Source organism: Pseudomonas sp. PNPG3 (assembly GCF_023093815.1).
In the GTDB taxonomy this organism is placed as follows: domain Bacteria; phylum Pseudomonadota; class Gammaproteobacteria; order Pseudomonadales; family Pseudomonadaceae; genus Aquipseudomonas; species Aquipseudomonas asiatica.
The window spans coordinates 126,044-182,459 of the sequence record NZ_JALLKV010000002.1 but is presented as its reverse complement, the minus strand read 5'-3'; the positions used below and the strand labels follow the sequence as shown (position 1 = coordinate 182,459).

The following is a 56,416-nucleotide window of genomic DNA, read 5'->3' as shown; positions in this document are numbered from 1 at the left end:
CGCCGCCAGTCAAGCTCCAGATGAAGGGGCGGTCCTTGGCGTCGTATTCACCGATGCCCGCTTCCTGCTCGATTACCTGCGGGCCGTTGAGGCCCAGGCGGGCTTCGCGGGTGACCAGCAAGTGGCTGCACAGGCCGGCGGCGATGGACATGCCGCCGAAACAGCCGACCGAACCTGCGACCAGGCCGACCACCGGCTGCCAGGCGCGCAGCTCGACAATCGCCGCCTGTATTTCGGCAATCGCCGCCAGGCCCAGGTTGGCTTCCTGCAGGCGTACACCGCCGGTTTCCAGCAGCAGCACGGCGCAGGTAGGGATGCCGTTGCGGTTGTCTTCGATGGCCAGTTCCAGCGCACCGGCGATCTTGGCCCCCCCCACTTCGCCCATGCTGCCGCCCTGGAAGCCGCCTTCGATGGCGGCAACCACAGCGTTGCGCCCGTTCAGCAGGCCCTTGGCGATGACCACGCCATCATCGGCCTGGGGCACGATGCCCTGGCGCGGCAGCCACGGTGACATCAGCCGGTCGAACGGCCCCAGCAGTTCACGGAAGCTGCCCGGGTCGAGCACGGCGCGGGCGCGCTGGCGGGCGCCCAGTTCGACAAAGCTGCGGCTGTGCAGCAAGCGCGCGATATCAGTCATGGGCGATCTCCTCGAAGCCTTGCTCCAGGCGCAGGCGCACCACGCCTGGGGTGGCGCCGAAATCATGGATGTCGATGTTCACGGCCGGCCAGGTGCGGCCCTCGAACAGGCGCTGGAACAGCTGCGCCCAGCGGGCAGCGCTGCCGTTGACCGAAGTCACCACCTGGATTTGCAGGCTACCGGCGGTGCCGGGTTCGATCAGCACTTCAAGGTCGCCGGAGCTGACGCAGCCCACCAGCGTGCGGCCACGCCCAGGGGCGGCGGCGGGGAATTGAAAGGTCAGGGTTTCCATGTCACAGGCTCCCGGCTTTGTCGAGGAACAGGCAGGCGGCCAGCAGGTCGGCGGCGCCGCCCGGTGAGGCATTCAGGTGCAGCAGGTGCTGGTCCAGCCGGCGCAGCTGTCGGCGCCCGGCCAGCGTGGCGCTGCCGCCTTCGCTCAGCACGCTACGGGCGCCTTGCTGGACGGCAGCCAGCCCGGTCGGGCCGCTGCGCCAGAGCACGCAGGTATCGTTGAGCACGGCCATGATCGCCAGCAGCGCGTCGAGCCGGGCGTGAGGTTCGCTGGCACCTGCGGCGCGGCTGCGCTGCAGTTGTGGCAGGCCGTGACCGATAACCGCCGGGAAACCTTGTTGCGCCTGTTCGCGGGCGCCGCCAGTGCCATAGCGGCGGCGTACCTGCAGGCCATGGCTGTCCTGGGTGGTCATGGCGGGGTCGTCGAACAGTGCGATGCGCCCGGCACGGGCAGCCAGGGTGTTGGTATCGGCCTGGGTGTCGAGGGCCTTGGATGCAACCAGCAGGCCGAGGGCCCAGATTGCGCCGCGGTGGGTGTTGACCCCACCGGTCGCGGCCAGCATCGCCGCCTCGCCTTCGCGGCCGAGCTGGCCCAGGGTGGCGCGCAGGGGCTGGCCGAGGGTGCCGATGGCCTGGGCGGCTTCGGCCATGTTGCGCAGGCATGGCCACAGGGCCAGGGCCGAGGCATGCATCAGGGTCAGGGTCATGTCGTGGTGGGCGCCATTGCCACGGCGGTCGACCAGGCCGGGTTTGGGGGACAGGTCGGCTTCGTCGATCAGGGCTTCCACGGCCAGGTCGGCCAGGTGATCGGCCAGGGGTAATTCGGTTGCTTGTGCTGGCCTCTTCGCGGGTGAACCCGCTCCCACAAGGATCGCGCAACTTCCAGATGCATCACTATTCCTGTGCTCGCGAAGAATCCCACGCGGTTGCAAGTCGAGTGCTTTCATCACCAGCTCCTGAACCGTGCAGGCGGGTTGTAGAGGCCGCCGGACCATTCGACCAGGTCGGCGATGCTGCGCGCGGCCAGCAGTTCGCGGCTGGCGTCGGTGCGGCGGATGCCGAGGTCTTCGGGCAAGGCGACCAGGCCTTGCTGGCGCAGGCGCTGAGTGTCCTTGGGGTCGTGCCGCAGGCCGATGGCGGTAACCCCGGCCACGGCGGCGATCATCTGCTGGCGCTCTTCCAGGCTGCGGGCCTTGTACAGGTAGGCAATGCCCTCCTCGGTAAGCAGGTGGGTGACGTCGTCGCCGTAGATCATCACCGGCGCCAGCGGCATGCCGGCTTTCCTGGCCACTTCCACGGCATCGAGGGTTTCCACGAAGGTGGGCTTGCCGCCTTCCTGGTAGGTCTCGACCATCTGCACCACCAGCTTGCGACCGCGTTCGAGCATGGTTTCCGGCACGGTCATGTCGAGCCAGGCCGGGGTCGCATGGCGCCGGCCACGGGGGTCGTGGCCCATGTTCGGGGCACCGCCGAAGCCGGCCAGGCGGCCGCGGGTCACGGTCGAGGAATGGCCATCGCCATCCACCTGCAGGGTGGCGCCGATGAACAGGTCGACGGCGTACTGCCCGGCCAGCTGGCACATCATGCGGTTGGAACGCAGCGAACCATCACGGCCGGTGAAGAACACGTCCGGGCGCTGGGCGATGTAGTCTTCCATGCCCAGTTCGGTGCCGAAGCAGTGCACGCTTTCCACCCAGCCGGTCTCGATGGCCGGGATCAGTGTCGGGTGCGGGTTGAGTGTCCAGTTGCGGCAGATCTTGCCCTTCAGGCCCAGGGATTCGCCATAGGTGGGCAGGATCAGCTCGATGGCGGCCGTGTTGAAGCCAATGCCATGGTTCAGCGACTGCACCTGGTGCTTTTCGTAGATGCCGCGAATGGCCATCATCGCCATCAGCACATGCACCGGCTTGATGTGGCGCGGGTCGCGGGTGAACAGCGGCTCTATATAGAAAGGGTGGTCGGCAACCACCACGAAATCGACCCAGGATGCCGGGATATCGACCCGTGGCAGGTCATCGACACAGTCCACCAGCTGGTTGACCTGGGCGATGACGATGCCGTCGCTGAACGCAGCCGGCTCCACCAAGGCCGGGGTGTCTTCGGTGCTGGGGCCGGTGAACAGGTTGCCGTTGCGATCGGCCATGAAGCCAGCCACCAGGGTGACGTTGGGGATCAGGTCGACCAGCAGCCGCGAGTACAGCTCGATATAGGTGTGGATGGCACCGACTTCGAGCAGGCCGTCTTCCAGCAGTTGGCCAATGCGCAGGCTCTGCGGGCCGGCGAACGAGAAGTCGAGCTTGCGGGCTATACCACGTTCGAACAGGTCCAGGTGCTCGGCCCGGCTGACGCTGGGCATGATCATGTGCAGGTCGTGCAGGCGCGCAGGGTCGACCTTGGCCAGCGCGCGGGAAAGGAAGTCGGCCTGCTTCTGGTTGTTGCCTTCGAGCACTACCCGGTCGCCGGGGGCCAGCAGCAGTTCCAGGGCTTCGACGATACGCTCGGTGGGCAGCACCACGCCGTCGGCGAGGTGGCGGACCCGGTCAAGGCGGCGCTGCTTTTCGGCGCGCCGCCGCGACCATTGCGGCGGTGGATTCTTGGTTGTTGTCATGGTGACTCCACGGGTTCGCTGTCGTGGGGTCACCTTAGGGCTGGGGTGGTGGGGGGATCAATCAAGCTACTGGCGCTTTCGTTACTGTCAGGTTAATGATCGGAGGGCGCTACCTGCGGGCAGGGCAAAAATGCACGATGCCCTTGCACAATTGTCGATTGTGCAAGGCAAATTCGCATGACAGGATCCTGCGATCCTCCAGCGAACTCCAGACTTCACTTGGAAAATCAATAACAAAGCAGGGAGAACGCAATGACTGCGCACGCTCATACCTCGGCAACCGACCATGTGCTGGCCGAGGTCCGCAACCAGATCGGCCATCTGACCCTGAACCGCCCCGCCGGCCTCAATGCCCTGACCCTGGACATGGTCCGCAGCCTGCGCCAGCACCTCGACCAGTGGGCCGAAGACCCGCACGTGCACGCCGTGGTACTGCGTGGCGAAGGCCCGAAAGGGTTCTGCGCCGGTGGCGATATCCGCTCGCTGCACGACAGTTTCAAGGCCGGCGAAACGCTGCATGAAACCTTCTTCGTCGAGGAATACGCCCTCGACCTGGCCATCCACCGCTACCGCAAGCCGGTGCTGGTGCTGATGGACGGCTTCACCCTCGGTGGCGGCATGGGCCTGGCCCAGGGCTGCGACCTGCGCGTGGTCACCGAACGCAGCCGCCTGGGCATGCCCGAAGTGGCAATCGGCTACTTCCCGGATGTGGGTGGCAGCTACTTCCTGTCGCGCATCCCTGGCGAGCTGGGCACCTACCTGGGGGTCAGCGGCAGCCAGATCCAGGCAGCCGATGCACTGTACTGCGGCCTGGCCGACTGGTACCTGGCCAGCGACCAGCTGGCAGCCCTCGACCAGGGCCTGGACCAGCTGCACTTCGGCGACCAGCCACTCAAGGACCTGCAGAACCTGCTGGCCAAGCTCGGCACCCAGGTGCTCGACGATGCGCCGCTGGAAAAACTGCGCCCGGTCATCGACCACTTCTTCGCCCTGCCCGACGTGCCCGCCATCGTCGAGCAACTGCGTGCGGTGAGCATTGGCGACAGCCACGCCTGGGCGGTAGCCACCGCCGACCAGCTGGAAAGCCGCTCGCCGCTGGCCATGGCGGTTACTCTGGAGATGCTGCGCCGGGGTCGCCACCTGAGCCTTGACGACTGCTTTGCCATGGAGCTGCACCTGGACCGCCAGTGGTTCCAGCACGGCGACATCATCGAAGGCGTGCGCGCGCTGATCATCGACAAGGACAAGCAGCCACGCTGGAACCCTCCGACCCTGGCCGCACTGCACCGCCAGCAGGTCGACCAATTCTTCGAAGGCCTGTGAGCCCGGGAGTACACAGATGCAAGACCTGGAACTGAGCGAAGAACAGATCATGATCCGCGACATGGCCCGGGACTTTGCCCGTGGCGAGATCGCCCCGCATGCCCAGGCCTGGGAAAAGGCCGGCTGGATCGACGATGGCGTGGTACGCAAGATGGGCGAACTGGGCCTGCTGGGCATGGTGGTGCCGGAAGACTTCGGCGGCAGCTACACCGACTATGTCGCCTACGCCCTGGCGGTGGAGGAGATCGCCGCCGGCTGCGGCGCCACCGGAGCGATGATGAGCATCCACAACTCGGTGGGCTGCGGCCCGCTGCTGGCCTACGGCACGGCCGAACAGCAACAGCAGTGGCTGCCACGCCTGGCCACCGGCGAGGTGATCGGCTGCTTCTGCCTGACCGAGCCACAGGCCGGTTCCGAGGCGCACAACCTGCGCACCCGCGCCGAACTGGTGGATGGCCAGTGGGTGATCAACGGTGCCAAGCAGTTCGTCAGCAACGCTCGCCGCGCCGGCCTGGCCATCGTCTTCGCGGTGACCGACCCGGAGCTGGGCAAAAAGGGCCTGTCGGCGTTCCTGGTGCCCACCGACAACCCGGGCTTCAAGGTCGATCGCAGCGAGCACAAGATGGGCATCCGCGCTTCCGACACCTGCGCGGTCACCTTCGACAACTGCCGCATCCCTGCCGCCAACATCCTCGGTGAGCGTGGCAAGGGCCTGGCCATCGCCCTGTCCAACCTCGAGGGTGGCCGTATCGGCATTGCTGCCCAGGCACTGGGCATTGCCCGCGCCGCGTTCGAGGCGGCGTTGGCCTACTCGCGTGATCGGGTGCAGTTCGGCAAGCCGATCAACGAACACCAGAGCATCGCCAACCTGCTGGCCGACATGCAGGTGCAGGTGAATGCCGCGCGCTTGCTGATCCTGCATGCCGCGCGCCTGCGCAGCGCCGGCAAGCCGTGCCTGTCGGAAGCTTCGCAGGCCAAGCTGTTCGCCTCGGAGATGGCCGAGCGGGTGTGTTCGATGGCGATCCAGGTGCATGGCGGGTATGGCTACCTGGAGGATTACCCGGTCGAGCGCTACTACCGCGATGCGCGGATCACGCAGATCTATGAAGGGTCTAGCGAGATCCAGCGGATGCTGATTGCCCGGGAGTTGAAGCACTACCCGCTTTAAAACCTTGCGCGATCCCTGTAGGAGCGGCCTTGTGTCGCGATAGGGCCGCATGGCGGCCCCAGCAATTTGTGCATCGAAGCTGACATCCTGGGGCCGCTTTGCGGCCCTATCGCGACACAAGGCCGCTCCTACAAGGGCCAGCGTTAACCGCCCCGCACTCGGCTATCGCCAATACCGCGAATCATCCACCACCCTGGCATGCCCCTCGAACAGCGCCGGCAACTGCTCCTTGAGGTAGTCGATCCAGGTGCGCACCTTGGCATCCAGATAATGCCGTGACGGGTAGATCGCATACAGCGCGCTCTCGCGCAGGCGATACGGCGCCAGCAAGCGGCACAACCGCCCCTGCTCGATCGCCTGGCTGGCGGTGTAAAACGGCAGCAGGCCAATGCCCATGCCCAGCTCGCTGGCCACCAGCATGGCGTCGGCGACGTTGGTGGAAAAACTGTCGTTCGGTGCGATCACGCACTGGTCCACCCCTTGCGGGAACACCCAGTCACCTTCGTACATCGGATACGCCATGCGCAGGCAACGGTGCTGGTGCAGGTCTTCCGGGCGCTCTGGCACGCCGTGGGCCAACAGGTAGCTCGGCGCCGCGCAGGGGATGCTGAAAATGTTGCCCAGCGGCACAGCGATCAGCTGCGAATCCGGTAACGCACCGTCCACGGTAATCACCACGTCATGCCCTTCGGCCAGCGGGTCGGGGTTGCGCTGGGACAGGGTCAGTTCGATCACCACCTCCGGGCACAATGCGTTGTAGCCGGCCACCAGCGGCATCAGCAACAGGCCCATCCCGTGCGGGCAATGCAAGCGCAGGCGACCGCGGGGCGTGAGGTGCGCGCCACGGGCTTCACCCACCGCCTCTTCGGTCAGCAACATGATCTGCCGCGCGCGCTCAAGAAACCGCTCGCCCGCCTCGCTCATGCGCAAACGCCGCGTGGTGCGGTGCAGCAGGCGGGTCTGCAGCTGGTTTTCCAGCTCGGCAACGATACGCGAAACCTGCGCCGCGGAAATATCCAGGGCATTGGCGGCCGCAGCGAAGCTGCCGCATTCCACCACACGGGCGAAGGTACGCATGGCATGCAGCATGTCCATGAAGGTGCTCCTTGTTCGGTCTTATTCTTGCGTTACAGGCAGGAATCTATCACGGGCTAGCCCATTTATTGTGGATGGCCAATGAATGGATCATTAGTCATACATTGAAAAAGGAGCCTGCCATGAAACGTTCGATCGCTGTCCTTGCCGTTGCCGCTACTCTCGCCTCGTTCGGTGCCCTTGCCGACACCGGCAGCAACCAGCCGGTCAGCAGCAGCAACTACGAATACGGCATGCCGCTGGACGTGGCCAAGGTTATCTCCATCACCCCGCCCAGCAACGCCGCCGACTGCCAGGTTGGTACCGCGCACATGGTTTATGTCGACCACCAGGGCCAGAAGCGCGAAATCGACTACCGGGAAATGGGCAACTGCTCGCAGCAGTGAGTCAGGCCAGTACCTCGGTGATCCAGCCGACCTGTTGCTTGAAGTCGTCGATTTTCGCCTGAGGCACCGCACCGCGGGCCCGCTCGAAGTTGGCCAGGGTCTGCTGCTTCTGCCGCAGCATGCGCCGCCACTTGACCAGAAACGCCTCGCTTTTCTCCTGCACCAGCACCGGGCCGAAGTACAGCTGTTCAGCGGTGTACCCCGCCCCGCCCGGCTCGGCGACGATGATCTCGTAGTCGAAGCGGTTCTCCCGCAGCAGTTCTTCGCTGACGATCCGGTAACCATTGCCCATCAGCCACTGGCGCAGTTCGCGCTCGGCGCCATTGGGCTGCAGCACCAGGCGCGTGACGCCAGCCAGGCGCTGCTTGCCGGCCTCGAGGATCTCGCACATGGTGTCGCCACCCATGCCGCAGATGCTGATCACCGAAATGCGATCTTCCGGCTCGACCGCTGCCAGGCCATCGGCCAGGCGCACGCAGACCCGCCCTTCCAGGCCGTTCCTGCGCACGTTGCGCTGGGCCGAGGCGAACGGCGTCTGCGCCACCTCGCCCGCTACCGCCGCGTCCAGTATGCCGCGCAGCATCAAGGCCACCGGCAGGTAGCCATGGTCCGAGCCGATGTCAGCCAGGCGCGCGCCTTGCGGTACTTGTGCAGCCACGCGCTCCAGGCGCCTGGACAATGTCTGTTCGTTCAACGTAAACCCCTGCTTTGCAATCGGCCGCGATTCTGACGGCGAACGCCACGCATTTCAAACACCGGGGCGCCCTCGACCGGGCCGGCGCGCTCGCGTAGGCTTGCCGCTTTCCTTCCGTAGCAAGGCAAAACACACCATGGCACAAGCAGACATCATTTACACCCCGGACTCGGACGCCGAGTCGATTTCTTCCGACGTTGCCGAATACAACGGCGTGCTGGTCACCACGCAGATCCCGACCCACGCTGATGGCAGCCTGGAGCTGGGCGGCATCGTCGAGCAGAGCGAGTGCACCCTGCAGGCGCTGAAGGTGGCGCTGGAGAAGGCCGGCAGCGGCATGGACCGCGTGCTGCACCTGACCATCTACCTCACCGACATGGCCGACCGCGCGGCATTCAACGAGGTGTACCAGCGCTTCTTCAGCAAGCCCTGGCCGGTACGCGCCGCCGTGGGTGTGGCTGCACTGGCGTTCGAAGGCATGCGCGTGGAAGTGACCGCAATGGCTGCCAAGCGCTGATTCATCCAGTCAGGAACGGCCTGTGGGAGCGGCCTTGTGTCGCGAAAGGGCCGCAAAGCGGCCCCAGTGATCTTGCAGTGGATCCAAGCCCCTGGGGGCGCTACGCACCCCTTTCGCGACGCAAGGCCGCTCCCACAGTTGCCCGAGCCCCACAATATTCCTGCATCCTGCACCTCTCGGCACCCCGATGATGCCGCCAGCCCGTTTCGCCGCTACAATGCCCGCCTAAACCGTGACAGCCCGAACCTATAACGACATGTCCCTTCCAAAGAATCACCTGGAACTGCTCAGCCCTGCCCGTGACGTGGCCATCGCCCGCGAAGCGATCCTGCACGGCGCAGACGCCATCTACATCGGTGGCCCGAGCTTCGGCGCGCGCCATAACGCCTGCAACGAAGTCAGCGATATCGCCGAACTGGTCGAGTTCGCCCATCGCTACCATGCACGCGTGTTCACCACCATCAACACCATCCTCCACGACAACGAGCTGGAGCCCGCGCGCAAGCTGATCCACCAGCTGTACGACGCTGGTGTCGACGCACTGATCGTGCAGGACCTGGGGGTGATGGAGCTGGACATCCCGCCGATCGAGCTGCACGCCAGCACCCAGACCGACATCCGTACCCTGGAACGGGCCAGGTTCCTCGACCAGGCCGGCTTCTCCCAGCTGGTGCTGGCGCGTGAGCTGAACCTGCAGCAGATCCGCGCCATCGCCGCCGAAACCGACGCCGCCATCGAATTCTTCATCCACGGTGCGCTGTGCGTGGCCTTCTCCGGCCAGTGCAACATCTCCCATGCGCAGACCGGCCGCAGCGCCAACCGCGGCGACTGCTCGCAAGCCTGCCGCCTGCCCTACACCCTGAAGGATGACCAGGGCCGCGTGGTCGCGTTCGAGAAGCACCTGCTGTCGATGAAGGACAACAACCAGACCGCCAACCTGGCTGACCTGGTCGACGCCGGCGTGCGCTCGTTCAAGATCGAAGGCCGCTACAAGGACGTGGCCTATGTGAAGAACATCACCGCCCACTACCGCAAGGAACTCGACGCCATCCTCGAAGGCCGCCCGGAGCTGGCCCGTGCCTCCAGCGGCCGCACCCAGCACTTCTTCGTGCCCGACCCGGACAAGACCTTCCACCGCGGCAGCACCGACTACTTCGTCACCGACCGCAAGGTCGACATCGGCGCCTTCGACTCGCCAACCTTCACCGGCCTGCCGGTGGGCGTGGTGGAAAAGGTCGGCAAGCGTGACATGCAGGTGGTCACCGAGGTGCCGCTGACCAACGGCGACGGCCTCAATGTGCTGGTGAAGCGTGAGGTGGTGGGCTTCCGTGCCAACATCGCCGAACCGCGTGGCGAATTCGAGGAAGACGGCGAGAAGCGCTACCGCTACCGCGTCGAGCCCAACGAAATGCCTGAAGGCCTGCACAAGCTGCGGCCCAACCACCCGCTGTCGCGCAACCTCGACCACAATTGGCAGCAGGCCCTGCAACGCACCTCGGCCGAGCGCCGCGTCGGCGTGCAATGGCACGCGGTACTGCGCGAGCAACGCCTGGTGCTGACCGTCACCAGCGAGGAAGGCGTGGGCACGCAAGTGGCACTGGAAGGCCCGTTCGGCCCGGCCAACAAGCCGCAGCAGGCGCTGGACCAGCTGCACGACCTGCTCGGCCAGCTGGGCACCACCATGTACCACGCCGACAGCATCGAGCTGGACGCCCCACAGGCTTACTTCATTCCCAACTCGCAGCTCAAGGCCCTGCGCCGCGAAGCCATCGAGGCGCTGACGGCAGCACGGGTGCAGGCGCACCCGCGTGGCGGGCGCAAGGCCGAGACCACGCCACCGCCGGTTTACCCGGAGTCGCACCTGTCGTTCCTGGCCAACGTGTACAACCAGAAGGCCCGCGACTTCTACCACCGCCACGGCGTGCAGCTGATCGACGCGGCCTACGAGGCCCATGAAGAGCACGGCGAAGTGCCGGTGATGATCACCAAGCACTGCCTGCGCTTCTCCTTCAACCTGTGCCCCAAGCAGGCCAAGGGCGTGACCGGCGTGCGCACCAAGGTGGCGCCGATGCAGCTGATCCAGGGTGATGAGGTGCTGACCCTGAAGTTCGACTGCAAGCCGTGCGAAATGCACGTGATCGGCAAGATGAAAAGCCACATCATCGACCTGCCGACCCCGGGCAGCGCGGTGGCCCAGGTGGTTGGGCACATCAGCCCGGAAGACCTGCTGAAGACCATTCCGCGCGGGCCGCATTGATCGGTGGCCTGCAAGGGCCCTTTTGCGGCTGAAGCCGCCTGCATGGTGATACTCGAAGGGATGGTGGGACGACTCGGGAAGACCCGACAATGCTTGCCTGCAAAAAACCGTTTGCCCCCGCGCAAACCTGCGCCCGCCAAGCCCTTCTTGTACACTCCTCGCATTAGCCCCCACCTGCACATTTTTTGGTGAACGCATGATCGAGGTAACCGAGGTTTCCATTGCCGAGCTGCGCGATGCGCTCGAGTCGGGCCGCACGACGGCGGTCGAGCTGGTCCAGGCCTACCTGGCGCGCATCGACGCCTACGATGGCGCCGACACCGCCACCGCCCTGAACGCCGTTGTGGTACGCAACCCCGAGGCGCTGAATGAGGCCGCAGCCTCCGACGCCCGTCGCGCCAAAGGCCAGGTCCTGAGCCCGCTGGACGGCATCCCCTACACCGCCAAGGACAGCTACCTGGTCAAAGGCCTGACCGCTGCCTCCGGCAGCCCTGCCTTCAAGGACCTGGTGGCCCAGCGCGACGCCTTCACCATCGAACGCCTGCGCGCCGCCGGCGCCGTGTGCCTGGGCAAGACCAACATGCCGCCCATGGCCAACGGCGGCATGCAGCGCGGCGTGTATGGCCGCGCCGAAAGCCCGTACAACGCCAACTACCTGACTGCACCGTTCGCCTCGGGCTCGTCCAACGGTGCCGGCACCGCCACTGCCGCCAGTTTCAGTGCCTTCGGCCTGGCCGAAGAAACCTGGTCCAGCGGCCGTGGCCCGGCATCCAACAATGGCCTGTGCGCCTATACCCCGTCGCGTGGGGTGATTTCGGTGCGTGGCAACTGGCCGCTCACACCGACCATGGACGTGGTGGTTCCCTATGCCCGTACCATGGCCGACCTGCTGGAAATCCTCGACGTGGTCGTAGCCGACGACGCCGACAAGCGCGGCGACCTGTGGCGCCTGCAACCCTGGGTGCCAATCCCGGCCGCTTCTACGGTGCGCCCGGCTTCGTATCTGGACCTGGCCGTGGATGCCAGCGCGCTCAAGGGCAAGCGCTTTGGCGTGCCACGCATGTACATCAATGCCGATGCCGAAGCAGGTACTTCCGAGAAGCCAGGCATCGGCGGCCCGACTGGCCAGCGCATCCACACCCGCGCCACGGTGATCGACCTGTGGCAGCAGGCCCGCCAGGCACTGGAGGCGGCTGGTGCCGAAGTACTGGAAGTGGACTTCCCGCTGGTATCCAACTGCGAAGGTGACCGCCCTGGCGCACCGACCGTGTACAACCGCGGCATCGTCAGCAAGGAATTCCTGCATGACGAGCTGTGGGAGCTGTCGGGCTGGGCCTTCGACGACTTCCTGCGCGCCAACGATGACCCCAGGCTCAACCGCCTGGCCGATGTCGACGGGCCGCAGATCTTCCCCCACGACCCGGGCACCCTGCCCAACCGTGAGGACGACCTGGCCGCTGGCATGGACGAGTACGTCAACATGGCCAAGCGTGGCCTGAAGACCTGGGACCAGATCGAGACCCTGCCCGACGGCCTGCGCGGCCTGGAGCAGACCCGCAAGATCGACCTGGAAGACTGGATGGACAAGCTGGGCCTGGACGCGGTGCTGTTCCCCACCGTGGCCGACGTGGGCCCGGCGGATGCCGACGTCAACCCGGCATCGGCGGACATCGCCTGGAGCAACGGTATCTGGGTGGCCAACGGCAACCTGGCAATCCGTCACCTGGGCGTGCCTACCGTGACCGTGCCAATGGGCGTGATGGCCGATATCGGCATGCCGGTGGGGCTGACCTTTGCTGGCCGGGCTTACAGCGACAATGCGCTGCTCAGCTTTGGTGCAGCCTTCGAGGCGACCGGGTCGCGTCGAATGATCCCACCGCGTACCCCGCCCCTGGGCTGAGGGTTAAAGGGGCCGCTTTGCGGCCCATTCGCGGGTAAACCCGCTCCCACAGGGACCCCACAGGTATTGAATACCGTGGGGTCCCTGTGGGAGCGGGTTTACCCGCGAATGGGCCTGGAAAAGCAAATCGCCTAATTCAACTTTATGTGTAAAAATACACAAAACGTTGATTTTGCGATCTGCCATGCCTATCACCCCAAGCGAAGAACGCCAGCTCACCCTCACCGTCCTCAAGGCCGCCATCCAGGCCCTGGGCAGCGTTGCCGCGCGCAACATGGAAATCCTCCTGCACGACCTCGACCACCCGGAACACTCCGTGGTGGCGATCGTCAACGGCCATCTTTCCGGGCGCAGCGTCGGTAGCCCAATCCTCGCCGCCCCGGAACAGGACCAGGGTTTCAAGGCACTGATGCAGGCCTCGGCCGATCAGCACGGCTGCGAGCCGGTGGTGCTGCCCGACTACCCCACCACGCTGAAGGGCCGCACACTGCGCAGCGCCACGGCCATCTTCCGTGACAGCAGCGGCCACCCCTTCGCCAGCCTCTGCGTCAACACCGACGTCACCGGCCTGGATGCAGCCATGAATTTTCTCCGGCAGTTCCAACCAACAGGGGCCGCACCTGCCGTCAGTGAACCCGCCGACATGGAACTGCTGATGAGCGAGATAATCCAGGCATCCCTGCAGCGCAGCGGCCAGGGGCGAATGAACAAGCAGGCCAAGGTAGAAGCCGTAAGAGTGATGCAGGAGCGCGGCCTGTTCATCGTCAAGGGCGGCGTGGAAAAGGCCGCCAGCGCCCTTGGTGTGACCCGCTACACCGTTTACAACTACCTCGAGCAACTGCGCGGAGCCAGCCAATGACCTTGCATATCCATACCCCCCTGATCGAGTCCCGCCCGCTGTCGCTGGCCGCGGACAGCAACGTCTGGCTCAAGCTCGAAGCCCTGCAGCCCTGCGGCTCGTTCAAGCTGCGCGGCGTGGGCCATGCCTGCGAGGTGCACCATGCCCGTGGCGCTCGGCATTTCGTGTCTTCCTCGGGCGGCAACGCCGGCCTGGCTGTAGCTTATGCCGGGCGCAAACTGGGCGTGCCAGTGACCGTGGTGGTACCCGAGACCACCACCGAGCGGGCCAAGGACCTGCTGCGCCTGGAGGGCGCCGAGGTGGTGGTGCATGGCAGCTCCTGGCAGGAGGCCAACGCCCTGGCGCAGAGCTTGGTCGGCCCGGATGACGCCTTCATCCACCCATTCGATGACCCGTTGCTGTGGGCCGGGCATGCCAGCCTGGTGGATGAAGTCGCCGAGACCGGCGTGAGGCCGGACGCCGTGGTGTTGTCGGTGGGCGGTGGCGGTTTGCTCAGTGGCGTGGTCGAGGGGCTACAGCGCAACGGCTGGGGCGATGTGCCGGTGCTGGCGGTGGAAACCGAGGGCGCGGCATCGCTGCATGCGGCCATGCAGGCGGGGCATTCGGTGGAGCTGGAACGTATTACCTCGGTGGCGACGTCGCTTGGGGCCAAGCGTGTGGCTGACCAGGCGCTGGTGTGCGTGAAGGAGCATCCGGTGCACAGCCATCTGGTCACTGACCGCGCTGCGCTGGAGGCGTGCGAGCGGTTCCTGCTGGACCATCGCGTGCTGGTGGAGCCAGCTTGTGGAGCAGCCTTGGCGTTGGCCTATGCACCGGGCGCCCTGGCGCAGTACCAGAATGTGCTGGTGGTGGTTTGTGGCGGGGCTACCGCCACGCTGGAGCAGATCCAGGCGTGGTTGCAGCAGGTGGATTGAGGTTACCTGTACCGGCCTCTTCGCGGGCTTGCCCGCTCCCACAGGAACCGCGCATTTTCTGAGCCTCGCGCTAATCCTGTGGAAGCGGGCAAGCCCGCGAACACCGGCGGAGCCGGTGCCATCCAATAAACACTCATCGGATTCTCCTTGCGGCACCCGGTTGCTGATTACGATAGTCACATGCCGCTGTTCTACTAAGCCCACCGCAACCGGAAAATTCCCGTCGCAACAGCGTCAACCACGACGAAATGCGTAGCCCACCCTTTCGGTCTGCGGCAAGTGAAGGCACAATGCGTGTCCTTTTTTTGGCCGGCCTGGCCGGGGGCCTTTAAATGATCAAGACGCCGTACTACCTCATCGATAAAACCAAGCTGCTGGGCAACATGGAGAAGATCGCCTACGTGCGCGAACACTCCGGCGCCAAGGCACTGCTCGCCCTCAAGTGCTTTGCCACCTGGTCAGTCTTCGACCTGATGCAACAGTACATGGACGGCACCACCTCTTCGTCGCTGTACGAGCTCAAGCTCGGCCGCCAGAAGTTCGCCGGCGAAACCCACGCCTACAGCGTGGCCTGGGCCGACGACGAGGTCGAGGAAATGCTCGAGAACTGCGACAAGATCATCTTCAACTCGATCGGCCAGCTGCAGCGCTTCGCCGAACAGTCCGAAGGCAAGGTCCGTGGCCTGCGCGTCAACCCGCAGGTCAGCAGCTCCGACTACCTGCTGGCAGACCCTGCCCGCCCGTTCAGCCGCCTGGGCGAATGGGACCCGGCCAAGGTCGAACAGGTGATCGAGCAGATCTCCGGCTTCATGTTCCACAACAACTGCGAGAACGGCGACTTCGGCCTGTTCGACAAGATGCTCACGCACATCGAAGAGCGCTTCGGCCACCTGCTGCACAAGGTCGAGTGGGTCAGCCTCGGTGGCGGCATCCACTTCACCGGTGAAGACTACGCGCTGGACGCCTTCTGCGCGCGCCTGAAAGCCTTCTCGGAAAAGTACGGCGTGCAGGTGTACCTGGAGCCGGGCGAAGCGGCCATCACCAACAGCGCCTCGCTGGAAGTGACCGTGCTCGACACCCTGTACAACGGCAAGCACCTGGCCGTGGTCGACAGCTCGATCGAAGCGCACATGCTCGACCTGCTGATCTACCGCCTCAACGCCAAGATGGCCCCCAACGACGGCGCGCACACCTACATGGTCTGCGGCAAGTCGTGCCTGGCCGGTGACATCTTCGGCGAATACCAATTCGATCGTCCGCTGGCCATCGGTGATCGCCTGTCGTTCGTCGACGCGGCGGGTTACACCATGGTCAAGAAAAACTGGTTCAACGGTCTGAAAATGCCATCCATCGTGGTCAAGCAACTCGACGGCAGCGTCGAAGTGGTGCGCGAGTTCGGTTTCGAAGACTACGTTTCCAGCCTGTCGTAAGACCGGCTTTCAGTAAGGAGCAAGGGATAAATTGAAGAAGAACGTTCTTATCATTGGTGCAGGAGGTGTCGCCAAGGTGGTGGCCCACAAGTGCGCGCAGCATAACGACGAACTGGGTCGTATCGCTATCGCGTCACGGAACATCTCCAAATGCCAGGCCATCATCGACAGCGTCAAGGCCAAGGGTAGCCTCAAGGTACCCGCCGACATCCAGGCCTTCTCGCTCAATGCCCTCGATGTCGAGGCTACCAAGGCGCTGATCCGCGAGACCGAATCGCAGATCGTGATCAACGTTGGTTCCGCCTTCCTCAACATGTCGGTGCTGCGTGCCTGCATCGATACCGGTGTCGCCTACCTGGACACCGCCATCCACGAAGAGCCGGGCAAGATCTGCGAGACCCCGCCGTGGTACGGCAACTACGAGTGGAAACACCTCGAAGAGTGCCAGGCAAAGAACATTACCGCCATTCTCGGCGTCGGCTTCGACCCGGGTGTGGTGAACAGCTACGCCAAGCTGGCGCAGCAACAGTATTTCGACAGCATTGACTCGATCGACATCCTCGACGTCAATGCCGGTTCGCATGGCAAATACTTCGCCACCAACTTCGACCCGGAAATCAACTTCCGTGAGTTCACCGGGCAAGTGTGGAGCTGGCAGAACAGCCAGTGGACCAGCAACACCATGTTCGAGGTCAAGCGTACGGACGACCTGCCGGTGGTGGGTTCGCAGAACCTGTACCTGACCGGCCACGATGAGGTTCACTCGATTTCGAAGAACCTCAACGTGCCGAACGTGCGTTTCTGGATGAGCTTCGGCGAGCACTACATCAACGTGTTCACCGTGCTGAAGAACCTGGGCCTGCTCTCCGAGCAACCGGTGAAAACCGCCGAAGGCCTGGAAGTGGTACCGCTGAAAGTAGTCAAGGCCGTGCTGCCGGACCCAGCCTCTCTGGCCCCGGGCTACACCGGCAAGACCTGCATCGGTGACCTGGTCAAGGGCACCAAGGATGGCCAGCCGCGCGAAGTGTTCATCTACAACGTGGCCGACCACGAAGAAGCCTACGCCGAGACCGACAGCCAGGGTATTTCCTACACCGCCGGTGTACCGCCAGTGGCTGCCGCCCTGCTGGTCGCCCGTGGCGAGTGGGATGCCAAGCGCATGGTCAACGTCGAGGAGCTGCCAGCCGAGCCGTTCCTCAAGGCACTGGACGTCATGGGCCTGCCGACCCGCGTCAAGGATGAAAAAGGCGATCGTCCTTGGGACGCTGAAGCCTAAGCAGCAAAGCAGAGGGGGCGCCATCAAGGCGCCCCCTCTGCTTTTGCAGGCCACGTGTAAGCCTAGATGCCCTGGCCAGAGGGCTTTGCCTGCTCAGCCAGCTTTTCCAGCAATACCTTGGCCAGCGCCTTGTCCGAGAACGGGTTCTGCCCGGTGATGAGTTCGCGGTCCACCACCACATTGGGTTGCCAGGCCTTGGCGTAGCCCATGTCGCCCCCTGCCATCGCCATGGCGTTGGCCGGGTAGAACAGCAGCCGCTGGTCCTTGAGCGAACCTTCGAATACCTGCTCCTCCGGGTCGGAGAAAATGGTCATCTTGTAACCCTTGTACAACCAGTCGGTGGCTGCCGGCTTTTCACCACGCGCCAGCGCCGACTGGTAGCTGGCCGGGTCCTGCTGGGCCGAGAGCAAGGCGATGGGGCCGTGGCAGATCGCGGCTGTAGGCTTGCCGGCTTGATGGAAATGCCGCAGCAAGGCGCCCACGTCCGGGTTGTTGGCCAGGTCGATCAACGGCGCATGGCCGCCGGGGATGAACAGCCCGGCATAGCGCCCTAGGTCACCTGCCAGTACTTCTTTCACCGACAGGGTATCGTCAATGCCCGGCAGGCCTTGCACGACCTTCTCGATCCGGCGCATCTCCACCGCATCGCCGGCAAAGTAGCTCGGGTCGATCGAACGCTGGTCGACACTCGGGGCATTACCCTTGGGGGTAACCAGCACCAGCTTGTAGCCAGCCTTGAGCAACTGGTCGGCAGGCACGCCGAATTCGTTCAGGTAGTAGCCGGTGGCGTAGCGCTTGCCGTCCTGCAGGGGCAGCTGGTGCTCGCTGGACAACAGCACCAGCACCTCTCCCTTGGGCGCAGCGTGGGCGCCGGTGGCAAGCAGGGTGCTGGCAACAGCCAGGGCAAGCCGGGACATCTTGGTCATGCAACAATCTCCTGATCAGGCAAATAGAGCTGTCCGCTCATGTTGGCGGGGATGCGTTCATGCTAACGGCGAGGCTATGATTCGATAATTCGAAAGCTCTCATGCCTGTGATCCAGAAAATGAATATATCCAGCAAGGACTTCAACCTGCTGTACCTGTTCCATGTGCTGTACCAGGAACGCAACGCCACCCTCGCCGCCCAGCGCATGGCGCTGAGCCAGCCCGCGCTCAGCCACAAGCTCAACAAGCTGCGCCATCAGTTTGGCGACCCGCTGTTCGTGCGCGCGCCCAGGGGCCTGACCCCGACGCCACGCGCCCACGAACTGGCGCCTGAGGTAGAACGCCTGGTAGTGGGCCTGGAAGGTTTTTATGAGCGCTGCGAAGGGCAGGACTTCCTCGCCCGCCCTGCCCGACTGCACCTGTACAGCACCGATTATGTGGAGCAGACCCTGTTGCCCAGGCTGCTGCCGATCCTGCGTAGCCAGGCACCGAACCTGACGCTGGTCACCTGCAACACCCGCGGTCTGCTGCCTCGCGAAGAATTGGAGAAAGGCACCTGTGACCTGGCCGTTGCCGGGTTCTACACCGACCTGCCGGAAACCTTCCACCAACAGCGCCTGCTCAGTGAACACTTGGTAGTGCTGGCCTCGCGCAGCCATCCAGGCCTGGAAAACGGCCTGGACCTCGATACCTTCCTTGCCAGCGACCACCTGCTTACCACCCTCACCGGCGACCTCGATGGCCTGGTCGACCGCGCCTTGCGCAGCCAGGGCATGCAACGGCGGGTCGTGGCTGGCCTGTCGAGTTTCCTGGCCCCCATGCGCCTGCTGCGCGGCACCGATCTGCTGCTCACCTGCCTGCGCTCGCTGGCCACCGAAGCCGTCGAACGTGACGACGACCTGCTCATGTACCCGCTGCCGCTGACATTGCCAGCGATCGAGGTGATGCAGATCTGGCACGAACGCACCCACGCCGACCCCTTGCGCCGCTGGTTTCGCCAACAGCTGTGGAACGTCGCCCAAGAGGCAGCCGCCTGCGCGAGTAACAATTTCTAAACAACGATGTGACATTTTTTTTCAGCTTTCTCGCCAAGGAGCTGTCAGATGAAGGTCACGGTTTTCGGTACCGGCTATGTCGGCCTCACCCAGGCAGTGTGCCTGGCCCAGGTGGGCCATTCGGTGTTGTGCATGGATGTCGACGCCGAGCGGGTCGCCAGCCTCAATGCAGGCCATTGCCCGATCTTCGAGCCCGGCCTTGCGCCGATGCTGGAGAAGAACCTGGCCTGCGGTCGCCTTCGCTTCACCACCGACGCCAGCGAAGCGGCCAACTACGCAAAGGTGCAGTTCATTGCCGTCGGCACCCCGCCTCAGGCCGATGGCAGCGCCGACCTGAAGCACGTGTTCGCCGTGGTCGACAGCATCCTCGAACATGCCGATGGCCCCAAGCTGATCGTCAACAAATCCACCGCGCCGGTTGGTACGGTGCACCGCATCAAGGCGCGCATCGCCCAGGCCGTGGCCGATACCAGCCGCTTGCGCGTCGTCAGCAACCCCGAGTTCCTCAAGGAGGGCTCGGCGGTGGATGACTGCATGCGCCCGGAGCGCATCATCATCGGTGGCGCGGAGCCCGCCGAAGTAGAGCTGCTGCGCGAGCTGTACCTGCCGTTCAGCCGCAACCGCGAAAAACTGATGGTGATGGACGCGCGCAGCGCCGAGCTGACCAAGTACGCGGCCAACTGCATGCTGGCGACCAAGATCTCGTTCATCAACGAAATCGCCAACCTGGCCGAGCATCTGGGCGCCGACATCGAACTGGTGCGCCGCGGCATCGGCTCGGACCCGCGCATCGGCTACGACTTCATCTATGCCGGCTGCGGCTTTGGCGGCTCATGCTTCCCCAAGGACCTGCAAGCCCTGCGCCGCAGCGCCGAGGCCGAGGGCTTCGAACCACAGTTGCTGCGTGCGGTGGAATCGGTCAACGAGCAGCAAAAGAACCGGCTGTTCGGCAAGATCCAACGCCACTACCCACGCGGCCTGCGAGGCAAGGTCTTCGCCGTGTGGGGATTGTCGTTCAAGCCCAATACCAACGACATTCGCGAGGCCTCCAGCCGAGTCCTGCTGGAAGCGCTGTGGGCCGCCGGCGCACGGGTGCAGGCCCATGACCCGCAGGCCATGGAGGAAATCCAGCGGCACTATGGCGCCCGCGCCGACCTGCAACTGGTACCGTGCAAGGACGACGCGCTGCGCGGCGCCGATGCCCTGGTGATCGTCACCGAATGGCAGGAATACCGCGTGCTCAACCTGGACAAGGTGCCGCAACAACTGGCCGACCGGGTGGTGTTCGACGGGCGCAACCTGTTCGAACCCGAGCACATGGCCGCCGCCGGCCTGACCTACTACGGCATCGGCCGCGGCCAGGTGCAGCCAGCATGCCCGAACTGATTACCGGCGTGGCCGGCTTCACCGGCGACCACATTGCACGGTGCCTGTGCGAAGCAGGCATCGAGGTGGTCGCCGCATGGTACTTTGCTACGGCGTAACGGCGCCCTCGGGAGGATTCAGTTGCAACACCTCGTTGGTGTATGCCCACTCCTTCTGCACCTGGTCCGGGTGGTCGTTAAGGCGGATGCCGTAGGACGGGATGATCTGCCTGATCTTCGCCTGCCACTGCGGCGATGCCATCTTGTCCTTGAACACCTTGCTCAGCACATCGAGCATGATCGGCGGCGCGGTCGAGGCGCCAGGCGAGGCACCCAGCAATCCTGCAATGCTGCCATCCTTGGACGTCACCACTTCAGTGCCGAGCTTGAGCACACCACCCAATGCTTCGTCCTTCTTGATGATCTGCACCCGCTGGCCCGCCTGCCACAGCCGCCAGTCCTCTTTCTTCGCCTCGGGGAAGTAGGTGCGCAACGCTTCGAAACGGTCATCGTCAGATTGCAGCACCTGGCCGATCAGGTACTGCACCAGGTCGAACTCGCGCACCCCGACTCTTACCATCGGCCAGGCATTGTGCACACTGGCGCTGGCGAACAGGTCAAGCAGCGAGCCCTGCTTGAGGAACTTGGTCGAGAAGGTGGCGAACGGCCCGAACAGGATCATGCGCTTGCCATCGAGCACACGGGTGTCCAGGTGCGGCACCGACATCGGTGGTGCGCCCGTGGCGGCGATACCGTAGGCCTTGGCCATGTGACGCAGGGCGATGGCCGGGTTGTCGGTGACCAGGAACGAACCACCGACCGGGAAACCGGCATAGTCCTTGGCCTCCTCGATACCCGACTTCTGCAGCAGTGGCAGCGCTGCACCACCTGCGCCGATGAACAGGAACCTGGCGTCGGTGGCCGCGTTGCTGCCGTCTTTGAGGTTTTTGTATTCGACATGCCAGGAGCCGTCGTCGTTGCGGGTGATCGCCTGCACTTCGGTCGACAGCTTGAGGTCGAAGTTCGGCCGGGTCTGCAGATAGCCCACGTATTGCCGGGTGATCTCGCCAAAGTTGACGTCGGTGCCGATCGGCGTCCAGGTCACGGCCAGTTTCTGGTTGGGGTCGCGGCCCTCCATCATCAACGGTACCCACTTGCGAATCTGCTCGTGGTCCTCGGAGTACTGCATGGGCTTGAACAACGGGCTGGCCTGCAGCGCCTCGTAGCGCTTCTTCAGGAAGCGAATGTTGTCGTCGCCCCAGACGAAGCTCATGTGCGGAGTAGTGTTGATGAATGAATGCGGGTTCTTCAGCACGCCCTGTTTGACCTGCCAGGCGAGGAACTGACGGGTGACCTGGAACGACTCGTTGATCTCCACCGCCTTGCTTATATCGACCTTGCCGTCCTTCTCCGGGGTGTAGTTCAGTTCGGCCAGGGCCGAGTGGCCGGTACCAGCGTTGTTCCAGCCGTTGGAGCTTTCTTCGGCGACCTTGTCCAGGCGCTCGACCATTTCCATCGACCAACCCGGCTCCAGCTCATTGAGCCAGACGGCCAGGGTTGAACTCATGATGCCGCCGCCCACCAGCATGACATCGACTCTTCTGGTTTCCGCGGCCTGGGCATCGAGCATGCCGAATGCCAAGGCCAGCCCGGTCAGCGCCAGTACCGGCTTGATGGTGATCCTCATAACCTCCCCCTTGCCTCGTTGCTATCCGTAAGTCAGCCACAAGCTTAGATGACGGATTTGGTCGGGCGTGGCTGGTGCACAATCACTTGCAATCCGTCACGCCTCAAAATACTGTATGAATATTCAGTATCACAGGTCAGCCCCATGCAACTCATCGCCAAACTCGGCATCCTTGCCGATGCTGCCAAGTACGACGCATCCTGCGCCAGCAGCGGCGCGCCCAAACGCAACTCGCGCGGGGCTGATGGGCTGGGTGCTACCAATGGCATGGGCATCTGTCACAGCTACACCCCTGATGGGCGCTGCGTATCGCTGCTCAAGGTGCTGCTGACCAACTTTTGCCTCTACGACTGCCAGTACTGCGTCAACCGCCGATCCAGCAACGTGCCACGCGCACGCTTCAGCCCCGAGGAAGTGGTCCGGCTGACCCTGGACTTCTACCGGCGCAACTGCATAAGCGGCCTGTTCCTCAGCTCCGGCATCATCCGTTCGGCGGACTACACCATGGAGCAGCTGGTCCGTGTGGCGCGGCTGTTGCGCGAAGAGCACGACTTCCGTGGCTACATCCACCTCAAGACCATCCCCGATGCCGACCCGTTGCTGATCGAGGAGGCCGGGCGCCTGGCAGACCGGCTCAGCGTCAACATCGAGCTGCCGACCGACGCCAGCCTGAAACGCCTGGCACCGGAAAAACAGGCGCACACCATTCGCCAGGCCATGGGCGTGATCCACCAGGGCCAGCAAGCTGTGGCCCACGAACCCAAGGCGCCGCGCTTTACCCCGGCCGGGCAAAGCACCCAGGTGATCGTCGGGGCCGACAGCACCGACGACAGCACACTGCTGCGCAATGCCGAATCGCTGTACCAAGGCTACGGCCTCAAGCGTGTGTACTACTCCGCCTTCAGCCCCATCCCTGACAGCCCCGGCAGCGTCCCCCTGGCCGCACCACCGCTGCTGCGCGAGCACCGTCTGTACCAGGCTGACTTCCTGTTGCGTGGCTATGGCTACAAGGCCGGCGAGCTGCTGGGCCAGAGCGGCAATCTGGCACTGGACATCGACCCCAAGCTGGCCTGGGCGCTGGCCAACCGCGACGTGTTCCCGCTGGATGTGAACCGTGCCGAGCCGGCGCTACTGGCGCGCATCCCCGGCATCGGCCTGCGCAGCGTGCAGCGCCTGGTAGCCCTGCGACGCGAACGGCGCATTCGCTACGATGACCTGATCCAGTTGCGCTGCGTGCTGGACAAGGCGCGGCCATTCATTGTCACCAGCGACTACCGCCCGCCCCAGGCCGAACTGCGCAGCGGCCTGCTGAGGGCGCGCTTGCGTGAGCCGCAGGCCCCGGTGCAGATGGGCTTATGGGGATGATCGCGCTCGATTGCGACGGCCTGTTCGCCACCTGGCGTGACCAGGCCCGGGTGTTGTTGGGGCATGGCATCGACCCGTCGGAGGTCACCTGGGCGCAAGGGCCGGTGGCTGATTTGCTGGCCGTACCGACAGCGCTGCCGGAAGGCTCCGGTCCCTTTCGCGCCAAAGTGCCTGCGGCGCTGCTCGGCCAGCTGGAACAGGCGGCCCGCTACCGTGGCGAGCACCGCTGGAACCTGCTTTACGAGGTACTTTGGCGGGTGGCCCATGGCGACCGCACTGCAATGCTGCCGGGTGACCGATTGGGCAGTGAGCTGCATAGACGGATCAAGCAGGTCAATCGCGAAGCACACCACCTGCATGCGTTTGTACGCTTCGTGCCACTACCCGAAGTATTGGCTGAACAGCTGCAACTCGACCTGGTGGCCTACCACGAGCCGGCGCATGACATTCTGGAAAGCGCCAGTGGGCATTTCGCCGACCGCCTGGGGCGTTTGCGCTGGATGATTGCCACGGCCCACGACGGCATACGCTTCGATGGCCAGGCATTCGACTACCAGCGACAGTGCCCCGAACCCTGGCGCCAATGGGCCCGCAACGCCGAAGACCCTGGTGCCGAATTATGGCGCACCTACTATCGTCATACCTTCAACCCCGCCCGCCTCAACCCCGACGCCTTGCGCTTGCACATGCCCGGGCGGTTCTGGCGTCATTTGCCGGAGGGCATGCTGATTCCGCAGCTCGAAGGCCTGGCTCGGCAAGGCAAGCAACGGGACGGCCAAGCACTGGAGGTCGCCTCTCAGGCTGGCAAACAAATCAGCAAGCCCATACGGTAGTTGCGTATTCGCAAACCTTGATCAGTGGGAGTTTCTTCGCGGGCATGCCCGCTCCCACAGGTATTGCACAGTTCTCGAAGTGTGTAGAGATCCGGTGGGAGCGGGCGCGCCCGCGAAACAGCCAAAAGCAATCTCAAGCCGAACGATCAGCCGCCACAGCCGTCATAACCTGAGCCGCTGCCGACACGCAAAGAGGACGCGAAATGACCCAACCCGACCCGTCATACGTCAAATGGCTCGAAGACCGCGCCATGCTCAAGGCCTCCCAGCAACGCACCCACTTGTACTCGGGCCAGTCGCGCCTGTGGCAACAGCCCTACGCCGAAGCGCAGCCCCGCCGCGCCACTGAAATCGCTTCGGTCTGGCTGACCGTCTACCCCGATGCCATCATCGCCCCCGAAGGTTGTTCGGTGCTTGGCGCCTTGGGCCACGAGGCGCTGTGGAAGCGTTTGTCGGAGATCGGCATTCAGGGCCTGCACACCGGCCCGATCAAGTTGTCCGGCGGCATTCGTGGCCGTGAACTCACCCCCAGCGTGGACGGCAACTTCGACCGCATCAGTTTCGACATCGATCCGCTGTACGGCAGCGAGCAGGAGCTGATCCAGATGAGCCGCATGGCCGCCGCGCACAACGCCGTGACCATCGACGACCTGATCCCCTCGCACACGGGCAAGGGCGCCGACTTTCGCCTGGCCGAGCTGGCCTACGGTCCCTATCCGGGGCTGTACCACATGGTCGAAATCCGCGAGGAAGACTGGCCGCTGCTGCCCGAAGTGCCTGCCGGGCGCGACGCGGTCAATCTGCTGCCGGCCCAGTGCGACGAGCTCAAGGCCCGCCATTACATCGTCGGCCAGCTGCAACGGGTTATCTTCTTCGAACCAGGTGTGAAGGAAACCGACTGGAGCGCCACGCCGCCGGTGACCGGTGTAGATGGCAAGACCCGGCGCTGGGTGTACCTGCACTACTTCAAGGAAGGCCAGCCATCGCTGAACTGGCTGGACCCGACCTTCGCCGCCCAGCAGATGATCATTGGCGATGCCCTGCACGCCCTGGACTGCCTGGGTGCACGTGGCCTGCGCCTGGATGCCAACGGTTTTCTCGGTGTGGAGACCCGCGCCAGCGGCACTGCCTGGTCGGAAAGCCACCCTCTGTCGATCGTCGGCAACCAACTGATTGGCGGCATGATCCGCAAGGCCGGCGGTTTCAGCTTCCAGGAACTGAACCTGACCCTCGACGACATCGCGCAGATGTCCAGGGGTGGTGCCGACCTGTCCTACGATTTCATTACCCGGCCGGCCTACCAGCATGCGCTGCTGACCGGCGACACCGAGTTCCTGCGCCTGATGCTCAAGGAGATGCATGCTTTCGGCATCGACCCGGCCTCGCTGATCCATGCCTTGCAGAACCACGACGAGCTGACCGTGGAGCTGGTGCATTTCTGGACCCTGCATGCCCACGACATGTACCTGTACAAAGGCCAGACCTTGCCTGGCGGCATCCTGCGCGAGCACATCCGCGAAGAGATCTACGAACGGCTGTCGGGCGAGCATGCGCCATACAACCTGCGCTTCGTCACCAATGGCATAGCCTGTACCACGGCCAGCCTGATCGCTGCCGCGCTGGGTATCCGCGACCTTGGGCAGATCGGGGTGGCAGAAATCGAGCTGATCCAGAAGGTGCACCTGCTGCTGGTCATGTACAACGCCATGCAGCCGGGTGTGGTGGCGCTGTCCGGCTGGGACCTGGTAGGCGCCCTGCCCTTGCCCGGCGAAGCGGTCGCCCAGCGGATGCTGGATGGCGATACCCGCTGGATTCACCGCGGCGGCTACGACCTGGCCGGGCTGGAGCCGCAGGCCCAGACGTCTGTGCGTGGCATGCCCCGAGCCCGGGCGCTTTATGGCAGCCTGGACAGCCAGCTGGAGAACGGCGATTCGTTTGCCTGCAAGGTGAAGAAGCTGCTGGCGGTGCGCCAGGCTTATGGCATTGCCACCAGCCGCCAGGTGCTGGTGCCCGAAGTCAGCAGCCCCGGCTTGCTGGTGATGGTGCATGAGCTGCCGGCCGGGCGTGGCATCCAGATCAGTGCGCTGAACTTCGGCCAGGAAGTGATTGCCGAGGAGCTGCAACTGACCGGGTTCACGCCGGGGCCGGTGGTGGACATGATCAATGAAACGGTCGAAGGGGATTTGACCGAGGATGGGCGGCTGATGGTGAACCTGGACCCGTATGAGGCGCTGTGCCTGCGGATCGTCAACAGCAGCGGCCATGTCTGAATTGTATTTGCCCCATTGCCTTCGCCGGTGAAGCTCTGAACGGCAGCCACGCGATTCCTGTGGGAGCGGGTTCACCCGCGAACACCGGCGCAGCCGGTGCCATCCACCGCATCGCCTACTTCGCGGGCATGCCCGCTCCCACAGGGGCCCCACCAGCTGAGGAATGCACCATACCTGTGGGAGCGGGCGCGCCCGCGAACACCGGCGCAGCCGGTGCCATCCACCGCATCGCCTGCTTCGCGGGCATGCCCGCTCCCACAGGGGCCCCACCACCTGAAGGAATGCGCCATACCTGTAGGAGCGGGTTTACCCGCGAACACCGGCGCAGCCGGTGCCATCCACCGCGTCGCCTGCTTCGCGGGTGAACCCACTCCCACAGGGTCACTTCCAGGTGACAAAGTGCGCCGTGCCTGTGGGTTTCCAGTGTCCAGACCAATGGCTGGCTTGCTTTTACCGCTCCACGGGCATAGCGTTCGGAGGTTTTCTTTTCCGTGCCCAGGAGCAACTCCATGTACACCGGCATCGTCCAGGCCGTCCGCCCTCTGCTTGATGTGACCACCTACCCGGGCCACAACCAGTTCACCATCGACCTCACCCCCGAACTGCTCGACGAGCTGAAGATCGGCGCCAGCGTCAGTGTCGAAGGCACCTGTCTGTCGGTCACCGAGATCAACGGCACCCAGGTCAGGTTCGACGCCATGACCGCCACCCTCGAGCGCACCAACCTGCGCAACTTCAAGGCCGGCCAGGGCGTCAACATCGAACGCTCGGCGAAGATGAACGCCGAAGTCGGCGGCCACCTGATGGCCGGCCACATCGCCACCACCGCCGAAATCGTCGAGCTGTCGATCAAGGAAACCGGCGCCTTCATCAAGTTCCGCATGCCAGCGGAATGGGGCAAGTACGTATTCCCGCGCGGTTTTATCGGGGTCAACGGCTGCAGCCTGACCGTAGCCGATGTCGAGAACAACGTGATCACCATCAACCTGATCCCGGAAACCCTGCGCCAGACCACCTTTGCCAGCTACAAGGCCGGCGAACTGCTCAACATCGAAGTGGACCACCAGACAATGGTGCTGGTCGATGTAGTGGAGCGCACGATCAAGAGCACCCTGGCCCGCGAAATGCCTCGCTGAGTTCCCGAGGATGCTGCCCAACACCCTCCCCGCGCGCACTGCCAAGCGGCTGCGCCTGCAGATTCTGCGTGGTCGTGTCGGCCTCGGCCTGGTCGCCGGCCTGTCCGTACTGGCCGGCATGACCGATGCCATCGGCCTGCTGGCGCTGGGCGACTTCGTGTCATTCATGAGTGGCAACACCACGCGTCTGGCCGTCGCCATCAGCGATGCGGACCTGGCCCTGGTGCTGCGCCTGAGTGCTGCAGTGCTGAGCTTCGTCATCGGCAACGCCCTGGGCGTGCTGCTGGCGCGCGCGTTCCGCCGTCGGGCCTGGCCGGTGCTGCTGGTGGTCGCCGCCCTGCTGGGCTTTGCAGCCGCATGGCCCTTGGCAGCGACCTTGCCCGCGCTGCTCGCCGCCACACTGGCCATGGGCATGATCAACGCCGTGGTCGAACAGGTGAACGGCCTGCCCATCGGCCTGACCTACGTCACCGGTGCCCTGTCACGCTTCGGTCGTGGGCTGGGGCGCTGGCTGCTGGGCGAGCGGCGCAATGGCTGGCGGGTGCAACTGGTGCCTTGGGCCGGCATGCTGCTGGGCGCCGCGCTGGGGGCCTGGCTGCAGCACCACCTGGGCCTGCAGGCGCTAGCCGGCAGCTGCTCGCTGGCCTGCGTGCTGGCCCTGGTGTCGCGGTTCATTCCACGGACGTGGCAGCGTGGCTACATGCCACACTGATCACTCGATGCGCGGGTGCTGCTGCACCAGCAACTTGCGCTTGGCCTCCAGTTCGGCAATCTGCGCATCGATGTCCTCTATCCTTTGCTCGATGTTGTCGTGGTGCTCCTGCAGCAGCTCACGCGCTTCCTCGATATCCGATGCTGCCGGTGCCGCGCCGCGCAGCGGCTTGTTGGCGGTTTCCTTCATGGTCAGGCCGGTGACCAGCCCCACGGCGGCGATCACCATCAGGTAATAGGCCGGCATGTACAGGTTGCCAGTACTTTCCACCAGCCAGGCGGCGATGGTCGGGGTGAGGCCGGCGATCAGCACCGAGATGTTGAAGGCGCTGGCGAGGGCGCTGTAGCGGATATGCGTGGGGAACATTGCCGGTAGCGTCGAGGCCATCACGCCGATGAAGAAGTTCAGCAGCACGGCAATGATCAGCAGCCCGGCAAAGATCACCCCCAGTACGCCGCTGTTGATGAGCATGAATGCCGGAATGGCCAGCGCAAACAGGCCGACGCTGCCGACGATGATGAACGGTCGGCGGCCGAACTTGTCGCTGAGCAGCCCGATCATCGGTTGCACGAACAGCATGCCGACCATGATCGCGATGATGATCAGCACGCCATGGTCTTCGCTGTAGTGCAGGTTGTGCGACAGGTAGCTGGGCATGTACGTGAGCAGCATGTAGTAGGTGACGTTGGTGGCGATCACTACACCGATACAGGTCACCAGGCTGCGCCAGTGTTGGGTGGCGACCTCCTTGAAGGACACCTTGGGCCCGGACGCCAGGCCTTCGCGGTCGCCCTGCTCCAGTTTGTCGACATGCTGCTGGAAAGCCGGCGTTTCCTCCAGAGCATGGCGCAGGTACAGGCCGATGATGCCCAGCGGCAAGGCGAGGAAGAACGGCAGGCGCCAACCCCATTCGAGGAACTTTTCCTCACCCAGCACCGTAGAGATCAACACCACCACACCGGCACCCAGCACGAACCCGGCAATCGAGCCGAAGTCCAGCCAACTGCCGAGAAAACCCCGTTTTCGGTCCGGGGCATATTCGGCGACGAAGATCGACGCGCCGGTGTACTCGCCCCCCACCGAGAAGCCCTGGGCCATCTTGGCCAGCAGCAACAGGATCGGCGCCCAGATACCGATGCTGGCATAGGACGGTATCAGGCCGATGGCAAAGGTGCTGAGCGACATGATCACGATGGTCGCAGCGAGGATTTTCTGCCGCCCGAACCGGTCGCCCAAGGCGCCGAAGAACAGCCCGCCCAGAGGCCTGATCAGAAACGGCACCGAGAACGTGGCCAACGCCGCGATCATCTGCACGCTGGGGTCGGCATTGGGGAAGAAAACCTTGCCCAGGGCGTAGGCGACGAAGCCGTAGACGCCGAAGTCGAACCACTCCATGGCATTGCCCAGTGCCGCCGCGGTGATTGCCTTGCGCATCTTGCCGTCGTCGACGATGGTGATGTCCTTCAGGCCGATTGGCTGGATGCTTTTCTTGCGAGGTTTCATGTCCGTATCCCTGTCGATGAATGCTCTAAGGGATGAGATACGACGGGACACTAAATAATTCAGCGCTTACGGGTTTTTTGTGTTTCTCCTCTTCGGTTGCTGCACAGGCAAAGAAAAGCCGCTGCGATGGCAGCGGCTTGCATGGGCAACGGCTCGCGGTCAGATGCCTTCGCGGGCCAGGTCCATGGCGAAGTAGGTGAGGATCAGGTCGGCACCGGCACGCTTGATCGCGCCAATGCTTTCACGCACCACCCGGCCTTCATCGATGGCGCCAGCCAGGCCACCGAACTTGATCATCGCGTACTCGCCGCTCACCTGGTACGCCGCCAGCGGCAGGCGCGAGGCGGCACGGATATCGGCGATCACGTCGAGGTAGGCACCGGCCGGCTTGACCATCAGTACATCGGCGCCTTCCTGCTCGTCGAGCAGCGACTCGCGCACGGCTTCGCGGCGGTTCATCGGGTTCATCTGGTAGCTCTTGCGATCGCCCTTCAGCGCGGTACCACCGGCTTCACGGAACGGGCCGTACAGCGACGAGGCGAACTTGGTGGAATAGGCCATGATCGCGGTGTCGTGGAAGCCGGCACCATCCAGCGCGCTGCGGATGGCCTGGACCTGGCCGTCCATCGCCGCCGACGGGGCAATGAAATCGGCACCTGCAGCAGCGGCGATGACCGCCTGCTTGCCCAGGTTGGCCAGGGTGGCGTCGTTGCCCACACCGTGGTCGTGCAGTACGCCGCAGTGGCCGTGGCTGGTGTATTCGCAGAAGCAGGTGTCGGACATCACCACCATTTCCGGCACGGTGTCCTTGCAGATGCGTGACATGCGCGCGACCAGGCCGTTTTCGTTCCAGGTGTCGCTGCCGACGGCGTCCAGGTTGTGCGAAACGCCAAAGGTCATCACCGACTTGATACCAGCGCGGGCATAGCGCTCGATTTCCTGGGCCAGCAGCTTCTCGGGGATGCGGTTGACGCCCGGCATGCTGGTGATCGGCACGAAGTCATCGATACCCTCTTCGACGAAGATCGGCAGGATCAGGTCTTCAAGGCGGAACTCGGTTTCCTGGAAGATCGTGCGCAGGGACTCGTTCTGGCGCAGGCGGCGTGGACGAACGGACGGGAATTGGTTGGACATGACAGCTCCAGGGAATTTGAACGGCGTATACCTTATGCCTGTCGCGCGCCAGTGAAAAGGCCGGATGACGAGATATTGTCTTGCGTCAAAGGCAATGGCTGCATTTTTCCTGTGCCGGCCTCTTCGCGGGTAAACCCGCTCCCACGGGATTCGCGCTGTACTTGTGGGAGCGGGTTTACCCGCGAAGAGGCCAGTGCAGGCAACCTATTACTGCAGCCAGGGCGGCGCAGGCTCCTCTGCCCTGGCCACACCGGCCTCAGCCTCGGCCCGCGCGGCTCGCCGGCGCGCATCATCCAGCCGGGCCGCATCGATCTCGCGCATCACCCCGGCCACGTCAGCCGCATGTTCGTCATCCTCGAACAACCCCGTCAGTGGGCTGTCCGGGCGCAGTTCGCCCGCCTCGTACAAGGCCCACATTTCCTGCGCATACCGGGTACTTTTCAGCTCCGGCGCAAAGCGCCCGAAATAATGGGCCATGTTGGCCACATCGCGCTGCAGCATGCTGAAGGCATGGTTGTTGGCCGCTGCATCCACCGCTTGCGGCAAGTCGATGATCACCGGCCCGTCCGGGCCAAGCAGCACGTTGAACTCCGACAGGTCGCCGTGCACCAGCCCGGCACACAGCATCAGCACGATCTGGCGAATGACGAAGGCATGGTACGCCCGGGCTTCCTCGGCTTCGAGGTGTACGTCGTTCAGGCGCGGGGCCGCGTCACCGTCGGCATCGGTCACCAGCTCCATCAACAGCACGCCGTCCTGAAAATCGTAGGGCCTGGGAACCCTCACGCCAGCGCCGGCCAGGCGGAACAGCGCCGCCACTTCGGCGTTCTGCCAGGCGTCTTCGGCTTCCTTGCGGCCGTACTTGCTGCCCTTGGCCATGGCCCGGGCCTGACGGCTGTTGCGAACCTTGCGGCCCTCCTGGTACTCGGCAGCCTGGCGGAAACTGCGCTTGTTGGCTTCTTTATAAACCTTGGCGCAGCGCACCTGGCTGCCACAGCGCACCACATACACGGCGGCTTCCTTGCCACTCATCAACGGCCGCAGTACTTCGTCGACCAGGCCGTCTTCGATCAGGGGTTCGATTCTTTTGGGTGTCTTCATCAGGCTGCGTTCGGGGTCCTGGCTGTGATGGCGGACATCCTCTCACAGCCTGATGCGACTTGCTCGTCTGTCTTCAGGCCGAGCGACTCAAGCGCCCTGCCCTACGCTGCCAACCACCGCCTCGCGCGCCCGGCGCCGTGTGACCAGAAGGCCCGAACACACCACCAGTACCGCCAGCACCATGGTCGATACCACTTCCAGACGGTGATCCGGGCGGAACAGCATCAGTACCAGCACGCCGCTGATGAACAGGATCACGCCCCAGGTCAGCCATGGGAACAGCCACATGCGGTAGCCCAACGTCTTGCCCTGTGCAGTCAGGCGCTGACGCAGGCGCAGCTGGGAAACGGCGATCACCAGATACACCAGCAGGGCAATGGCGCCGGAGCTTGCCATGAGGAAGCCGAACACCTTGGCCGGGACCAGGTAATTGGCAATCACCGCCAGGAAAGCTGCGCCTGTGGACAGCAGCACAGCCACCACAGGGGTGCCGCTGCGGCTGGTCACCTGGGCACAGGCCGGCGCATCACCGCGGCGGCTCAGCGAGTAGACCATGCGCGAAGCGGTATACAGCGACGAGTTGAGGCAACTGGTCACCGACGTCAGCACCACGAAGTCGATGATGGCCTTGGCATTCGGCACGCCCAGGGTGTCCAGCACCGTGACATAGGACCCTTCGGTGGCCAGGCGCGGGTCAGTCCACGGCACCAGCGCGATGACGATGAAGATCGACAGGATATAGAACAGCGTGATCCGCCAGATCACCGAGTTGGTGGCCTTGGAAATATGCTTGCCCGCTTCATCCGATTCGGCTGCGGCAATGGTCACCACTTCGGCGCCGAGGAACGAGAACATGGTAATCAGCATGGCGCTCAGCACCGCACCAAAACCGTTGGGCATGAAGCCGCCACTGTCCCACAGGCGGGACACGCCGCTGACACCGGAGCCTGGCAGCAGGCCGAAGATGGCGCATACCCCCAGCGCGATGAAGCCGACAATGGCCACCACCTTGACCAACGCCAGCCAGAACTCGAACTCACCGTAGTTCTTCACGCTGAACAGGTTGGTGGCGGTCAGCAACAGGGTAATCACCAACGACAAGACCCAGATCTCCAGCTGCGGGACCCAGGAGTTGATGATGGTGGCGGCGATATTGGCCTCGATGGGGATGATCAGTACCCAGAACCACCAATACAGCCAGCCGATGGTGTAGCCGGCCCACTTGCCGATGGCGAGGTCGGCATAGGTAGAGAACGAACCGGTGTCCGGTGAAGCAACGGCCATTTCGGCCAGCATGCGCATCACCAGCACCACCAGCGCGCCGGCCAGGATATAGGCCAGGATGGTGGCGGGCCCTGCCTCGGCAATCGCACGGCCGGAGCCGACGAACAGGCCGGCACCGATCACGCCGGCAATGGACAGCATGGTGACATGCCGGGATTTCAATCCATGACTCAAATTGTTCTTGTGGGTTTGCATGGCGCTACCTTGTTGTTTTTGTCATGCCCACGCTGGGGCCGCCGGCTTGCACGTCACCGACGCAGGCGCGAAAAAGCCCGCCCTGCCCCAGATGGTGAGTAGGGCAGTACGGGTTGAGGAAAACGAAACCGCAGGGCGTATTACGGGTAGGTCAGCCGGCAGCCCGCTGACGAGGCGCCAGGTCGGCCTTGGGGAAACTGCCGCCCTGGCGACCGACCTGCTCGCATACCTTGTCGACGATGTATGCGCCGATCGGGATGGCGGAGGTGGCGGCCGGCGACGGTGCGTTGCACACGTTGACGCTGCGAGCGGTGTTGACGAACAGGAAGTCGTCGATCAGCTTGCCGTCACGCGATACGGCCTGGGCACGCACACCGGCCGGATAAGGCGTGAGGTCGGCCTTGGTGATGCTCGGGCAGTATTTCTGGACCTGCTTGAGGTAGCCACCCTTGAACAGCGAGTTCTTCATCTCGATCAGGCCTGGGCGGAAGTTCTTCGCCAGCACCTTGAGGATGCCGGGGGTGGTCAGGGTCTGGAACAGGTCGGCCGGGCTGACATCGCGCTTGCGGTAGCCCTCGCGCTTCATTGCCAGCACGGCGTTGGGGCCAACGGTCACGGTGCCGTCGATCATGCGAGTCAGGTGCACACCCAGGAACGGCATGGACGGGTCGGGAATCGGGTAGATCAGGTGGTTGACGATCTGGTTGTGCTGCTTGGGCAGCAGGTAGTACTCGCCACGGAACGGGCAGATGACGAACTCGGTCCGCAGGCCCAGCATGCTCACCACGCGGTCGGCCATCAGGCCCGAGCAGGTCACCAGGAAACGGCTGCGCAACTCATCGTCATGATGGTCGCCACGCGTGCGCACGACCACTTCGCTGGCCAGCTCCTGCAGGCCGACCACCTCGGCGCCATAGCGGATCTCACCGCCGGCGCGCTGGAACTCGGCGCCCATGGCCGCAGTCACTTCGGCGTAATTGACGATACCGCTGGAGGGCACGAAGATGCCGCCCATGCCAACGATATTGGGCTCGCGCTCGCGCAGTTCGGCCGCCGACAGCCAGTAGCGCTCCAGGCCATTGGCCGCGGTGCGCTCCCACAGCGCCTTCATGCGCTGCATTTCCAGGTCGTTGGTAGCCACCAGCAGCTTGCCGCATTCATCGAAGCGAATACCGTGCTGGGTGCAGAAAGCCTTGGTGGCCTTGTTGCCTTCCAGGCAGAAGCGCGCCTTGAGGCTGCCGGGGGTGTAATACACGCCGGCGTGGATCACGCCGCTGTTGTGGCCGGTCTGGTGGCGGGCCGGGCCGGACTCTTTCTCCAGCAGGAGAATCTTCGCATCCGGGTAGACCTTGATCAGGTGCATGGCCGTGGACATGCCCACAATGCCACCGCCAATGATGATGAAATCGTACACAGCCTTACCTCACACGCAGGCATTGCCTGACTGGCTCACCAAGGCCCGCGCGGGCCCTGGTGGCATCGTTTTGTGCAAAGACGCGTGGGCGGGCGCCCGCCCCGCGCCCTGTCATTATTGCCCGCGCTGGTACAGCGGTTTGGGGAAGGCCACGTAACCGCGCTGGCGCATCAGCTCGCGGCGCAGGCCGTCGTGCGGCGTGAAGCGGTCGCGGCCATGCAGCCAGAACAGGTTGTTGATCAGCAGGAAGCTACCCACACCGACCGGTACCGAAAGCTTCTTCTCGCTGCCTTCCAGCGATTCGGACAAGGCGTTCAGCCAGATGCCCTCCTCGTAGTTTTCCGGCTGCACGAACTGGTCGATGTAGCGCATGGTCGGGCGGCCTTCGGCATCGGTGTCGAATACCGAGTGGAACACATCTTCGGACACCTTCTTGCTCGGCGGTGCGGTCCAGCGCATTTGGCGACGGGCCAGCGGGTGGCGGAAGAATTCGTCGCACTGCTCCCAGTCGTCCAGGTGCAGCAGCAGCGAGTTGCCGCCTTCCATGTTCTTTTCGTCAATCTTCAGCATCAGCACATAGTCGGTGATCTGGTTGACGAAGGTGCCGTCGTTGTGCAGCTCCATGACCCGGTGCGGCTGGCGCAGGTAGCTGTCGGAGTTGTCGGTGTTGACCACCACGAAGCGGGCATAGAACTGGCCGCTCATGGCGTCGTAGTTGGAGCGGCCGATCAGGTGTGCGCAGGCGGTGGTGAACTTGACCATGTCCTCGGCCTGGCTCACGTCATCCAGGCCGACCGGGGTGATCAGCATGCCGCCGCTGGCGCGGTTGAGGATGGTATTGAGCAGCACCGGCCGCAGGGTGCCCTGGCACAGCTCGTCGAGGATCTCGCCAACCCGGAAGCGCAGGAACGACTTGTACTCCAGCGCCTGCACCGGCCACTGGGCAACAGCCTGGACGAACGCTTCGACCGTTTCGCGGGCAAAGGTGAGCTCAAGCAGGCGCGGCGACTGTTTCGAAGGGGCGATGGTGTAACCACGCGGCTCGAGCGGCAGTGGCATCACAAGTTCGTCGATCTGCGTAAAAGCGTTCATGGCAGTGTCCTGGCAGAAAAAATGAGTAGCGCCGTCCGGTCATGACCTGGATCAGTGCGGGCGAGCTAAAATTATCGCCATAAACGCAAAATGTCTACATTTTTATTTTTCAAAGACAGAATGTGTTTTTGTCCATTGTTTTTCGCCGGCGAACGCTTTCGGTATGATCGTCAAAACCGTTTGAGGAACAGTACCTTGGAAGCGCTCGCCCCCCGACAAAACTCAGCATTCAGCGGGTATGAGAGGCTCAAGAAGGACATCATCCGCGGCGTGTTCAAGCCCGGCGAAAAGCTGCTGATGAGCACCCTGAAGGAGCGCTACGACCTGGGCGTGGGCCCGCTGCGCGAAGCACTGTCGCAGTTGGTGGCCGAGCACCTGGTCAACGCGATCAGCCAGAAGGGCTACCGTGTGGCGCCCATGTCGCTGGACGAGATGAACGACATCTACGATGCCCGCGCCAACCTGGAGGCGATGATCATCACCCTGGCCATCGAGCGTGGCGACGACGCCTGGGAGGCGTCGGTACTGGCCCACTCGCATACCCTGGCCAAGGTGGTGGAAGTGAAGACCCGCGAGCAGCGCCTGGATGTGTGGGACGAACGGCACAAGGCATTCCACACGGCCATTGCCTCGGGCTGCGGCTCCAAGCACCTGCTGCAGGCGCGCACTTACCTGTTCGACCAGGCCGAGCGCTACCGGCACCTGTGGCTGACCCAGACGGTGTTTTCCGAACAGGCCCTGGAGCTCAAGCGCCAGGAGCATGCGGCCCTGGTGGAAGTGATTCTGGCCCGGGACGCCAAGCGCGCCAGTGCCATGATGCGCTCGCACCTGATGACTCCGGTACCGATCATTGCGCAGATCATGCATGCCGAGGGTATTGGCGCACGTTGAAAGACCGCGGCGCCTGCTTCGCGGGTAAACCCGCTCCCACAGGGATGTCACCGCCCTTGGGTGTGACGCTGCACCTGTGGGAGCGGGTTTACCCGCGAAGAGGCCAGTGCAGGCAAAACACGCCAGATGAATTTTTCTTAAATCGCCGTTTGGCTATTCTTTGGCACAATCAAGTCTCCATTAGTTGCCCGGGAACCAGCATGCCTCGCGTACTGACCATCGAAGACGACGCCGTCACCGGCCAGGAAATCGTCGCCGAACTTACTAGCCACGGCCTTGAGGTGGATTGGGCCGACAATGGCCGTGAAGGCCTGGCCAAGGCCATTGCCGGCGGCTACGACCTGATCACCCTGGACCGCATGCTGCCCGAGGTCGATGGCCTGACCATCGTCACCACGCTGCGCAACCTCAAGATTGCCACGCCGATCCTGATGATCAGCGCCCTCTCCGACGTCGACGAGCGGGTGCGCGGCCTGCGTGCCGGGGGTGACGACTACCTGACCAAACCGTTCGCCTCCGACGAGATGGCCGCGCGGGTCGAAGTGCTGCTGCGCCGCAACAGCGTACCCATGACCCAGACCCGCCTGCAGGTCGCCGACCTGCAACTGGACCTGATCAGCCACGAAGCCCGCCGTGGCGAACAGACCCTCAACCTGCTGCCCACCGAATACAAGCTGCTGGAGTACCTGATGCGCCATAGCGGCCAGGTGATCACGCGGATGATGATTTTCGAGGAAGTCTGGGGCTACCACTTCGACCCGGGCACCAACCTGATCGACGTACACATCGGTCGCCTGCGCAAGAAAATCGACTCGCCCGGCCAGTCGCCGCTGATCCGTACGGTACGGGGCTCCGGCTATGCCATTGCTGAACCCGTCTAAGGGCTGGAGCTCCTCGACCAGCCGCCTGCTGGCGCTGTACAGCTTTCTGTTCGTGGCCTGGAGCAGCATCCTCATGGGGGTGCTGTACTTCGAGGTGTCCAGCTACCTGAACAAACTCACCCGCCATTCGATGCTGCAGCGCCAGCACCTGTTCGCGCACATGAGCGGCAAACAGCTGGACGATGCCCTGGTCGCCAGCCAGGCCTTCGAGGAACGCAGCTTCGACGCCTACGGCCTGTTCGACAACCAGCTCAACCCGATCGGCGGGCGCATTCGCGCCATCCCGCCAGAGCTGGGGCTGGACGGCAAGGTTCACGAACTCAAGCGCTGCCTGGACGCCGACGACCCGCACATGCCGCGTGACAGCTGCGACGCGGTGGCGATCAAGGTGCAAGATGGCCGCTGGCTGGTGCTGGTGCGCGACAACGGCTCGCTGTTCGTGGTCACCCGGATCATCCTGCATGCCCTGCTTTGGGGGATCTCGCTGACCCTGATCCCGGGCTTTGCCGGCTGGTACCTGCTGAGGCGCCGCCCACTCAAGCGCATCCGCGCGATCCAGGCCCAGGCCGAACTGATCGTCGCCGGTGACCTTACCCACCGCCTGCCGCTGTCGGCCCGGCGCGACGAGCTGGACATGCTGGCAGCCATCGTCAACGCCATGCTCGACCGCATCGAGCGGCTGATGCACGAGGTCAAGGGCGTGTGCGACAACATCGCCCACGACCTGCGCACCCCGCTCACGCGCCTGCGCGCCCAGCTGTACCGCATTCGCCAGCAAAGTGACGCTGACTCCACCCAGGCCGAGGCACTGGACCAGGCCATTAGCGAAACCGACACCCTGATGGCGCGTTTTCGCGGGTTGTTGCGCATCAGCGAACTGGAAGACCGCCAGCGGCGGGCCGGTTTCGTCCAGCTTGACCCGCACGAGTTGCTGGTCGAGCTGCACGACTTCTACCTGCCGTTGGCAGAAGATGGTGGCATCCGCCTGGAACTGCAGCAGCCGGCCGAACTGTCGGCATTGCATGGTGACCGCGAACTGCTGTTCGAGGCACTGGCCAACCTGGTGGGCAACGGCATCAAGTTCACGCCCGAGGGTGGGCTGGTGCGGATAACGGCGACGCAGGACGACAAGGGCCTGCACCTGGCCATCGAGGACAGCGGGCCGGGTATTCCGGAAGAGGAACGGGCGGCAGTGCTGAAGCGCTTCTACCGTAGCGATGAAGGCCACCGCCATGCGGGGTTCGGGCTGGGTTTGTCGATCGTTGCGGCGATCGTCGACCTGCATGGGTTCGGACTGGAGGTGGGGGAAAGCGAGCTGGGTGGGGCCAGGTTGGTGTTGCACTGCCCGCTTGTGGGCCTGGCCAAATAGAAACGGGGCCGCTTTGCGGCCCATCGCGACACAAGGCCGCTCCTACAGGGATTACGCAAGCATTGAATGCGGCGCTATTCCTGTAGGAGCGGCCTTGTGTCGCGATGGGCTGCAGCGCAGCCCCCTTTAAACCGATCAGTCGGCCAGACGCCAGGTAGTCCCACCCTTGCCGTCTTCCAGCACCACACCCATGGCAGTCAGCTGGTCGCGAATGCGGTCGGACTCGGCCCAGTTCTTGTCCGCACGCGCCTGCAGGCGCGCCTGGATCAAGCCCTCGACCTCAGCGGCATCCACCTTGCCTTCGGCCCCTGCACGCAGGAAGTCATCGGCTTCCAGCTGCAGCACACCCAGCACATCACCCAGCTCGCGCAGGCGACCGGCCAGGCCGGCAGCAGCCTCCACGTCGCTTTCGCGCAGGCGGTTGATCTCGCGTACCAGGTCGAACAGCACGGCGCAGGCTTCGGGGGTGCCGAAGTCGTCGTTCATGGCCACGCTGAAGCGCTCGACAAACTCTTCGCCACCCTTGGCCGCTACCCGTGGCAAGCCACGCAGGGCGTGGTAGAAGCGCTCCAGCGCGCCCTTGGCATCGCGCAGGCTGTCTTCCGAGTAGTTGATCGCGCTGCGGTAGTGGCTGGCCACCAGCAGGTAGCGCACCACTTCCGGGTGATACTTCTCGAGCACGTCGCGAATGGTAAAGAAGTTGTTCAACGACTTGGACATCTTCTCGCCATTGACACGAATCATGCCGCAGTGCATCCAGGCGTTGGCGTACTGCTTGCCGGTGGCCGCCTCGCTCTGGGCAATCTCGTTCTCGTGGTGCGGGAACTCCAGGTCGCTGCCGCCACCGTGGATGTCGAAGCTTTCACCCAGGCAGCAGGTGGACATCACCGAGCACTCGATGTGCCAGCCCGGACGCCCCGGGCCCCATGGCGACTCCCAGCTTGGCTCGCCCGGCTTGACGCCCTTCCACAGCACGAAGTCCAGCGGGTCCTGCTTGGCTTCGTCGACCTCGATACGGGCACCGATGCGCAGGTCTTCGATCTTCTTGCGCGACAGCTTGCCGTAGCCGACGAACTTGCCGACGCGGTAGTACACGTCACCATTGCCCGGGGCATAGGCATAACCCTTGTCGATCAGGGTCTGGATCATCGCGTGCATGCCGGCGATATGGTCGGTGGCACGCGGCTCCTGGTCCGGCGGCAGGATGTTCAGGCGGCGCTCGTCTTCGTGCATCGCGTCGATCATGCGGGCGGTCAGGGCGTCGAAGCTTTCGCCGTTCTCGTTGGCCCGGTTGATGATCTTGTCATCGATGTCGGTGATGTTGCGCACGTAGGTCAGCTCGTAGCCGCTTTTGCGCAGCCAGCGGGTGACCAGGTCGAAGGCCACCATGCTGCGGCCATGGCCCAGGTGGCAGTAGTCGTACACGGTCATGCCGCACACGTACATGCGCACCTTGTTGCCATCCAGCGGCTTGAAGGTTTCCTTCGTTTTGCTCAGCGTGTTGTAGATGGTAAGCACGGCGGTTCCTCAGCTGCCCCAGGAGTCACGCAGGGTGACAGTGCGGTTGAACACCGGGCGGCCCGGCTGGCTGTCCTTCAGGTCGGCGCAGAAGTAGCCTTCGCGTTCGAACTGGAAACGGTCCTCGGGCTGCGCCTGGGCCAGCGACGGCTCAGCGCGGCAGCCGCTGAGCACTTGCAGCGAGCCTGGGTTGATGTTGTCCAGGAAGCTGCCGCCCTCCTCGGTCTTTTCCGGGTTCGGCGAGCGGAACAGGCGGTCGTACAGGCGCACTTCGCACTCAACGCTGCCCTCGGCCGGCACCCAGTGGATCACGCCCTTGACCTTGCGGCCTTCCGGGTTCTTGCCCAGGGTGTCCGGGTCGTACGAGCAGCGCAGCTCGACGATGTTGCCGTCGGCATCCTTGATCGCCTCGTCGGCGCGAATCACGTAGCTGCCGCGCAGGCGCACTTCACCGGCCGGTTCCAGGCGCTTGTAGCCCTTCGGCGGCTCTTCCATGAAGTCGTCGCGGTCGATGTACAGTTCACGGGAGAACGGCAGCACGCGCACACCCATGTCTTCCTTCGGATGGCGCGGCAATTCGAGCTGCTCGACCTGGCCTTCCGGGTAGTTGGTGATGACCACTTTCAGCGGGCGCAGCACGCACATGGCGCGCGGTGCGGTGCGGTCCAGGTCGTCACGGATGCTGAACTCGAGCATCGACATGTCGACCACGCCGTCGGAACGGTTGGTGCCGATCATTTCGCAGAAGTTGCGGATCGAAGCCGGGGTGTAGCCACGGCGACGGAAGCCGGACAGGGTCGACATGCGTGGGTCGTCCCAGCCTTCGACGTGCTTTTCGTCTACCAGCTGCTTGAGCTTGCGCTTGGACGTGATGGTGTAGTTCAGGTTCAGGCGGCTGAACTCGTACTGGCGCGGGTGCGCCGGCACCGGCAGGTTGTCGAGGAACCAGTCGTACAGCGGACGATGGCCTTCGAACTCCAGGGTGCAGATCGAATGGGTGATGCCCTCGATGGCGTCCGACTGGCCGTGGGTGAAGTCGTAGTTCGGGTAGATGCACCACTTGTCACCGGTCTGGTGGTGGTGGGCATGGCGGATACGGTACAGGATCGGGTCGCGCAGGTTCATGTTCGGCGAGGCCATGTCGATCTTGGCCCGCAGCACGCGCTCGCCATCCTTGAACTCGCCGGCCTTCATGCGGGCGAACAGGTCGAGGTTCTCGTCAACGCTGCGCTCGCGGAACGGGCTGTTCTTGCCCGGCTCCTTGAGGTTGCCACGGTATTCCTTGGCCTGCTCGGGGGTAAGGTCGCAGACGTAGGCCTTGCCACGCTTGATCAGCTCGACCGCCCAGTCGTGCAACTGGTCGAAGTAGTCGGAGGCGTAGCGCACATCGCCGGCCCAGTCGAAGCCCAGCCACTTGACATCGCTCTGGATGGCGTCGATGTACTCCTGGTCTTCCTTGGCCGGGTTGGTATCGTCGAAACGCAGGTGGCAGACGCCCCCGAATTCCTTGGCCAGGCCGAAGTTGACGCAGATCGACTTGGCGTGACCGATGTGCAGGTAGCCATTGGGCTCCGGCGGGAAACGGGTGACGATGCTGCTGTGCTTGCCCGAGTCCAGGTCGGCCTGGATGATCGGCCGCAGGAAATTCGCAGGGACAGCGGGGGCGCCTTTGGCAGCGGCGTTGGGCGCGTTGTCGGCAGTGGGCTTGCTCATAGGATCCTTGAATGCACGTGTCCGGCCTGGGTAGGCCGATTGAATCAAAGGGCCTATCATAGCCGAAGCAGTCAAGCTGCTGACAGTCGGGCCCGGACAAACTGGCGTGATTTATCACGGCTTTTTGCCGCAGCCTGGCAAAATGGCCAGTGCGCGCCATGTGTCGCGATCGCCTGATCCTGCGTCAGGTGATGACCCGCGCCCTGCGCACCCTAATTCCGATTGCCTTGAAAGAGCGAGTTTCAGCATGTCCAAAGTCAAACTGAGCACCAACCACGGCGACATCGTCCTGCAACTGGACGCCGAGAAAGCGCCGCTGACTACCGAAAACTTCGTTCAGTACGTCAAGGACGGCCACTACAATGGCACCGTGTTCCACCGCGTGATCAAGGGCTTCATGATCCAGGGCGGCGGCTTCGAGCCTGGCATGAGCCAGAAGAAGACCCGCGCCAGCATCCAGAACGAAGCCGACAACGGCCTGAAGAACAAGAAGTACAGCATCGCCATGGCCCGTACCATGGAGCCGCACTCCGCCTCGGCGCAGTTCTTCATCAACTCGTCCGACAACGACTTCCTCAACCACAGCGGCAAGAACGTTCAGGGCTGGGGCTACGCGGTATTCGGCGAAGTGATCGAAGGCCGTGAAATCGTCGACGCCATCGAAAAGGTCGCCACCGGTTCCAAGGCTGGCCACCAGGACGTGCCGAAGGACGACGTGATCATCGAGAAAGCCGAGATCGTTGAGTGATCCTGCTGATCTCCGATCTGCACCTGCAAGAAGAACGCCCGGACATTACCCGGGCGTTTCTTGATCTGCTCGATGGCCGTGCCCGCCACGCCAAGGCGTTGTACATCCTTGGCGACTTTTTCGAAGCCTGGATCGGCGACGATGCCATGACGCCCTTCCAGCAGTCGGTCTGCCAGGCCATGCGTCGGCTGAGCGACAGCGGCACGGCCATCTATCTGATGCATGGCAACCGTGATTTCCTGATCGGCCAAGCCTTCTGCGACGCTGCGGGCTGCACGTTGCTGCACGACCCCAGCGTGATCGAGCTGGGTGGCGAGCAGGTGCTGCTGATGCATGGCGATACCTTGTGCACCCGCGACCTGGCCTACATGAAAATGCGCCGCTTGCTGCGCAACCCGCTGAGCCTGTGGGTGTTGCGGCACCTGCCGCTGTCGGCCCGCTACAAGCTGGCACGCAAGCTACGCAGCGAAAGCCGCTCGCAAACGCGGATGAAGTCCACCGAGATCGTCGATGTCACGCCAGAGGAAGTGCCGAAGGTAATGGCAGCGCATGGTGTACGTACCTTGGTGCATGGGCATACCCATCGGCCGGCGATACACAAGCTGGTGGTCGACGGGCAACCGGCACGGCGTATCGTGCTGGGCGACTGGGACCGCCGTGGCTGGGCCTTGCAGGTTGACGAGCAAGGCTTTCAGCTGGCGCCGTTCGAGTTTTCCTGACCGACCGAGTCGCCTTCTTCGCGGGTAAACCCGCTCCCACAGGTATCGTGCTGCTTGCAGCCCTGGTGCAGCACCTGTGGGAGCGGGTTTACCCGCGAAGAGGCCGGCACAGGCTTATACCTCAAGGCCGGCTGACCACCGCCCCCTTGTCCCGCTCACTGATCACCACTTCCCGGTACTCCGGATCAGCCTTGATCTGCGCCTCGGTAAACGGAATCACCGCCAGTTGCCCGGCTGCAAACGCCTTGGTCTGGTCACTGGCATGCATCGAAGCCGCTTCACTGGACTGGGAAAACGCCAGCAACCCACGGGCCTCTGGCCCCTGGTCGGTAAAACTGACCAGTTGCAGGTAGCTGGTACCACTGACCACCAACCGCTTGCCCTGCCCATGCGGCACGCTGTAGATCGCGTTGTACACGCCCAACGCCTGCGGGCCACCCGGCACCGGCGTACCATCGCCCGCCTGTTGCACCTGCCCCCAACGCACCTCCCCTGCCATACCGCTGTCACGCACCTGCTCGAGCGACGCCAATGCGGCCTGATGCAACAGCTTGCGCACGGCCGCCTGCTCGACCGCCAACCCGCGCGGGGTATGCTGCGGATCGGCAGGGTCAAAGGCCACCCGCCAGCTTTGCGGGTGCTCGGCCAGGGCATCGTACAGGTACTGGAAATGTATCAGCCCAATGCCACTGTCCAGGTCAGCCTTGCCATTCCAGGCCGCCAGGCTGCTGCATACGGCCCGCACATCCACGTCGGCGCCCTTGCACCACTGCAGCAGGTCAGGCAGTAGCAGGCTGGCCAGGTAGACCTCGTCATCGGTCACCATGCGCTGCAGGTCGTCAGCGCCCAAGCGGGCCGTACCCTGCAGGCGTTGCAGGGCAAAGCGGCCACGCATGCCCAGCGGCTGGTCACTGCGGCTGACCAGCGGCGAATAACCGGTCAGCGGTTGCGCCGGGTTGGCCATCCAGGCCGGGTCGTTGGAGTTCTGCACGAAATCTTCGCGTTCCAGGCTCGGCAGAAGCCGCGCAGGGAAAATCCCCGGCTGTGCGGCCTGCGCATCGACCTTCCACTGGCACGCGCTGCGGGAGCCATCCAGTACTACCAGGCGCCCTTGTGCCTGCGGGTTGCTGCACGTGCTCAGCAGTTGCTGATCCACATAAGGCACCACTGACTGGTTCAGGTACAGGGCCTTGCCAGCCTGGTCCACCGACAGTGTGTTGACCCAGGGGATGCCCTGCAGCTGTTCGATCGAGCGTTTCAACGCCACCAGGCTGTCTGCATGGTTGATCTGGTACCACTGCTGCAACACCCGGGTGTTCTCGAGGTTGGCGTCGCGCAGGCTGTAGGCAGCATGTGCATCCCAGTCCAGGCGCCCCGGCCATTGCACCACCGGGCCGAATTGCGAGCTGTAGACCTGGCGCTGCACCTGGCTCAGGCTGCCATCCTCGGCCTTTACCGCAACACTGACGGTTTGCCGGGCCAACGGCAGCGACTTGCCATCGAGCAGGTAGCGGGTCGGGTCCTTGGGGTCGAGTTGCAGGCGGTACAGGGTGAAGTGATTCGACGTATCGACGGTGTGCGTCCAGGCCAGATGCTGGTTGAAGCCGATGTTGACCACCGGCAGGCCCGGCAATGCCGCCCCCATCACATCGAGCTGGCCGGGAATGGTCAGTTGCATCTGATAGAAACGCATGCCCCCCATCCACGGGAAGTGCGGGTTGGCCAGCAACAGACCACGGCCATTGGCCGAACGCCGGGCCCCGACAGCCACCGCATTGCTACCGCGCTCCGTGGCAAAACGCTGTTGCCTGGCCAGCGCCGCGGCAAACCCTGCCGGCGCCGGCTGGCTGGCCTGCATTGGCGGTTGCGCCCCGGCCAGCGCTTCGACGAACTGCCCGACACCGCCTTCGGCGAGCAGCCGACGGGTCAGCCTGACCAGGTCCTCGCTGCTTATCGGCCGCAGCCACTCGCCGGTGCCACATTCGGCGGGCAACCCTTGGCTGCGGCGCTCGGCCAGCGCCCGGTTGAACCCGCTGGCATAACCTGCCAGCAGCGCCCGTACCGGTGCCGGCTGCGCCTGCAAGAACGCATCGACTGCCGCCGGAGTGTTGAGCCAGGTGAAGAATACGTCGCTGGCCAGATTGTCACGCTGCTCAAGGGTCTTGCCCTTGGCACCGAAGTAGCGTGAGCGCTCGCCACTCACGGTCAGCACTTCATTGGCCAGCAGGCACAAGTTGTCCTGGGCGTAGGCGTAGCCGATGCCATAACCCAGGCCGCGCTCGTCCTTGGCCACGATGTGCGGCACACCGTAAGTGGTTCGGCGAATCTGCGCACTGGCATCGGCTGCGGCGGACTGCACCGGCACTGCGCCAACGCTGAAGGCTACCAGGGCGGCGGCCAGGCCAGCGCAAGTCATGGGACGGGAAAGTGGAAACACAGGCACTCCTCGGCTTCGGGGATCATCCCGATCAGACGAATGGCCAAATGAAAATTTTACGTACCACAAGGCAATGGAACGTCTTGAACAGAACCAGATTTTTTTTGCGAGTGGGCTGCAGTTTTTCCGTTCTCATTCGTCCTAGTAAGTGAGGCACCCAAATTTCGGGTTCGTCCACGAAAAGGAGCATTCACATGTACAACCCGCAACCCTCGATCCAGGCTGGGCGCGTCCCAGGCAAAGCGCCCAGGGAACAGGACGTTTTTGCTGACGAACGCATCGGCAACGAACAGATCCGCGAGCTTTTGCGCAGTTTCGGCCTGCGTACCAGCCTGATCCGCCTCAAGGTCATCGATGCCTTGCACGCCGCCGACCGCAATGGCCGCAGCATTGGCGTGCGCGGCGTGCACGCGCAGCTGGAACAGCTGGATATCCCGCTGTCGTTCCTCAGCGTGCGCGAAGTTCTCAAGCGGCTGTGCAGCGAGGGCGTCATCCAGCTGGGCAGCGACAAATGCTACAGCCTCGCCCCCCAGGCGCGCGCCGTGCTGGAACGAACGCCTTTGCGCTGAGCGCATGGCCGGCCATACCTGGCCGGCCCGCCAAAGTCAGGGTTTGACCTTGCGCCGCAGGATGCCGTTGATCACCACGACCACCACGGCGATGGCGATGGCCAGCATCTGGAAGGTCTGCTCACTGATCGTACCCTGCTTCTGCAGGTGGGACAGGCCCAGCATCAGGCCCAGTACCACCAGGATGATCAGAAGGGAGTATTTGAGGCGCTGCACGTGTGTCATCGAAGGTTCCTTGCAACATCAGGGGCAAATGGCTCGCAACGAGCCGCGGCAATGATACAACGGCCACCGGCCCCGGCGCTGCATTTCCTGCTGGGTGGGGCGGCGCCTGCCTGAAAGCATGGTGCTCCCAAGCACCCATGCCGGAGGCACCATGTACAAACCCCTTCTGTTCGCGTCGCTATTGCTGACCCCCTTTTCCCTTCATGCGCTGGACACCCGCCAGACCTCGGCCGAGCAACTGCTCGAACTGGGCCGCGAACTGGCTGCCCACGCCGGCGCCAGCCAATGGCAGCAACTGTGGCAGCGCGTGCGCCAGGCCGGTTACTTGCAGGCAAAAGGTGCGTCGGTGCATTTCACTGCCCCCCAGGCGCAACTGCCAGAGCTGGCCCGGCAAACCCTGGCCCAGGCCGACCGGGTACAAGCGCAACAGCAGACCCAGGCACTGTATCGCCGCAGCTTTGCCGACCAGGTCATCGGCCAGCGTGACGGGCAGCCGCTGCATGCCCTGTGCCTGCTGGTCGATTGGCGCACGCTGCCGCAAGGCATGCGCGACTCCCCTCAGGCCTACCTGCGCAGCGCCAGCCTGTTGAGCAGCTATCCGTGTGATTGATGGTTATCACACCCAGCGCGCAACACAAGGAGTGAGCTGATGGGAAATCACCCGCTACAGCCAGGTGTTGAAGCCATGTCCTACAACGCCGGATATCGCTGCCTGCAAAACCTGTTCACGGAAGCTACAACCCCCAACCCATATGCCGCCTAGCGACATGCCTCGGCTGTCACAGAAAATCCAGTCACACCTTCGACATAACGCCGCTGGTGATCGGGTAGCACAGCCCATCCGTCCCGAAGGAGCGCCATATGCAAACGCCAGACTTGAGCCACATCGATATCAGCCAACTGCCCCACTCGCTGCAGGCCCTGATCGACTGCATCGGCATCGACAACGCCTACCAGCTGACCTGCGCCTACGGCGGCAGGCCCAAGTACATCCCCAAGCACCGCGAGCGCACCAAGCTTGCCGACGTGCTGCCGGCCGAAGCGCTCGACGCGCTGATCAAGCGCTTTGCCGGTGTCGCCCTGGAAATCCCCAAGGCTGACCATTTCATGCGCCAGTTGCGCAACCTGCAGATCCAGAAGGAAAGCGCCAGCGGCCTGTCGCGCAGCCTGCTCGCTGACAAGTACGGCCTGAGCCTGCGCCAGATCGGCAACATCCGTCGCCAGGAACATTGCGCGCGCTGAAGCCCCGGCATCGTCACCACCACTGACGGCCACGTTTTGAACCCAACCAGAAGAGAACCCAGCAATGTCGATAGATAACAGCCTCATCGGTTCCGTAATCAATGCCTTGCCAATGGACCGCATGATCGCAGGCCCCCTGCAGGCCATGGTCCAGGCCCAGGTCACCGCCAGCAAATCCTACGCCGACTTCCTGATGCAGGTGTGCGTCCAGGACGGCAAGGCCGTGGCCATCCAGTTCGACTACGACGAAACCATCGTCGACGAACAAGGCGAATACAAGGGCGTGGTCAGCAAGACCATGAAAGTGCCGCTGGTGGCAGCCATCACCCACCCGAACATTTCCATCGAAGAAGGTAATGTCGAGTTCGAGCTGGTCATCAACCAGATGTCGGAAGACGTTTCCAGCAAGGACATGAGCGCCGAGGCAAGCGGCTCGCTGGGCTGGGGGCCGTTCAGGCTCAACGTGAAAGGCAGCGTCAGCCACAAGTCCACGCAAACCCGCAAGACTGACACCCGCGCCCGCTACGCCTTCAACACCACCTTGAAGCGCCAGGACCCGCCTGAAGCGATGATGCGGGTGATCGACTTCCTGACCGACGCCGCGACAAAGCCGACCGTGGTCAAAACCGCCACACTGGAAAGCCAGGACTTGATTTCCCAGGCCGATACCTTGAAGAACCCTGCCGCCGACGGCGCTTCGGCCCTCGCCGCCGCCACCTCTTGAGACGCACCTCCCTGCCCCGAACAGCCCCCCTGACCAGCTACAGGGGGGCACCACCTGGCCTGAGGAGTCGAAGCATTGGATAAATCCCCCGCCCCCATGACTTCCATCGACCTGCGCGAAATCACCCGTGGCCTGCAGGAAGCCGCCAGTGCTACCAACAGCCTGATCGCGCAGCAGTACATCAACCTGTTCGACCAGTTCTTCGAATGCGACACCGAAGCGTTGGGCGCGCCCATGAAAGCCAAAATGGTCGAAGTGGCCATGGACGGCCAGCACATCATGCGCGTACCGCTGTTCGCGCTGGTGTCGCCAAAAGGCCTGGCCCTCGAGCGCATGCAGGTCGACCTTTCGGTAAGGGTCAAAGGCACCGAAGCACAGCAGGCACTGCTGACTGCAGGCGAAACAAAGGCGGCCAGCTTCAAGGTCACCATCGGCGGCCAAAGCCGTCAGGGCGACAGCCGTGACCCTGATGAAGTGCAGATCCGCATGCAGTTCCAGGCCAGCGAACCGCCGGAAGCCCTCAACCGGTTGATCGAGGAATACACCAGCCTGATCATCCCGGTACGCGCCCCCAGCCCGCCGCCATCGCCCGATACCAATGAGTTCATCGAAGCGGCCACTGTCCGTTGACGGCCGCCCCGCGCCAGCTCAGAAGTCGCGCTTGTAGAAGATGTCCAGTGAACTGGCCAGCCCGCTGGCAGCTTCGAGGTACACCTTCTTGCTCAGCTTGTAGCGCAATGCAATGGTGTTGGCGGGCTCGAACACCCCCACCCCGTAGCGCAGGCTCAGTTTCTCGGTAAGGTTGCCGCTGGCGACCACGCTGGTGGTATTGCCCGAACCTTCGGTGTCCAGCTGGAAGTCGTCGATGCCCAGGCTCGAGGCCAGGCTGCCGGTGATGCCGGCGCTACCCGCCAGGCCCAGGCCCAAGGCCGCCTCGGCGAGCATGTTGTTGTCTTCGCCGGACGTGCCCAGCGGCCGCCCCAGTACCAGGTACGACAGCGCCTGCTCCTGGCTCATGGCCGGTTCCGAGAACACTTTGCTTGTGGGCTGCTCGGCACTGCCGCTCAGGCGGATACCGGCAATCACATCGTCGACCTTGCGGATCGCTTCAATGTCCAGGTACGGCTGGTCGATCGGGCCTGCGAACAACAACCGCGCACGGCGGATGGTCAAGCGCTGGCCGTAGGCGCGGTAGCGTCCATCGGCCAGGTTCAGCTCGCCACGGGTGTCGAGGTTGTCGCCGATGTGCACATGGCCGAGCAGGTTGGCCGTGAGACCAAAGCCGCTGAACGAAAGCTTGTCGCGGCCCACTTCGACATCGATGTCCATGGCCATCGCCATGGGCGGTTTGCCCTCTTCGGTCTGGTGGCCGACGATCACCGTGTCATCCGAGACCTTGACGGTGGACGGTGGCAGCTCGCGCACAGTGATCGCACCCTTGGGCACCTGTACCTTGCCGGTCACCGCCAGCTTGTCGTCGATCAGGCGCAAGGTCAGGTCCGGGGCGACCTCCAGCGTCGCATAGGGCTCGACCGTGACGGGCAGTTGCTGGCCCTGCAGACGCAGGTCCATGCCCAGTGCCTGGCCCCAGGTCAGGTTGCCATTGAGCTGGCCACGCCCCGCCTCGCCACTGCGCCAGCCGCCGTTGAGCTGTACCTGCTCCCCGGCAATCAACGCCTGCAATGACAGGTCCTCGAGACTGACCGGCAGCTCGGCACCACTGACTTCGCCGCCACTGAGCATCAGGTTGCCGTTGACCTGCGGCGCCAACAAGGTGCCCGACAGCCGGCCACTGCCATTGAGCTGCCCGGCCAGGCGCTCGACCATAGGCACGAACGGGCGCGCCACCGACAGGTCGAGGCCGGCCAGGCGAAAATCACCCGACAGCGGTTTGTTGTTGCCCAGTGGATCCAGGCGAGTGTTGACGTTCAGCTCGCCCAGGCGCTCGCCGCGGAACGCCAGGCGGGTATCGATGCGCCTTGGCGCCAGCGTGCTGTCCAGGCGCAGGGCCTGGTACGGGAAGTCGACCCAGCGGTCCTTGTCGCGCACGCGCAGGGTACCGCCACTGGCGTCGACGACGATGTTGCCCTTGGGGCCGCTGGCCGGCATGTCCAGATTGATGTCGGCATTGAGCAGACCCTGCCAGGCGAAGTCCTTCGGCAGCCACTGGGCCAGGCTGTCCAGCGGGAACTGCTTGAGGTGGTAGCGCAAGCGTGGCTCGGGGGCCAGACGCTGGTCGTCGCCGCACAAGCTGGCCTGGCCGGAGCGCCAGCAGTGCGCCGCAAAGTCCAGCTGGCCGCTGGCCAGCCGCTGCAGGCGCGCCGGTGCCTGCAACTGCCAGTCCTGGCCGCCGGCCTGGATCCGCCCACTGGCCAGGCGCCCGCGCCAGTCACCCTTGTTCAACTGGCCATCCAGGCCGAGGTCGAGTTTGAGCTGCGGGCCGTCCAGCGCCAAGGTCAAAGCTTGCTGGCGAATGTCGCCCTTGCCGTTGGCCTGCAAGGTGCCCAACGCCGTGTCACCCAGGTGAATGCCGCTGGCCTTCAGTTCGATCACGCCACGCTGGGCGTTGTCCAGGCGGGCGTCCAGGTCCAGCTGCTGCACGCGGTTTTCCGCCTGGGCCAGCCGCTGGCCCTGCAGGGCCAGCGTACCTTGCGGGGCCTGCAAGGTACCGGCGACGTCAAGCCGGCCCTTGACCTGGCCCTGCAACCTTGGCCACAACTGGCCCAGGCGCGGCAGGTCGAGGTCGAGCCGCCCGGCCAGGCGTTGCTGCAGGCTGCCACTGCCATTGATGCGGTTATCCCCCAGCTGGACTGCCAGGGTACCCAAGGTCCAGCTCTGCCCTGCCCCCTGGGCCTCGACCTTGAGCACTGCCGGTTGGCCGCGCAGGCGGCCTTTCAGGTCAAGCTGGGCATCGAGGCTCAAGGCGTCGCCTTTCATCTCCCCTTTGCTGCGCAGCGGACCCGCCAGGTTACCCGGCAGCTCGGCCAGCCAATAAGCTGGGTCGAGCGCCGACAACTGCAGGTCGACATCCCATGCCAAGGTGTCGGCAAAGCGCACGGCGACACTGCCGGCAGCCTTGCCTTGCCCAGCGGTCAGCGCCAACTGCGGCAGCTTCACCTGGCTCAGGTCGCCTTCGAAGGGGCTGGCCAGGCTGAACGCGCCAGCCGGGCCATCCAGGTCGCCATTGAAAGTGCCCTGGTAGTTGCCATCGCGATAATGTACCTGGGCCATGAGCCGCTTGAGGGTGACCTCAGGGGGCGTCTCCAGCGGGTACAGGCGCAGCCACGGAAAGTCCTGCCAGTCCAACTGGGCGTCGGCGACCAGGCCTTGCTGCCAGTCAGCCGTGGCTTGCATCTTGACCCGCTGGGTATCGCTGGCGCTCAGGTCCAGGGCATCAAGCCTGGCGCCTTTGCTGTCGACCAGCCCTGACAACAGCAAGGCGATCGGCGACTGCTCGGCCGGCAGGCTGGCCGACCCCGACAGTTGATAGCCCTTGAGCAGGTCGCCCCGGGCGTCGAGCTTGAGCTGGTTGAACTGCACGGTGTCGGGCAACGAGGCGGCCGGCTTGAATGCCTCGGAGCGGATCTGCAAGGTCGCCGGCAGGTGCTCGGCCAACGCCTGCAATTGCCCGTTCAGCGTGGCGTCGAGGTAACCGCTGCTGGTGCCGGCTAGTTTCAGGGTTTTCTGCAACTCGCCGGTGGCGGTCAATGCCAGCTGCCAGGGTTTGCCACCTACCGTTGGCAGTTGCAGCTGCGCCTGGAGTTCTACCGGCCAGTCAGCTTCGGGCTGCAGGTCGCCCTGCAGGCTCAATTGCAGGTCGTCACGCTTCAGCTGCAGGCTGTCGATGCGCAGCCCGGCATTGGTCCAGTGCGCCGCCAGTTGCAAGTCGCCAAGCAGATCATTGCCATCCAGGCGCAACTGGCCAACCTTGACCTCACCCAGTTCGATGGCCAGCGGCAAGCGCAAGGCCGGCAACTGCAGCGGGCCACTGTCGGCCGATTCGGCGCTGGGCGCAAAGGCCATGTCGATACGCTGCGCCTGCAACTGGTCAATGCACAAGGTAGAGCGCAGCAGGCATGCCGGCGACCAGGCCAGCAGCGGTGCCTGCAAATCTACCGAGCTGCCGGCATCGGCCCAGATAAGCCGGCTGGCTTGCCAGCTACCGGCCAGGCGGCCCTGGAAGTCAGCCACCTCAAGCCCGGGCACCTTGCCCAGCACCCAGCGGCTGCCGGCTTCGGTCCCCAGCAACAGGCCGAGTACCAGGCCCAGGCTTGCGGTTACCCCCAGCAGGCCCGCCAGAGTGTACTTGATCACGCGTTTCACAGCTCAGGCCCCATGGAAAAGTGCAGGCGAATTCCCCCTTCATCATCCAGCGCCTTGGCCAGGTCCAGGCGCAGCGGCCCGACCGGCGACACCCAGCGCACGCCAAAACCGACACCGGTCTTCAGGCTTGGCAGTTCCAGGTCGTTGAACGAGTTGCCCTGGTCGACGAAGGTTGCCAGCCGCCACTTCTCGGTCAGTGAATACTGGTACTCGACGCTGCCGGCGACCAGGTAGCGCCCGCCAATGCGGTCGCCGTCGCTGTTCTTCGGCGACAAGGTCTGGTAGTCATAGCCACGCACGCTCTGGTCGCCACCGGCGAAGAAGCGCAGCGACGGCGGGATGTTGTTCTTGAAGCCATTGGTCGCGCTGCCACCGAACTGCACCCGGCCGAGCAAGCGATGGTCATGGCCAAGCGTGGTCAGGCCCTTGAGCAGCACGTTGCCATGCAGCAGGTTGGTGTCCGAGACCAGCCCTTCCTTGGCTACCTGTACATCGAACTGCAGGCGGTAGCCGTTGTGCGGGTCGATGCGGTTGTCACTGCGCAGGAAGGAGTAACTCACCCCCGGCATCAACAGGTTGCTCAGCCCGGAGTCATCACCCAGACGGTACTCCTCGCGCTGGTACTTGAGGGAAATCACCCGCTGCCAGCCGCTTGGCAGCTTGCTGTGCCACTCGGGGCCCACCGTCAGCAGTTTGCTGAGGGTGTCGGTGCCGGCAATCTCTTCGTTCTGGTAGCCGCCGGCAAAGCGCAACTTGTCGGTCAGCGGCGGGTCGAGGGGGATGTCGTACCAAAGGCCGACGTTCTGCCGGGGTGCCGACAGTTCGGTTTCCCAGCCGTAGCTATGGCCTTGCGGGTTGACCCAGTGGCGGGTCCAGTTGGCCTTGCCGCGGGGCCCGACGTCGGTCGAGAAGCCCAGGCCCAGGCCCATGGTGCGCGGTTTGCGGGTTTGCAGGCGGACATCCACGGGGATTTCTTCGCCCACGGCGGCGGTGGGCGCCGCATCCACGCGCACGCCTTCGAAGTAGCCGCTCGATTGCAGGTCATTGTTCAGCTCGGCGATCAGTTCCGAGTCGTAAGGTGTACCCGGCTTGAACGAGACCATACGCTGCAGCAGGTCGTCGTCCAGCGGTGTGTCGCCACCGAAGGTGACCGCGCCCAGGTGATAGCGCGGGCCGCTCTGGTAGACCAGTTCGATATCGGCCACACCGGCCTGGGGGTCTACCGCCAGGCGCTGGCGACTGAAGCGCCCACTGAAGAAGCCGTAGCGCGACGCCTGGTTCTGGATCAGCCGCTTGGCATCTTCGTAATGGCCGTGGTTGAGTTGTTCACCCGCGCGCAGGACCTTGCTGTCGGGCACGCGGAAAGCCTTCATCTCACTGGCGGGGCCTTCGATGCGTATGGTCACGTTGCGCAGGCGAATCGGCTCGCCAGGGTCGATGGTGATGATCAGTTGCGGGGAACGGTCAGCCTCGCTGGCGGGCTTGACCTCTGTGTCGATCTGCGCCTGGTAGTAGCCAAGTGCCTGCGCGGCTTTGCGCGCCTGCTCCTGGGCGCCGCGACTGAAGCGCAGCAGCGCTTCTTCATCGCGGTCGCCAAGGGTACCGATATAGCCTTCGACATTGGCCTTGAGCGCCTTGTTGGCCGGTTTGACCTTCACCAGCAACTCACTCTGGCCCCATGCTGCGAAACTGGCGACCCAGATAACCAGGCCCCAGGTCAATCTTCCTGAATACGTCATGCGGGGCATGCTACCAGAGCCGGGCGCTCAAGGGAGCCGTCGCGCGGTCCGCTCAGGCAAAAGCAGAATTGGAAGAGACCGGGTTGGGATGGAAGAACACCCTCTCACGGATTGGTCCTACAGCCACCTCGCCAATTTCCTCATAGCCCTGGCGCTGGTAAAAGGCCAGGTAGTGCTCGTTGCCGGTGTCCAGCACCACTCCCTGCGTACCAGGGTCGTCTGCACACCAGTCATGCACAGCTTGTAACAATTGCTCGCCGTAGTGCTTGCCCTGGAACTGCGGGTGCACGCCCAGCAGCGGCAGCACATGCACCTCGTCGGTGGGCAGGCAGGTGGCCAGGGCGGCCTGGTAGTCCATGTAGCGGCGCGTACAGCGCAGGCCGGTGCCCATTATCATGCGCAGGCGCCAGGCCCAGCTGTCGGCCACGCCCAGCCGGCGCATCGGCGGCACGATCAGGGCCATGGCGATCAGGCGGTCTTCCACCAGCAGGCCGATGGCGGGCAGTTGCAGGTAGAAATGCTGGCGTACCCACTCGCGCACCATCACCCGCAGACGCCGCTCGTAGCCTGGGCGCTGGGCCTCGAAGATATAGGCGAAGGTAGGTTCGTGACGGTAGGCGTTGTACAGAAGCGAACGCGCCTCACGGCTGTAGCCGTCATCGAGCAGGCAGACACGGGCCGGAGCGGCAGTGGTTTCGGGCATTGCGGGCAGTCCTCCTGGAATGGGCTCATGGGTGCCTTGGAAAGGACGTTAGCAGCAGGCTGCCGAAGCCGCCATGCTGGTGATGGCAAGCGATGTCGGCTAGCATCGCGCCTTTTACCGGGATCATGTTTCCATGAAGATCGTCTGTTTCAACATCAACGGCCTGCGGGCCCGCCCGCACCAGCTGGC

General features: G+C 64.0%; 50 protein-coding genes (2 of these 50 cut by a window edge). 29 read left to right on the top strand and 21 right to left on the bottom strand.

Annotated elements, in window-relative coordinates:
• The 4 genes in view from MJ643_RS02910 to mdcA are tightly spaced (at most 1 nt apart) and all read right to left on the bottom strand, a layout consistent with a single transcriptional unit that may run on beyond the window.
• Positions 1–637, bottom strand: the 5' portion of a protein-coding gene (locus MJ643_RS02910) for a biotin-independent malonate decarboxylase subunit beta (RefSeq protein ID WP_208209133.1). The gene continues 212 nt to the left of window position 1, outside the view; 637 of the gene's 849 nt are visible here — the first part of the coding sequence; it begins with the start codon at positions 635–637; its stop codon lies beyond the left edge, outside the window.
• Positions 630–929 carry a malonate decarboxylase subunit delta gene (locus tag MJ643_RS02905; RefSeq protein ID WP_024087234.1) on the bottom strand — a complete coding sequence of 100 codons (300 nt, stop codon included), beginning with the start codon at positions 927–929 and terminating at the stop codon, positions 630–632. The genes MJ643_RS02910 and MJ643_RS02905 overlap by 8 nt, the downstream gene beginning before the upstream one ends.
• Position 930: 1 nt before the next feature.
• Positions 931–1,875, bottom strand: a complete 945-nt coding sequence (locus tag MJ643_RS02900; protein ID WP_247726594.1) for a triphosphoribosyl-dephospho-CoA synthase — start codon at positions 1,873–1,875, stop codon at positions 931–933.
• Complete coding sequence (gene mdcA, locus MJ643_RS02895; RefSeq protein ID WP_038409731.1) at positions 1,875–3,536, bottom strand: malonate decarboxylase subunit alpha; 1,662 nt, start codon at positions 3,534–3,536, stop codon at positions 1,875–1,877. The genes MJ643_RS02900 and mdcA overlap by 1 nt, the downstream gene beginning before the upstream one ends.
• A 252-nt stretch (positions 3,537–3,788) precedes the next feature.
• Between mdcA and MJ643_RS02890 the strand changes: the two genes are divergently transcribed.
• Together MJ643_RS02890 and MJ643_RS02885 are read left to right on the top strand one after the other, a co-directional pair.
• Positions 3,789–4,859, top strand: a complete 1,071-nt coding sequence (locus MJ643_RS02890; RefSeq protein ID WP_038409732.1) for an enoyl-CoA hydratase/isomerase family protein — start codon at positions 3,789–3,791, stop codon at positions 4,857–4,859.
• Between the two features lie 16 nt (positions 4,860–4,875).
• The gene (locus MJ643_RS02885) at positions 4,876–6,027 is read left to right on the top strand and encodes an acyl-CoA dehydrogenase family protein (protein ID WP_003258582.1); all 1,152 of its coding nucleotides are present in this window, start codon (positions 4,876–4,878) and stop codon (positions 6,025–6,027) included.
• A 162-nt stretch (positions 6,028–6,189) separates the two neighbouring features.
• Here MJ643_RS02885 and MJ643_RS02880 read toward each other — a convergent pair whose 3' ends face one another.
• Entirely contained in the window at positions 6,190–7,122 is a 933-nt protein-coding gene (locus MJ643_RS02880; RefSeq protein ID WP_013972881.1) for a LysR family transcriptional regulator, read from the bottom strand.
• 122 nt (positions 7,123–7,244) lie between these two features.
• On the opposite strand from MJ643_RS02880, the gene MJ643_RS02875 reads away from it, so the two are divergent.
• A complete protein-coding gene (locus MJ643_RS02875; RefSeq protein WP_024087237.1) occupies positions 7,245–7,508 on the top strand; it encodes a DUF2790 domain-containing protein in 264 nt (87 codons plus the stop codon).
• Between the two features lies 1 nt (position 7,509).
• On the opposite strand, the gene MJ643_RS02870 is transcribed toward MJ643_RS02875, so the two are convergent.
• Positions 7,510–8,202, bottom strand: coding sequence for a tRNA (adenine(22)-N(1))-methyltransferase TrmK (locus MJ643_RS02870; protein WP_013972883.1), 693 nt, complete (start codon positions 8,200–8,202; stop codon positions 7,510–7,512).
• Between the two features lie 136 nt (positions 8,203–8,338).
• On the opposite strand from MJ643_RS02870, the gene MJ643_RS02865 reads away from it, so the two are divergent.
• The 7 genes from MJ643_RS02865 to MJ643_RS02835 all read left to right on the top strand — a co-directional run bounded on the left by MJ643_RS02865 (position 8,339) and on the right by MJ643_RS02835 (position 17,355).
• Positions 8,339–8,719 carry a RidA family protein gene (locus tag MJ643_RS02865; RefSeq protein ID WP_013972884.1) on the top strand — a complete coding sequence of 127 codons (381 nt, stop codon included), beginning with the start codon at positions 8,339–8,341 and terminating at the stop codon, positions 8,717–8,719.
• A 256-nt stretch (positions 8,720–8,975) separates the two neighbouring features.
• A complete protein-coding gene (locus tag MJ643_RS02860) occupies positions 8,976–10,976 on the top strand; it encodes a U32 family peptidase (RefSeq protein ID WP_038409735.1) in 2,001 nt (666 codons plus the stop codon).
• 196 nt (positions 10,977–11,172) lie between these two features.
• The gene (locus MJ643_RS02855; protein WP_061304581.1) at positions 11,173–12,876 is read left to right on the top strand and encodes an amidase; all 1,704 of its coding nucleotides are present in this window, start codon (positions 11,173–11,175) and stop codon (positions 12,874–12,876) included.
• Between the two features lie 184 nt (positions 12,877–13,060).
• Entirely contained in the window at positions 13,061–13,735 is a 675-nt protein-coding gene (locus tag MJ643_RS02850) for a PAS domain-containing protein (protein WP_013972887.1), read from the top strand.
• On the top strand, positions 13,732–14,649 hold the full coding sequence (locus MJ643_RS02845; RefSeq protein WP_013972888.1) for a pyridoxal-phosphate dependent enzyme: 918 nt from the start codon (positions 13,732–13,734) through the stop codon (positions 14,647–14,649). Before MJ643_RS02850 ends, MJ643_RS02845 begins: the two co-directional genes overlap by 4 nt.
• A gap of 332 nt (positions 14,650–14,981) precedes the next feature.
• Entirely contained in the window at positions 14,982–16,079 is a 1,098-nt protein-coding gene (gene nspC / locus MJ643_RS02840; RefSeq protein WP_013972889.1) for a carboxynorspermidine decarboxylase, read from the top strand.
• Positions 16,080–16,110: 31 nt separating this feature from the next.
• Positions 16,111–17,355 (top strand): saccharopine dehydrogenase family protein, encoded by a 1,245-nt coding sequence (locus MJ643_RS02835; RefSeq protein WP_003248123.1) that lies wholly within the window; start codon positions 16,111–16,113, stop codon positions 17,353–17,355.
• Positions 17,356–17,417: 62 nt separating this feature from the next.
• On the opposite strand, the gene MJ643_RS02830 is transcribed toward MJ643_RS02835, so the two are convergent.
• Complete coding sequence (locus MJ643_RS02830) at positions 17,418–18,281, bottom strand: type 1 glutamine amidotransferase domain-containing protein (RefSeq protein WP_013972890.1); 864 nt, start codon at positions 18,279–18,281, stop codon at positions 17,418–17,420.
• A gap of 119 nt (positions 18,282–18,400) precedes the next feature.
• Here MJ643_RS02830 and MJ643_RS02825 point away from each other — a divergent pair, with 119 nt between their 5' ends.
• Genes MJ643_RS02825 through MJ643_RS31545 form a run of 3 tightly spaced genes read left to right on the top strand, consistent with a single transcriptional unit; the run spans position 18,401 to position 20,820 of the window.
• Complete coding sequence (locus MJ643_RS02825) at positions 18,401–19,336, top strand: LysR family transcriptional regulator (RefSeq protein ID WP_024087242.1); 936 nt, start codon at positions 18,401–18,403, stop codon at positions 19,334–19,336.
• A 48-nt stretch (positions 19,337–19,384) separates the two neighbouring features.
• On the top strand, positions 19,385–20,722 hold the full coding sequence (locus MJ643_RS02820; protein WP_013972892.1) for a UDP-glucose/GDP-mannose dehydrogenase family protein: 1,338 nt from the start codon (positions 19,385–19,387) through the stop codon (positions 20,720–20,722).
• The gene (locus MJ643_RS31545) at positions 20,710–20,820 is read left to right on the top strand and encodes an NAD-dependent epimerase/dehydratase family protein (protein WP_038409738.1); all 111 of its coding nucleotides are present in this window, start codon (positions 20,710–20,712) and stop codon (positions 20,818–20,820) included. Before MJ643_RS02820 ends, MJ643_RS31545 begins: the two co-directional genes overlap by 13 nt.
• Here the strand turns inward: MJ643_RS31545 and mqo are convergent.
• Positions 20,810–22,387 carry a malate dehydrogenase (quinone) gene (gene mqo / locus MJ643_RS02815; RefSeq protein WP_013972893.1) on the bottom strand — a complete coding sequence of 526 codons (1,578 nt, stop codon included), beginning with the start codon at positions 22,385–22,387 and terminating at the stop codon, positions 20,810–20,812. The genes MJ643_RS31545 and mqo overlap by 11 nt on opposite strands.
• Before the next feature lie 144 nt (positions 22,388–22,531).
• On the opposite strand from mqo, the gene MJ643_RS02810 reads away from it, so the two are divergent.
• The 5 genes from MJ643_RS02810 (at position 22,532) to MJ643_RS02790 (ending at position 28,703) form a co-directional block, all read left to right on the top strand.
• Positions 22,532–23,752 (top strand): putative DNA modification/repair radical SAM protein, encoded by a 1,221-nt coding sequence (locus tag MJ643_RS02810; protein WP_013972894.1) that lies wholly within the window; start codon positions 22,532–22,534, stop codon positions 23,750–23,752.
• Complete coding sequence (locus MJ643_RS02805) at positions 23,743–24,585, top strand: TIGR03915 family putative DNA repair protein (RefSeq protein ID WP_013972895.1); 843 nt, start codon at positions 23,743–23,745, stop codon at positions 24,583–24,585. The genes MJ643_RS02810 and MJ643_RS02805 overlap by 10 nt, the downstream gene beginning before the upstream one ends.
• A 203-nt stretch (positions 24,586–24,788) precedes the next feature.
• Positions 24,789–26,855 carry a maltose alpha-D-glucosyltransferase gene (gene treS / locus MJ643_RS02800; RefSeq protein WP_208209131.1) on the top strand — a complete coding sequence of 689 codons (2,067 nt, stop codon included), beginning with the start codon at positions 24,789–24,791 and terminating at the stop codon, positions 26,853–26,855.
• Positions 26,856–27,364: 509 nt separating this feature from the next.
• Positions 27,365–27,991: a riboflavin synthase gene (locus tag MJ643_RS02795; RefSeq protein WP_013972897.1), complete on the top strand. Its 627-nt coding sequence runs from the start codon at positions 27,365–27,367 to the stop codon at positions 27,989–27,991.
• Positions 27,992–28,001: 10 nt separating this feature from the next.
• Positions 28,002–28,703, top strand: a complete 702-nt coding sequence (locus MJ643_RS02790; RefSeq protein WP_013972898.1) for a YoaK family protein — start codon at positions 28,002–28,004, stop codon at positions 28,701–28,703.
• Here the strand turns inward: MJ643_RS02790 and proP are convergent, their stop codons facing one another.
• From proP to glaH, 6 genes are all read right to left on the bottom strand, one after another.
• A complete protein-coding gene (gene proP, locus MJ643_RS02785) occupies positions 28,704–30,206 on the bottom strand; it encodes a glycine betaine/L-proline transporter ProP (protein WP_038409740.1) in 1,503 nt (500 codons plus the stop codon).
• A 159-nt stretch (positions 30,207–30,365) separates the two neighbouring features.
• Positions 30,366–31,340 (bottom strand): porphobilinogen synthase, encoded by a 975-nt coding sequence (hemB, locus tag MJ643_RS02780; RefSeq protein WP_247726593.1) that lies wholly within the window; start codon positions 31,338–31,340, stop codon positions 30,366–30,368.
• Between the two features lie 207 nt (positions 31,341–31,547).
• Positions 31,548–32,441 (bottom strand): PA4780 family RIO1-like protein kinase, encoded by an 894-nt coding sequence (locus tag MJ643_RS02775; RefSeq protein WP_013972901.1) that lies wholly within the window; start codon positions 32,439–32,441, stop codon positions 31,548–31,550.
• An 87-nt stretch (positions 32,442–32,528) separates the two neighbouring features.
• Positions 32,529–33,920: a GABA permease gene (gabP, locus tag MJ643_RS02770; protein ID WP_023661037.1), complete on the bottom strand. Its 1,392-nt coding sequence runs from the start codon at positions 33,918–33,920 to the stop codon at positions 32,529–32,531.
• A gap of 151 nt (positions 33,921–34,071) precedes the next feature.
• Positions 34,072–35,334 (bottom strand): L-2-hydroxyglutarate oxidase, encoded by a 1,263-nt coding sequence (gene lhgO / locus MJ643_RS02765; RefSeq protein WP_003260140.1) that lies wholly within the window; start codon positions 35,332–35,334, stop codon positions 34,072–34,074.
• A gap of 114 nt (positions 35,335–35,448) precedes the next feature.
• Positions 35,449–36,426, bottom strand: coding sequence for a glutarate dioxygenase GlaH (glaH, locus tag MJ643_RS02760; protein ID WP_039614233.1), 978 nt, complete (start codon positions 36,424–36,426; stop codon positions 35,449–35,451).
• A gap of 195 nt (positions 36,427–36,621) precedes the next feature.
• Between glaH and csiR the strand changes: the two genes are divergently transcribed.
• From csiR to MJ643_RS02745, 3 genes are all read left to right on the top strand, one after another.
• Positions 36,622–37,317: a DNA-binding transcriptional regulator CsiR gene (gene csiR, locus MJ643_RS02755; protein ID WP_015270630.1), complete on the top strand. Its 696-nt coding sequence runs from the start codon at positions 36,622–36,624 to the stop codon at positions 37,315–37,317.
• Positions 37,318–37,517: 200 nt separating this feature from the next.
• Positions 37,518–38,198, top strand: a complete 681-nt coding sequence (locus MJ643_RS02750) for a response regulator transcription factor (RefSeq protein ID WP_013972905.1) — start codon at positions 37,518–37,520, stop codon at positions 38,196–38,198.
• Entirely contained in the window at positions 38,176–39,567 is a 1,392-nt protein-coding gene (locus MJ643_RS02745) for an ATP-binding protein (RefSeq protein WP_013972906.1), read from the top strand. Before MJ643_RS02750 ends, MJ643_RS02745 begins: the two co-directional genes overlap by 23 nt.
• A 135-nt stretch (positions 39,568–39,702) precedes the next feature.
• Here the strand turns inward: MJ643_RS02745 and cysS are convergent, their stop codons facing one another.
• Together cysS and MJ643_RS02735 are read right to left on the bottom strand one after the other, a co-directional pair.
• On the bottom strand, positions 39,703–41,085 hold the full coding sequence (gene cysS / locus MJ643_RS02740) for a cysteine--tRNA ligase (RefSeq protein WP_247726592.1): 1,383 nt from the start codon (positions 41,083–41,085) through the stop codon (positions 39,703–39,705).
• A gap of 9 nt (positions 41,086–41,094) precedes the next feature.
• On the bottom strand, positions 41,095–42,798 hold the full coding sequence (locus MJ643_RS02735) for a glutamine--tRNA ligase/YqeY domain fusion protein (protein ID WP_013972908.1): 1,704 nt from the start codon (positions 42,796–42,798) through the stop codon (positions 41,095–41,097).
• Positions 42,799–43,045: 247 nt separating this feature from the next.
• Here MJ643_RS02735 and MJ643_RS02730 point away from each other — a divergent pair, with 247 nt between their 5' ends.
• Together MJ643_RS02730 and MJ643_RS02725 are read left to right on the top strand one after the other, a co-directional pair.
• A complete protein-coding gene (locus tag MJ643_RS02730) occupies positions 43,046–43,546 on the top strand; it encodes a peptidylprolyl isomerase (RefSeq protein WP_003259195.1) in 501 nt (166 codons plus the stop codon).
• Positions 43,543–44,265, top strand: a complete 723-nt coding sequence (locus tag MJ643_RS02725) for a UDP-2,3-diacylglucosamine diphosphatase (RefSeq protein ID WP_013972909.1) — start codon at positions 43,543–43,545, stop codon at positions 44,263–44,265. The genes MJ643_RS02730 and MJ643_RS02725 overlap by 4 nt, the downstream gene beginning before the upstream one ends.
• Positions 44,266–44,386: 121 nt before the next feature.
• Here the strand turns inward: MJ643_RS02725 and MJ643_RS02720 are convergent, their stop codons facing one another.
• Positions 44,387–46,702, bottom strand: coding sequence for an acylase (locus tag MJ643_RS02720; protein WP_208209130.1), 2,316 nt, complete (start codon positions 46,700–46,702; stop codon positions 44,387–44,389).
• 194 nt (positions 46,703–46,896) lie between these two features.
• Between MJ643_RS02720 and MJ643_RS02715 the strand changes: the two genes are divergently transcribed.
• A complete protein-coding gene (locus MJ643_RS02715) occupies positions 46,897–47,271 on the top strand; it encodes a hypothetical protein (RefSeq protein ID WP_013972911.1) in 375 nt (124 codons plus the stop codon).
• Positions 47,272–47,307: 36 nt separating this feature from the next.
• Here MJ643_RS02715 and MJ643_RS02710 read toward each other — a convergent pair whose 3' ends face one another.
• Complete coding sequence (locus MJ643_RS02710) at positions 47,308–47,496, bottom strand: hypothetical protein (RefSeq protein WP_003248064.1); 189 nt, start codon at positions 47,494–47,496, stop codon at positions 47,308–47,310.
• A 151-nt stretch (positions 47,497–47,647) separates the two neighbouring features.
• Here MJ643_RS02710 and MJ643_RS02705 point away from each other — a divergent pair, with 151 nt between their 5' ends.
• The 4 genes from MJ643_RS02705 (at position 47,648) to MJ643_RS02690 (ending at position 50,092) form a co-directional block, all read left to right on the top strand.
• Complete coding sequence (locus MJ643_RS02705; RefSeq protein WP_044047073.1) at positions 47,648–48,106, top strand: hypothetical protein; 459 nt, start codon at positions 47,648–47,650, stop codon at positions 48,104–48,106.
• Positions 48,107–48,357: 251 nt separating this feature from the next.
• Complete coding sequence (locus MJ643_RS02700) at positions 48,358–48,738, top strand: Mor transcription activator family protein (protein WP_013972914.1); 381 nt, start codon at positions 48,358–48,360, stop codon at positions 48,736–48,738.
• Between the two features lie 64 nt (positions 48,739–48,802).
• A complete protein-coding gene (locus tag MJ643_RS02695) occupies positions 48,803–49,462 on the top strand; it encodes a DUF2589 domain-containing protein (RefSeq protein WP_015270636.1) in 660 nt (219 codons plus the stop codon).
• A 75-nt stretch (positions 49,463–49,537) separates the two neighbouring features.
• The gene (locus MJ643_RS02690) at positions 49,538–50,092 is read left to right on the top strand and encodes a DUF2589 domain-containing protein (protein ID WP_023661043.1); all 555 of its coding nucleotides are present in this window, start codon (positions 49,538–49,540) and stop codon (positions 50,090–50,092) included.
• Between the two features lie 18 nt (positions 50,093–50,110).
• Here the strand turns inward: MJ643_RS02690 and MJ643_RS02685 are convergent, their stop codons facing one another.
• The 3 genes from MJ643_RS02685 to MJ643_RS02675 are packed head-to-tail and all read right to left on the bottom strand — an operon-like array spanning position 50,111 to position 56,227.
• A complete protein-coding gene (locus tag MJ643_RS02685) occupies positions 50,111–53,785 on the bottom strand; it encodes a translocation/assembly module TamB domain-containing protein (RefSeq protein WP_024087249.1) in 3,675 nt (1,224 codons plus the stop codon).
• A complete protein-coding gene (locus MJ643_RS02680) occupies positions 53,782–55,524 on the bottom strand; it encodes an autotransporter assembly complex family protein (protein WP_024087250.1) in 1,743 nt (580 codons plus the stop codon). The genes MJ643_RS02685 and MJ643_RS02680 overlap by 4 nt, the downstream gene beginning before the upstream one ends.
• Positions 55,525–55,576: 52 nt before the next feature.
• Entirely contained in the window at positions 55,577–56,227 is a 651-nt protein-coding gene (locus MJ643_RS02675; protein WP_013972919.1) for a GNAT family N-acetyltransferase, read from the bottom strand.
• Positions 56,228–56,360: 133 nt separating this feature from the next.
• On the opposite strand from MJ643_RS02675, the gene xthA reads away from it, so the two are divergent.
• Positions 56,361–56,416: the start of an exodeoxyribonuclease III gene (gene xthA / locus MJ643_RS02670; protein WP_013972920.1), read on the top strand. It continues 757 nt past the right edge of the window; the window shows 56 of its 813 coding nt (coding positions 1–56); the start codon lies at positions 56,361–56,363; its stop codon lies off the right edge, out of view.

What these genes read in the sequence shown, in the direction of transcription:
- MJ643_RS02905 (WP_024087234.1), bottom strand. Translation starts at nt 929, where the DNA reads ATGGAAACCCTGACCTTTCAATTCCCCGCCGCCGCCCCTGGGCGTGGC.
- MJ643_RS02900 (WP_247726594.1), bottom strand. Translation starts at nt 1,875, where the DNA reads ATGAAAGCACTCGACTTGCAACCGCGTGGGATTCTTCGCGAGCACAGG.
- mdcA (WP_038409731.1), bottom strand. Translation starts at nt 3,536, where the DNA reads ATGACAACAACCAAGAATCCACCGCCGCAATGGTCGCGGCGGCGCGCC.
- MJ643_RS02890 (WP_038409732.1), top strand. Translation starts at nt 3,789, where the DNA reads ATGACTGCGCACGCTCATACCTCGGCAACCGACCATGTGCTGGCCGAG.
- MJ643_RS02885 (WP_003258582.1), top strand. Translation starts at nt 4,876, where the DNA reads ATGCAAGACCTGGAACTGAGCGAAGAACAGATCATGATCCGCGACATG.
- MJ643_RS02880 (WP_013972881.1), bottom strand. Translation starts at nt 7,122, where the DNA reads ATGGACATGCTGCATGCCATGCGTACCTTCGCCCGTGTGGTGGAATGC.
- MJ643_RS02875 (WP_024087237.1), top strand. Translation starts at nt 7,245, where the DNA reads ATGAAACGTTCGATCGCTGTCCTTGCCGTTGCCGCTACTCTCGCCTCG.
- MJ643_RS02865 (WP_013972884.1), top strand. Translation starts at nt 8,339, where the DNA reads ATGGCACAAGCAGACATCATTTACACCCCGGACTCGGACGCCGAGTCG.
- MJ643_RS02860 (WP_038409735.1), top strand. Translation starts at nt 8,976, where the DNA reads ATGTCCCTTCCAAAGAATCACCTGGAACTGCTCAGCCCTGCCCGTGAC.
- MJ643_RS02855 (WP_061304581.1), top strand. Translation starts at nt 11,173, where the DNA reads ATGATCGAGGTAACCGAGGTTTCCATTGCCGAGCTGCGCGATGCGCTC.
- MJ643_RS02850 (WP_013972887.1), top strand. Translation starts at nt 13,061, where the DNA reads ATGCCTATCACCCCAAGCGAAGAACGCCAGCTCACCCTCACCGTCCTC.
- MJ643_RS02845 (WP_013972888.1), top strand. Translation starts at nt 13,732, where the DNA reads ATGACCTTGCATATCCATACCCCCCTGATCGAGTCCCGCCCGCTGTCG.
- nspC (WP_013972889.1), top strand. Translation starts at nt 14,982, where the DNA reads ATGATCAAGACGCCGTACTACCTCATCGATAAAACCAAGCTGCTGGGC.
- MJ643_RS02830 (WP_013972890.1), bottom strand. Translation starts at nt 18,281, where the DNA reads ATGACCAAGATGTCCCGGCTTGCCCTGGCTGTTGCCAGCACCCTGCTT.
- MJ643_RS02825 (WP_024087242.1), top strand. Translation starts at nt 18,401, where the DNA reads ATGAATATATCCAGCAAGGACTTCAACCTGCTGTACCTGTTCCATGTG.
- MJ643_RS02820 (WP_013972892.1), top strand. Translation starts at nt 19,385, where the DNA reads ATGAAGGTCACGGTTTTCGGTACCGGCTATGTCGGCCTCACCCAGGCA.
- MJ643_RS31545 (WP_038409738.1), top strand. Translation starts at nt 20,710, where the DNA reads ATGCCCGAACTGATTACCGGCGTGGCCGGCTTCACCGGCGACCACATT.
- mqo (WP_013972893.1), bottom strand. Translation starts at nt 22,387, where the DNA reads ATGAGGATCACCATCAAGCCGGTACTGGCGCTGACCGGGCTGGCCTTG.
- MJ643_RS02810 (WP_013972894.1), top strand. Translation starts at nt 22,532, where the DNA reads ATGCAACTCATCGCCAAACTCGGCATCCTTGCCGATGCTGCCAAGTAC.
- MJ643_RS02805 (WP_013972895.1), top strand. Translation starts at nt 23,743, where the DNA reads ATGGGGATGATCGCGCTCGATTGCGACGGCCTGTTCGCCACCTGGCGT.
- treS (WP_208209131.1), top strand. Translation starts at nt 24,789, where the DNA reads ATGACCCAACCCGACCCGTCATACGTCAAATGGCTCGAAGACCGCGCC.
- MJ643_RS02795 (WP_013972897.1), top strand. Translation starts at nt 27,365, where the DNA reads ATGTACACCGGCATCGTCCAGGCCGTCCGCCCTCTGCTTGATGTGACC.
- MJ643_RS02790 (WP_013972898.1), top strand. Translation starts at nt 28,002, where the DNA reads ATGCTGCCCAACACCCTCCCCGCGCGCACTGCCAAGCGGCTGCGCCTG.
- proP (WP_038409740.1), bottom strand. Translation starts at nt 30,206, where the DNA reads ATGAAACCTCGCAAGAAAAGCATCCAGCCAATCGGCCTGAAGGACATC.
- hemB (WP_247726593.1), bottom strand. Translation starts at nt 31,340, where the DNA reads ATGTCCAACCAATTCCCGTCCGTTCGTCCACGCCGCCTGCGCCAGAAC.
- MJ643_RS02775 (WP_013972901.1), bottom strand. Translation starts at nt 32,441, where the DNA reads ATGAAGACACCCAAAAGAATCGAACCCCTGATCGAAGACGGCCTGGTC.
- gabP (WP_023661037.1), bottom strand. Translation starts at nt 33,920, where the DNA reads ATGCAAACCCACAAGAACAATTTGAGTCATGGATTGAAATCCCGGCAT.
- glaH (WP_039614233.1), bottom strand. Translation starts at nt 36,426, where the DNA reads ATGAACGCTTTTACGCAGATCGACGAACTTGTGATGCCACTGCCGCTC.
- MJ643_RS02750 (WP_013972905.1), top strand. Translation starts at nt 37,518, where the DNA reads ATGCCTCGCGTACTGACCATCGAAGACGACGCCGTCACCGGCCAGGAA.
- MJ643_RS02745 (WP_013972906.1), top strand. Translation starts at nt 38,176, where the DNA reads ATGCCATTGCTGAACCCGTCTAAGGGCTGGAGCTCCTCGACCAGCCGC.
- MJ643_RS02735 (WP_013972908.1), bottom strand. Translation starts at nt 42,798, where the DNA reads ATGAGCAAGCCCACTGCCGACAACGCGCCCAACGCCGCTGCCAAAGGC.
- MJ643_RS02730 (WP_003259195.1), top strand. Translation starts at nt 43,046, where the DNA reads ATGTCCAAAGTCAAACTGAGCACCAACCACGGCGACATCGTCCTGCAA.
- MJ643_RS02715 (WP_013972911.1), top strand. Translation starts at nt 46,897, where the DNA reads ATGTACAACCCGCAACCCTCGATCCAGGCTGGGCGCGTCCCAGGCAAA.
- MJ643_RS02710 (WP_003248064.1), bottom strand. Translation starts at nt 47,496, where the DNA reads ATGACACACGTGCAGCGCCTCAAATACTCCCTTCTGATCATCCTGGTG.
- MJ643_RS02705 (WP_044047073.1), top strand. Translation starts at nt 47,648, where the DNA reads ATGTACAAACCCCTTCTGTTCGCGTCGCTATTGCTGACCCCCTTTTCC.
- MJ643_RS02700 (WP_013972914.1), top strand. Translation starts at nt 48,358, where the DNA reads ATGCAAACGCCAGACTTGAGCCACATCGATATCAGCCAACTGCCCCAC.
- MJ643_RS02695 (WP_015270636.1), top strand. Translation starts at nt 48,803, where the DNA reads ATGTCGATAGATAACAGCCTCATCGGTTCCGTAATCAATGCCTTGCCA.
- MJ643_RS02680 (WP_024087250.1), bottom strand. Translation starts at nt 55,524, where the DNA reads ATGACGTATTCAGGAAGATTGACCTGGGGCCTGGTTATCTGGGTCGCC.
- MJ643_RS02675 (WP_013972919.1), bottom strand. Translation starts at nt 56,227, where the DNA reads ATGCCCGAAACCACTGCCGCTCCGGCCCGTGTCTGCCTGCTCGATGAC.